This window comes from Rhizobium fabae (assembly GCF_003985135.1).
In the GTDB taxonomy this organism is placed as follows: Bacteria; Pseudomonadota; Alphaproteobacteria; order Rhizobiales; family Rhizobiaceae; genus Rhizobium; species Rhizobium pisi.
The window spans coordinates 1-57012 of record NZ_ML133649.1 but is presented as its reverse complement, the minus strand read 5'-3'; the positions used below and the strand labels follow the sequence as shown (position 1 = coordinate 57012).

The window sequence follows — 57012 nt, the reverse complement described above, 5'->3', positions numbered from 1 at the left end:
CTAATCGGCAAACCCGTGATTCTCGCCGCAACGGGCGGAACGCCATTGCACGGTTTGATGATCGACCATCAGCTCCGTCCGCTGTTCAGCTTCTTCAAGGCGCTGCCGCTGCCGACGTCGGTCTATGCGCTCGAAAGCGAGTTCGACTCATACGCCGTTGCAAGTCCGGACATCCAGAAACGGATCAGGGCAGCCGTGCGCGAACTGGAACTGATCGTTCCGCACGCCAGGGCACTCGCCTTGGCCCGTGCCGAAGAACAATCGCGGCTGATCGCCTGACAAACACGAATAAGCATGGAGAGACCGATGTCACAATCGAAGAAAGAACCTTTGAAGTTTGCCTACTGGGTGCCGAACGTATCGGGCGGCCTGGTCATCAGCTCGGTTGAGCAACGTACCGATTGGGGCATCGACTACAATCGCAAGCTCGCCCAGATCGCTGAACGGTCGGGATTTGAGTTTGCCTTGAGCCAGATTCGCTTCACGGCCGGATATGGCGCCGACAACCAGCACGAGTCGGTCTCCTTTTCCCACGCCCTTCTTGCGGCCACTGAGAAGCTTCGTGTCATTGCCGCCGTCCTGCCCGGGCCGTGGAACCCGGCGCTGCTTGCCAAGCAGATCGCCACCATCAGCCACCTCACCAACGGCCGTGTCGACGTCAACATCGTCTCCGGCTGGTTCCGCGGCGAGTTCGCCGCCATTGGCGAGCCTTGGCTCGACCATGACGAACGCTATCGCCGCTCCGAGGAGTTCATCCGTGCGATCCGCGGCATCTGGACGGAAGACGTCTATAACCTGCGCGGCGATTTCTATCGCTTCACGGATTATTCGATGAAGCCGAAGCCGATCGGCGGCATTCCACAGGTGTTCCAGGGCGGTTCCTCGCGCGCGGCTCGTGACATGGCGGCCCGCGTGTCCGATTGGTACTTCACCAATGGCAACACGCCGGAAGGTCTGAAGGACCAGGTCGATGACATCCGCACCAAGGAAAAGGCTTTCGGCAAGACCTGGCGCACGAAGATCGGCATGAATGCCTTCGGCATCGTCCGCTCTTCGGAGAAGGAAGCGCAGGAGGTCCTCCAGGAGATCCTCGACAAGGCCATCCCCGAGGCGGTCAAGGGTTTCCACCACGAGGTTCAGAATGCCGGGAATTCCTCGCCGGAGCGCGAAGGCAACTGGGCGAAATCCACCTTCCAGGATCTGGTGCAATACAATGACGGTTTCCGTTCAAACCTGATCGGCACGCCGGAACAGGTGGCCGAACGCATCATCGGTCACAAACGGGCGGGCGCGGACCTCATTCTGCTCGGCTTCCTGCATTTCCAGGAAGAGGTGGAATATTTCGGCAAGCACGTCCTGCCGATCGTCCGTGAACTCGAAGCGATCGAAGACCAGCGGCTGGAAGCCGCCGAGTAACGGCTTCCTTCCCAAACTGAAAAGCGAACGGCTCCCCATTCTAGGGGAGCCGGATGGTGGCGTGTGTCTTCAGGCAAGGCCTGCGGTCCCCGCGCACAACGGAGCAGACAATGGTGAATGCGCATTACACGGCACTCGATGAGACCTCTACGGTGAGGGAATATTCCCCGCTGCCGGTGTCCGGTCCATCGAGCCGTCGGGCGGCGGATGTCGACAGCAATGCGCTGAGCCATCCGCCGATATTGGCGCTCTCGGGCATCACGCTCTCCTTCGGCGGCGTCACGGCGATTGCCAATGTCGATCTTGCGGTCCAGCCAGGCGAGATCCGCGCGATCATCGGCCCGAACGGCGCCGGCAAAAGCTCTCTGATCAACGTGATTTCAGGGCAATACCGGCCGGATGCCGGCCATGTCAGCCTCAATGGCAAGACCTATGCGCAGGTGCCGGCGCAGAAAGCCGCGCGGCTGGGCATCGCCCGCACCTTCCAGAACCTTGCCCTGTTCAAGGGACTGACGGTTCTTGAAAACGTCATGACCGGCCTGACATTCCAGCGCCGCTCGACTTTCATCGGCCAGGTGTTCGGTTCGCCCCGCGCCCGCCGTGAGGAGCGCGAGGCGCGTGAACGGGCGCGGCAGGTCATCGGCTTCCTGCACCTCGGCCGTGTCCATGACCAGCTTGCCGGCTCGCTGCCCTATGGCTTGCAGAAGCGCGTCGAGCTTGCCCGGGCGCTGGTGCCCGATCCGCAGATCCTGCTGCTCGACGAACCGATGGCAGGCATGACCGCCACCGAAAAGCAGGAAATGGCAGGTTTCGTCCGCGCTGCACGGGAGGGTTACGGCACGACGATCATCCTGATCGAACACGATATCGGCGTGGTCATGGGACTTTCCGACCGGATCGCCGTGCTCGACTACGGCCGCAAGATCGCCGACGGCACGCCGGCCGAAGTGCGCGCCGACCAGGCCGTCATCGATGCCTATCTTGGCGTTGCCCGCGAGGACCAGGAAGAGGCGGACGTCTGATGGAAAGCTTCGACTACCTCTTCTTCTTCGAGGTGCTGACTGGCGGATTGCTGTCCGGCGTCATGTATTCGCTCGTCGCGATCGGTTTCGTGCTGATCTACAAGACCTCGGGTGTCTTGAATTTTGCGCAAGGCGCATTGCTCCTGTTTGCTGCTCTCACATTCGTTTCGCTGGTCGAGCGCGGAGTGCCTTTCTATCTCGCGCTTGTGCTCACCTTCGCTATCATGGTTCTGCTGGGCATCGGTATCGAACGCGCAGTGCTCCGGCCGCTCGTCAACAAGCCGCCGATCACGCTGTTCATGGCGACGCTCGGGCTTTCCTACGTCATCGAGGGAGCTGCCCAGCTTCTCTGGGGCACGCAGGTCCATGCCTTGGAACTCGGCATCGAGGACGTGCCCTTCGAATTTTATGGTGTCTTCATCTCGCAGTTCGATGTCTTCGCTTCGGCGGTCGCAGCGCTCATGGTCATCGGGCTGACGCTCTTCTTTCGTTACACCCGGGTCGGCCTGACCTTCCGCGCCGTGGCGGACGACCAGTTCGCGGCACTCGCCGTCGGGCTTCGCCTGCCGCGCATCTGGGCCACCGTCTGGGCAACCTCGGGGCTCGTCGCACTGGTCGCAGGCCTTCTCTGGGGTGCGCGCAGCGGCGTGCAGTTCTCGCTCTCGTTGGTGGTCCTGAAGGCCTTGCCGGTGCTCGTGCTCGGCGGTTTCGATTCGATCGCCGGCGCCATCATCGGCGGCCTGCTGATCGGCGCCTCGGAAAAGCTCGCCGAAGTCTATATCGGCGAATATTTCGGCGGCGGCATCGAGGGCTGGTTCGCCTACGCGATCGCGCTGGTCTTCCTGCTTATCCGCCCCTCCGGCCTGTTCGGCCAGAAGCTCGTGGAAAGGGTCTGAGCCATGGCTGCCATCACCTCCCAACCCATCGTTTCGGCAAAACTTCCAGGCTGGATCGCGCCGCTCGCCATCCTCATCATCGCCTTCGCCATTGTGCCCTTTATCGGCTCGAGCTATCTGATCGAAGCGCTGCTGCTGCCGTTCCTGGCATTGTCGCTGGCCGGCGTCGGCCTCAACATGCTCACCGGCTATGCCGGGCAGGTATCGCTCGGCAGTGCTGCCTTCATGGCGGTCGGCGCCTTCGCCGCCTTCAATTTCAATCTGCGTCTCGAAGGCCTGCCACTTCTCGTCTCCATCGCGCTCGCCGGCGGTATCGCGGCTGCGGTCGGCATCGTCTTCGGCCTGCCAAGCCTGCGCCTGCGCGGCTTCTATCTCGCGGTTTCCACGCTTGCAGCACAGTTCTTCGTGCAATGGGCACTGACGAAGTTCGGCTGGTTCTCCAACGACAACCCGTCCGGCGTGATCGACGCGCCGAAGCTCACCATCGCCGGCATCGATTTCGACAGTTCGATTGGGCGCTACTATTTCTCGCTGATCATCGTCACTGCGCTCACCCTCTTTGCCTGGCGCGTCGCGTCCTCGCAGACCGGCCGCAATTTCATCGCCATTCGCGACAATGAGACGGCGGCCCGGATCATCGGGGTGCCGGTGCTGCGCACCAAGCTGCTCGCCTTCGCACTCTCGTCCTTCATCATCGGGGTCGCCGGTGCGCTCTGGGCCTTTGCCTACCTGCGCACGGTGGAGCCGGCCGGCTTCAATCTCGACCGGTCGTTCCAGATCCTGTTCATCGTCATCATCGGCGGGCTGGCGACGATCCGCGGCGCGTTCCTGGGCGCGGCGCTGATGGTGGTCTTTCCGGTTGTGCTGTCGCGGGTCGGATCGTTCCTCCTGGGCGATCTGTTCGATTCCGACGTGCTCGACATGAGCCAGCGCATCGTCATCGGCGCACTCATCATCGCCTTCCTGATCCTCGAACCCGATGGGCTCGCGGCACTCGGAAGGCGGCTGACCAGACGGTTCAGGCGCAGCAGCCCCGAACCCGTCGGCTGAGCAGCCACATCATCATCTTCAAAATGCATTGGGACGCCGGCAGAGCCGGTCAACAGAGGGAGTTTGTCCAATGAAAAGTCTGAAAACCACATTCAAGGCGGCGGTCGCAGCGCTTGCCATCATCGGTGGAGCCGGCTTGATGCCTGCCCATGCCGATGAGCAATATTTCCCGCTGCAGAGCTATCGCGTCGGACCTTATGCCGCTGGCGGCACCGGTTTTTTCGGTGGTTTCATCGACTACCTGAACCTGATTAACACTCGCGACGGCGGCGTGAACGGCGTCAAGCTCACCTGGGACGAATGCGAAACCCAGTATGAGGTCGAGCGCGGCGTCGAATGCTACGAGCGCCAGAAGAGCCATCCAAATGCGGCGGCGTGGAATCCGCTTTCGGTCGGCATCGCCTACGCCATGATCGACCGCATCACCGGCGACAAGGTGCCACTGATCACGGTGAACCATGGCCGCACCGACTCCACCGACGGGCGCGTCTTCCCCTATGTCTTCCCGCTGCTACTCAACCCCTATTCGGAAACCTCGGGCATCGTGAACTACCTTGCCTCTAAGGAAGGTGGCCTCGACAAGCTCAAGGGCAAGAAGATCGTCGTCCTCTATCACGGTTCGCCTTATGGCAAGGAGACCATTCCGATCTATGAATTGCTGGCCGAGAAGTATGGCTTCACCGTTCAGCAGATCGAAGTCCCCCATCCCGGCAACGAGCAGCAGTCGCAGTGGCTGACGATCCGCCGCGCCAAGCCGGATTATGTCGTTCTGCGCGGCTGGGGCGTGATGAACCCGGTGGCGCTGAAGACGGCGGCCAAAGTCGGCTTCCCCGCCTCCAAGATCGTCGGCAATGTCTGGTCGAATTCGGAAGAGGACGTCATCCCCGCAGGCGAGGCGGCGATCGGCTATACCGCGATTACCACCCAGGCTTCGGGCGAGCAGTATCCTGTCCTGCAGGAAGTTGTGAAGACGCTCTACGATCACGGCAAGGGCAATCTGGAAGACAAGAAGCGCATCGGCTCGGTCTACCACAACCTCGGCATCGTCAATGGCATCCTGAATGTCGAGGCGATCCGCACCGCACAGGAAAAGTTCGGTAAGCGTACGCTAACCGGCGACGAAGTGCGCTGGGGCTTCGAGCACCTGAAGCTCGACGAGGCCAAGGTCGCAGCCCTCGGCGCCAAGGACCTGTTCCACTCCATCAACGTCACGTGGGACAACCACGAAGGCGATGGTTACGTGACCTTCCAGCAATGGGACGGCAAGAAGTGGAACGTCGTCTCCGACTGGATCGCGCCGGACTGGAAGCTGCTGCGCCCGATCATCGAAAAATCCTCGGAAGCCTACGCCAAGGAAAAGGGCATCAAGCTGCGCACGGCGGCCGATGCTGAAGGCATTGCGACCACGAACTGACGAGTTGAGGGATGGCGCAAGCCGCCATCCCTCATCCCATAACCCGGTGCGGCAGATCCGGTTGCCTGCGCCGCGCCTCTCTTGCTGATTGATTTTGGAACGAGTGACATGTCCGACGAAACGATCCTTCTCGATATCAAGTCCGTGCATGCCGTCTACAGCAAGACCATCAAGGCCCTGAATGGCGTGAGCTTTCAGTTGCGGCGCGGAGAAATCCTCGCCCTTCTCGGGTCGAATGGTGCGGGCAAGACGACGGCCCTGAAGGCCATCTCGAACCTGCTGCCTGCCGAACGAGGCCAGGTGACGTCGGGCACGATCCGTTTCGAAGGCCGCGATGTGCTGAGCGAGAAGCCTGCCAATCTGGTTCGATCAGGCCTGGTTCAGGTGCTCGAAGGGCGGCACTGCTTCAAGAGCCTGTCGGTCGAGGAAAATCTCGTCTCCGGCGGCCTCGGGCGCTCGTCATCCAGGCGCGAGATCGCTGCCGACCTCGAGCGGATCTATGTCATTTTCCCCAGACTCAAGGAGAAGCGTCGTACGGCGTCAGGGCTGACTTCGGGCGGCGAGCAGCAGATGACGGCGATCGGCCGCGCGCTGATGTCGCGGCCACGGCTGCTTGTTCTCGACGAGCCCTCTATGGGTCTGGCACCCCTCGTGATCAAGGATATCTTTCGCTCGCTCAAGGCGCTGAACCGCGAGGACGGGCTTTCCATCCTGGTTGCCGAACAGAATTCGACGGTGGCGCTTCAATACGCCGACCACGCCACCGTCATCGAAAACGGCCTCGCCGTGCTATCGGGTTCCGCCGCCGAATTGCGCAGCCGTGACGACATCAAGGCTTTTTATCTCGGCGAAGGCGCGGCCTTCGCCCATGACAGGCCGGCGGCCTGATCCCACTCACATCCATCACCCAGAAGGGAGACCAGAATGAACGTCATTGCCAAAACAGACAGGGTTGCCGTACCCGGCGTCAAGCGGCCGGAAAAGCCTGCGCACATCATCAAGGACGACGCAGAAGCGATCGCTGTCGCCCACCGGCTCGCCGCGGAGTTCGTCAAAGGTTCCGCGGATCGTGATCGCGAGCGGATCTGGCCGGCGGAAGAGCTGAATGCCTTCTCGCAGAGCGGGCTCTGGTCGATCAATGTGCCCAAGGCATTCGGCGGACCGGAGGTCTCCTACGTCACGCTTGCAAAGGTGGTCGAGATCATCTCCGAGGCGGATTCGTCGATCGGACAGATCTCGCAGAATCATCTCGGCGTCGTAGCGGCAATCCGTACGGTTTCAGACAAAGTGCAACAGGAACTGTTGTTTGGCGAAATCCTCAAGGGCACCCGCTTCGGCAATGCTTTTTCGGAATTCGGTTCCAAACGCGCGGTCGATTTTGAAACCAGGTTTGTCGACCGTGGCGACCACGTCGTGGTGACCGGTCGGAAATTTTATTCGTCCGGCGCCTTGCTTGCCCACAAGGTACCGATCGTGGCGCTCGATGACGAGGGCCGCGCCTGGTACGCGATCGCCGATCGCGATGCGCCGGGCTTGACCGTCATCGACGACTGGTCGAGCTTCGGCCAGCGAACCACGCTCTCGGGCACTGTCATCCTGGACAACGTCAAAGTCGAAAAGGCCTGGCTGGTGCCAGGATACAAGGGCTACGACAAGCCGACGGCGGACGGCGCCATCTTCCAGATCATCCAGGTTGCCGTCGATACCGGCATTGCATCGGCAGCGATCAAGGAGACGATCGACTTCGTTCGAACGAAGTCCCGCGCCTGGGTGGACAGTGGTCTCGACCACGCCTGGGATGATCCTTACACGATCCAGGCGGTCGGCGCCCTCCAGCTTCGCCTGCACGCGGCGCAGGCACTGCTCGACAAAGCCGGACATGCGATCGACCGGGCGGTTGCCAGTCCCAATGCCGACACCGTGGCGGAAGCCCAGGTGTTCACCGCCGAGGCCAAGATCCTCTCGACCGAGATCGCTATCGAGGCGACCAACAAGCTGTTCGAACTGGCGGGCACGCGCTCGACGCTTGCCGAGCACAATCTCGACCGACATTGGCGCAATGCCCGGACGCATACGCTGCACGATCCGGTGCGGTGGAAATACTCGATCCTCGGCAAATACTTCCTCAATGGAGAGAAGCCGCCGCTGCACGCTTGGAGCTAAAGCGGGGCCCCCGTTCGGCGCCGAAACCGGAATACAGGAGTGGCGAGAGAGATCGCCACTGCCTGCTATTTCGGTGTTCTCGATGCCGAGATCGGAAACGGAGTTCTATGTTTCCGATGTCGTCGAGCTTAACGCCGTCGAAAGCCCGCCGAAGCTTTGGGCGCAAAACCTTTCAATCGGCGAGAGGCAGGGCTTAATCCGGTCGCAAGGTCTTGCCCGATACCGCATCAAAAAGATGAAGCTTCCCCGGCCGAGCGGCGATCGTCACGACCTGTCCCGGCGCAAAATCGTGCCGTTCGGAAAACACCGCGACAAGCTCGCCAGGCCCGTAGCGCAGGAACACCATCGTCTCATGGCCGGTTGGTTCGGTGACGTTGACGGTCGCCTTGAGCCCGCTTTCGGCGAGAGACAGGTGTTCAGGCCGAACGCCCAGGAGCACGGGCTGCCCGTCCGAGACCTCTGGCGTGAAACCGAGCGCAATCTCGTCGCCGGTCTCCGTGACGAAGATCGCGCCTTCGGCCTTGTAGCGGCCTTTCAGCAAATTCATCGACGGCGAACCGATGAACGTTGCCACGAACGTGTTGCTAGGGCGGTCGTAGAGTTCCAGAGGCGTGCCAACTTGTTCGATCTTGCCGCCCTGCATCACCACGATCTTGTCAGCCATGGTCATGGCTTCGACCTGGTCGTGGGTGACATAGATAGTCGTGGTCCTCAGCCGCTGGTGCAGCTCCTTGATCTCCTTGCGCATCTGCACGCGGAGCTTGGCATCGAGGTTTGACAGGGGTTCGTCGAACAGGAACACTTGCGGCGATCTGACGATGGCTCGACCCATCGCGACGCGCTGGCGCTGACCACCGGAAAGCTGGCGCGGATAGCGGTCCAGATAGGGCACGAGGTCGAGTGTCTCGGCCGCCGCCTGCAGGCGCTGTTTGATGACGTCGGCCGGCTGCTTCTGGAGGCGCAGTGCAAAGACCATGTTTTCGGCGACGGTCTTGTGCGGATAGAGCGCATAGCTCTGGAAGACCATCGCGATGTCGCGGTCCTTCGGCGGCAGATTGTTAACGACCTTTCCGCCGATCGAAATGGTGCCGCCGGTAATGCTTTCGAGCCCCGCGACCATGCGCAAGAGGGTCGACTTGCCGCAACCGGATGGGCCGACAAGCACCACGAATTCACCGTCGCGAATCTCGATATCTACGCCATGCAGGACACTTAAGGTGCCATAGGCCTTCCGTGCCTCTGAAATATTGACTTCAGCCATGTGCCTCCCACTTGCTTTAAAGCGCCCGAGCCGTCTCGGGGTCATCATGTCTTGCCGTCTATTTTCGAGCCTACGGTCGGGCAAACCGCCCTTTGCGCCTGCTCGAAAGCACCCGGCAAACCTCCTCCATGAAACGTTTCATTTCTTGTTGACTTTTTCCGCTGGCCGCCTGATGTTCGAAAACGAGACCGGGAGGAGCGGTTTCAAGCAGGATATGAAACGTTTCATTTCCGTGTTTACCAGATAGTTTTGCACCAGGCCAGTTTTAAAATCGGACTGGAGTAAGCCCGGCAGGACCGGTTGGGCACAGCGCAACAAACGTGGAGGAGGAATCCATGAAAGTCGAAATATACGATGCACTGATGCGCCGTCAGGCAAGCCGCCGTGATGTCTTGCGCGGAACGGCGAGCGCTGCGGCTCTGCTCGGCCTGTCCGGCGCAATGGGCGGAATTCCCGGCATGGCATTTGCCGCCGATGATCTGCGCGCCCAGATCCTGAAAATTCCCGGGGTAGGGAAGGGCTCGCCCACGGACGCAGACTGGCAGAAGGTGGGCGAGCTCTGCCTCGGTCCGACCAAGGCCAATGTCAAGCAGGGCGAATTGGCTGGTGTCGAGCTGACCTTCATGGGGCTCAACAACCAGAATCTGCATAACTTCCTGTTCCGCGGTTTCCTGAAGCCGTGGGAAGCCTATACGGGCGCCAAGATCAACTGGATCGACCTTGCCCAGGCCGACTACAATGCCCGCCTTCAGCAGTCGATCGCGACCGGCACGGTTGATTTCGACATTCTGGAAATGGGCGCTCCTTTCGAAGGCGACACCGCCGGGCGCGGACTGCTGGACGAGATGCCTGATTGGGTGGCAAAGCAGATCGAGGCCGACGATCTGGTGAGCTACCTGAAGCCGCCGGTCGGCACCTGGGGCGGCAAGACCTATCGCGTGACGATCGATGGCGACTGCCACACCTTCGCCTATCGCAAGGATTACTTCGGCGCAGGTTCAATCAGCGGCATGGCCGAGCCGCCGAAGACCTGGCAGGAAGTCAACGAAGCTTCCAAGGCCTTGATCGGCAAGACCGATCCGCTGACCGGCCAGCCGGCCTACGGCTATCTCGACCCGCTCAAGGGCTGGGGCGGGTTCGGTTTCTATTTCATCGAAAACCGCGCGACGGCCTATGCCAAATATCCCGGTGATCCGGCCTGGCTGTTCGATCCTGACAACATGAAGCCGCTGGTCAACAACCCCGCCTGGGTCCAGGCGATCCAGGACGTCCTGGATCTTATCGCAGCCAAGGCCTATCCGGCCGACCAGATCAATGCCGACCCTGGCACCACGGCCTTTTCCCAATTCCTGGCGGGCACCGGTGCAATGCTGATGTGGTGGGGCGATGTCGGCTCCAGCGCGCGCACCTCTGATACCTCGGTCGTGGGCGATGTGGTCGGCTTCGGCATCAACCGCGGTTCCAATCGCGTCTACAACCGCAAGACCGGTCAATGGGAAGACAAGTATAACGAAGCCCCCAACATGGCCTATCTCGGCTGGGGCATCTATGTCACCAAGCAGGTCTCCGGCGACGAGAAGAAGCGCAAGGCGGCCTGGTCTGCTGCCGCCCATCTCGGCGGCAAGGATCTGTCTCTTTGGACGTCGGCCTATCCCTCCGGCTTCCAGCCCTACCGCCAGTCCAACTTCAACTACGACGAATGGGAAAAGGCAGGTTACGACCGCGCCTATATCGAGGACTATCTCGGTTCGAACGCCGACAGCTACAACCATCCGAACGCTGCCATCGAACCGCGCATACCCGGTATCTTCCAATATTATTCCGTTGCGGAGGATGAGCTGGCGAAGGGTTTTGCCGGACAGTACAAATCGGCACAGGAAACCGCAGATGCAATTGCGGCCGCCTGGGAAAAGATCACCGACCAGATTGGCCGCGATAGCCAGCTGAAACTCTATCGGGCGAGCCTCGGGCTCTGATCACTTGATTAAACGCGCTGGCGGGTCGGAAGCGATTCCGCCAGCGTCCATTCTGTCCGGGCGAGGAATATCATGTCGACAGTCGAAGGCGACCTGCTCCACACCGTCGAAGCCGGCTCCATTTCCGCGAGCCGTCGTTTTTGGGGCCGCTTAGCTCTGTGGTTGAGCGCCATATGGTTCATAACATCGTTTGTATTGCAGGGCGCCCATGAACTGGCCTGGATCGATTGGGGCTTCGCGAACTGGCGTCCGGTTCTTTATGCCTATTTTCTCTGGGCCGTAGTTCTTTGCGTCACCCGCGTCGTCATTTATGGCGAGACGGGCAAGAAGGCGCTTTTTGTTCTGCCGGCTGCGCTTTTCGTCGTGTCGATGGTGGTATTTCCGCTGCTCTTCGCGCTCTGGATCGGCTTTTCCGATTGGAACCTCGCCTCCTCGACCGGACGGCGGTTCAACGGCCTCGACAATGTTCGCCGGATGATCGCGGACCCGTTCTATGCCAACGCCCTGCTCAATATGATCCTGTATTGCCTGGCGATCGTGGTCGAATATGCGATCGCCTTCGGTCTGGCCTTGCTGCTCAATCAGGAAATCCTTGCCCGCAAGTTCTGGCGCGTCACCTTCCTGGTGCCCTTGATGCTGTCGCCGGTGGCGGTGAGCTGGATGGTCGGCAAGTCGATGATGGAGACCCGTTTCGGCCCGGTCGCCCGCTTCGCCCGCTGGCTCGGCTGGGAAAATCCCTCCTTCTTCGGCGATCCGCTGACGGCGCGGCTCTCGATCATGATCATGGATGCCTGGACCTTCATTCCCTTCATGATGATCATGCTGCTTGCCGGATTGCAGGCCTTGTCCAAGGAGGTGCTGGAGGCGGCCGAAGTCGACGGCGCCACCAAGTGGCAACGCTTTTGGCAGGTGATCTTCCCGCTCATGCTACCGGTGTCGGTAACGGCGGTGATGATCCGCATCATCTTCAAGCTCAAGCTTGCCGACATCATCATCACGGTGACATCGGGCGGCCCCGGCGGGGCAACCGATTCCGTCACTAGTTTCATTTATCGCGAATACCGCGACCGTTCGAATGTCGGATATGGGACCCTGCTCGCGCTTGTCTATCTGGTCATCATCGTCCTTGGTATGACGGTGCTGATGAAAATTTCCGACCGTATCGTGAAGCGGATGACAGGAAGGCTCTGATGGTTCGGATCGATTTCGATAAATACGCGCGCGGCCAGCGCATTCGCTGGTGGGCCATGCGCTTCGCCGTCTACAGCCTGCTCGTCATCTGGGCATTCGTCTGCATCTTCCCGCTGTTCTGGACGGTTTCGACCTCGTTCAAAACCGCCGCGGATGTCATGCGCGGCAACCTGGTCCCCTGGTTCAACTTTGCGCCCAACTGGCTCGGATGGCGTTCGCTGGGGCTCTCTCCGGATACGATTTCTCAGATATCGACGGTGCGTGACGAGTTCATGCGCAGGCTCTGGAACAGCGTCATCATTTCCGTCACGGCATCCGCCCTTGCGGTCCTACTCGGATCGCTCGCGGCCTATGGCCTCAGCCGCTTTTCCTATAAGTTCGGCCATATGCGGAACGCCGACATTTCCTTTTTCTTCCTGTCGCAGCTCATTATGCCGCCCGTCGTCCTCGCCCTGCCGTTCTTGGTTCTCTACAAGGAGCTGGCGCTGCTGGACACTTATGTGGGGATGATCGCGGTCTATACGCTGATGGTCCTGCCGATTGTCGTCTGGATCATGCGCGACCAGTTCGCCACCATACCGGTAGAGCTCGAGGAGGCTGCGCTCGTCGACGGTCTGTCGATCTGGGGCGCGTTTGCCCGCATCATCGTGCCGCTCGTTCTGCCGGGCATGGTTGCCGCGTTCCTCCTGGCGCTGATCCTGTGCTGGAACGAATATTTCTTCGCGGCACTGCTGACGTCCACCAACACCAACACATTGCCGGTGATGATTGCCAGCCAGACAGGCAGCCAAGGCATCAATTGGTGGTCGATGGCTGCCCTTTCCACCGCCGGTATCCTTCCGCTAGTGGTCGTCGGCGTCGTGCTGGAAAAACACATCATCGCCGGAATGACCGCGGGCGCGGTGAAGTAGCTGCGGGATATCGAAAATGTCAAAGATGCCTACAGTCAAGGATGTCGCCCAGTATGCGGGCGTCTCTGTGGGCACCGTTTCGCGTGTGCTGTCGGGCGAAGCCGCGGTCAAGACCGCACTGCGTGAAAAGGTCAACGACGCCATATCGGCGCTCGGTTACCGGCCCAATGTGACCGCGAGAGCACTGCGCACCAGCAGAACCGATGTCATCGGCCTCGTCGTTCCCGACATCACCAATCCATTCTTCGCGCAGCTTGCGGCAAGCGTCGAGCACGCGGCGCTCGAATGCGGGCATAGCCTCATGCTGGCAAGTTCGCATGACGACCGGGCGGCGGAACAGAGCCACGTTTCAGCCTTCCTCGACCGGTCGGTGCGCGGCATCATCGTGGTGGCTTCGAGCGACGGCTCGGGCCTCCATCTGGAGGCAGCGGTCCCGATCATCTCGCTGGACCGGCGCTTCGGCACCTTTCCCCTAGTGTCGACCAACCATGCACAGGCGGCCGCGCTGATTGCGGACCATCTCCATGCGCTCGGGCACCGCCGCATCGCCTATATCGCAGGACCGCCCGACACCGAGGCGGGGCGCATGCGCAAGGAAGGTTTCGTCGGCCGCATCGATCGGTTCGCTGAGATCGGCGAACCCGTTGAACTGGAAATTGCCTATGGCAGGTTCGACTACGAGTCCGGTGAAAGAATTGCCCGCGAGCTGCTTTCACGCCCGCCACAGGACCGGCCCACGGCCATTGCGGCAGCCAGTGACCAGCAGGCGATCGGCGCGCTGCGCGCTGCCCGCGACCTCAAGATCGACGTGCCGCGAAAGCTGTCGGTCACAGGTTTCGATGACATTTCGCTCGCCAATCTCGTCGTGCCGCGGCTGACGACCATACGCCAGCCGGCCGACATGCTGGCACGGCGCGCGGTCGCCCTTCTCCTCAGTGAACCACCGGGCACGGGAGACGAAATGGTTGATGGGTCGCTGATCGTGCGCGGTTCCAGCGGCCCGTGTCCGCAACCCAAGGCGGATCGCGCCTGATATAAAAATTGAAGCACGGCCGGTGCTCCGGCCACGAGAAAAGGATGGAAGATCAATGCTCAAGGGGATTAGAGCCGAACTCAACGGCGACATTCTTCAAGCCCTTTGCAACATGGGGCACGGTGACTATCTCGTCATTTCCGACACGAATTTTCCGTCGGATTCGATAGCCCGTCAGACCCGCCTGGGTAGGCTGCTGACCATGGAAAACATTTCCGCGCCGCAGGCGATCGATGCGATCCTTTCCGTCTTCCCACTGGATACACCAATCCAGCCTTCGGCGGGTCGCATGGAAGTGATTGGCAAGCCGGATGAAATTCCGCCGATCCAACAAGAAGTCCAGGCCATTGTCGACCGCGCCGAAGGCAAGCCGTCGCCCATGTATTCCGTCGAACGCATGGCGTTTTATGACATTGCCAAGAAGGCCTATTGCGTCATCGCAACGGGAGAGCTGCGGTTCTACGGATGCTTCCTTCTGACCAAGGGTGTCATTCCGGCGGAGGACGCTGTGAGATGAGCGCGAGGAGCGGGATCGTCATTCTGGGCATTTTTGCCGCCGACACCGCCTACAAGGCAAAGCGCCTGCCCCATATTGCCGAGACGCTGATGGGGTCGGGCTTCACGCTTGGGCCGGGAGGCAAGGGCTCCAACCAGGCAATTGCCGCGGCCAAGGCCGGCGGCAAGGTGACCTTTATCTCTCGGGTCGGCAATGACCCGTTCGGCGAGATGGCCCTTGCGGCCTATGCGGCGGCAGGCGTCAAAGCCAATGTGATGACGATGGACGGCGTTTCCACCGGCGCCGCCTTCATCTTCGTCGACGAAGTGAGCGGCGACAATGCCATCATCGTCGCGCCCGGCGCTGCAGGCCTTATCGGCATCGAAGATGTCGATGCGAACCGGGCGGAGATCGAAAGCGCCGCCATTTTCATGACCCAGCTCGAGCAACCGCTCGAGGCGGCCATGCACGGCCTTTCGATGGCGAAAAGGGCAGGGGCCACGACGATCTTCAACCCTGCGCCTGCCCGCGCCATTCCGGACAGCATCTACGGCTTGTGCGATTTCATCGTACCCAATGAGGTGGAAGCGGCCGAATTGGTGGGCCATGCGATCGAAACCGATGAGCAGGTCCGCGCGGCGGGCCGCACGCTGCTGGATCGAGGAGCGCGAGCGGCGATCATCACGCTCGGCGCACGCGGCGCATTTTATCACACTGCCGGGCAGAGCGAATTCGTACCCGCGTTTTCGGCGGGTAGCGTCGTCGACACAACCGGGGCCGGCGACGCCTTCCTCGGCGGTTTCGCGACGGCGATTTCTGAAGGACAGCCGCCGATCGAGGCCATCGGTTTCGGTTGCGCGACCGCTGCAATCGCCGTGACACGCCCGGGTACGGCCCCGGCCATGCCGTCGCGCGCCGAGATTGCCGCCTTGCTGCGCTCCTCTCGGTAGCGCATAGGCAAGATGCAAAATGGGCCGGCAGAGCCGGCCCATCCACAATCAATTCTGCTCGACCGGCGCCGGTATCGCAGCCGGCGAACCCTGCCGTCCCAGCCGGTCGGCGACCAGCATCGACAGCATCATTTCCACCAGACCGTTTGCACCGCCCTTCTCGCCGCCGCCACCGCCGACCTGGATCTGCGGCACGAGCGGCAGCCTGCCGTTCTCGATCGCTTCGGCAAAGCGCATCAGCACCTGCGAATTGAGCTGGTAGTCCGGACCGCCGAAGGCAGCCACCTTCTTCTCGGTGGCTTCGGCTTCCGCCAGACCGATGGCGCGCACCTTCTGGGCATCGGCAAGACCGGTCGCCTTGATACGCTCTGCATCGGCAAGTGCGATCGCCTTGATCCGGTCGGCCTCACCAAGGCCGGCGAGCCGGACCTTTTCCGCTTCGGCCTTGGCGGTGACCTGAATGGTCTCGGCCTGCTGGCGGGTGCGGGCGAGCTGTGCCTTACCATCGTTCTCGCTGATCTCGATGGCGAGCGCCGACGTTGTGATCTTGGCCTGTTGCTCGGCCAGCGCTTCCTTCTCGCGCAGTGTCCGCTCCTGGACCGCCGCGGCTTCCTGCAGCTTGTAGGTCTCAACCTTTTCGACCGCGATCTGGCGTTCGCGCAACTGGATCAGGATCTGCTCGATGCTGTTCTGGCCATTGGCGGCGCGCGGCGTGCCGATCAGCACCTCCTGCAGTTCGAGACTGTAGGAGGCGAACTTCTCGCGCATTTCGTCGCCGGATTTGCGCTGGATTTCGCTGCGCTCCTGCAGCAGTTCGATCAGGGTCTTGGTCTGGGCGATATTCTTGAAATAGGCCGAGACCATCGGATCGAGTGTCTGCTCGACGAGCCGCTTGATATCGCCGAAGCGCTGCACCACCAGCGGCGCCTTCATATAGTCGATATGCACGACGACCGAGAGCGGCAGAACCGGTTCGAATGCGTCCCTGGTGATCAACGACACTTCCGAAAGGTTCTCATCAAGGCGATGTTCACCGAACTGTTCCTTGGTCCACTTGAGCACGAAGTTGGTCGTCGGCACGATAACGATGCCGCCTGCATAGGTGTTGAAGGCGTATTTGCCTGGCAGAAGCGGTGTCGACCAAACGCCGCGCGAACCCCGTTCGACCAGTTCGCCGTGCCTGTAGGACTGGCCGGATATGTCAGCGCTGCGGCGGCCGGTATAGGAGACGACCACACCCACGGTGCCGACGTCGATGATCGTCTTTTCCACGAGTTCGATGGTCGCGAAAATGCGATTGAGGAAGTAGCTGCCGTCGGCGAGAACCTGCAGCTGCCGGCCCCGATAGCCGCCGGCATTGAGGAATTTCTCGGGGTCCTGGAAATTGTTGTGAAAGTTCGGGTCCCTGGGATCATTGGCGACCGTCGGCGCAATGATCTCGCCGTCCGGCAGGGCCGGGCCATCATGGACGGTGACGATGCCGATCATGTCATCGGCGTCACGAATGACGACCGGCTCGAAACCATCCCGCTCCGCGATCATCTGCGACATTTCCGAAAACAGTTTCTGTTCGGAGGCGCCGAGCGCCACGGCATAGGTCGACTGCGCAGTGAGCACGATGAATTGCGCGAGATTGATGGCATAAGTGCCTTCGCGCAGGATCTTGCGCTGCGGACCCTTTTGGCCGCCCTTTTCCAAAAAGGCGCGCACGTCCTGGAAATCGCCAGCCTCGGTATTTGAGGCTAAGGTCTGAGTGGGCGGCAGCGGGTTGCCATCGCGGGCGAAGACATAGCCGATCTGGCCCTGCGGAATGGTCACCAAGTTGGCGCGATGCATCGAATATTGGAACGGCATGAAGAAATGCAGGCCGCCGCGCACGACTTCCGGCTGGAAACCTGCTTCGCCGTTCAGCGCGATGAAGCCATTGTCGACGGAGCCACGGAAGCTCCATAGCTTCTCGAGGATGCCGAGCCTGTCGTTCGGGATGTAGCGGATGACGCCGCTCCACCAGAACAGAATTGCCAATACGATGATGAAGGCGGCGAATTCGATCGCCCGCCATTCCATCGGACTCAGATATTGTACGGTATCCATATTTTCTCTCCTATGGGCGCACGGGTTCGTCCACCCGACGGCCGCCCGGTCGGTTGCTGGTTGATAAGACGGGGAGATTGCGCGCCTATGCGTACGACGCACGAAGTCGGTCGCGAACGCCTGGGCTGCTCATTGTCTGGGAAAATGACCGCGCGTCCCTGGTCCCCACCGAGGGACGGCGTGGTCGTGTGTGTCTCACATCGGAGTTGCCTTGATAGACATGACGACGAACGACGTAAGGATTGCGCCTATAGGTTTAAAGATGTGTGATGCGGAAATCGGACAAGTACTTCCAACGATTTCGATATTTCGAGCATTCAATTCACTGAATTATGTCTTTTCGCTCGATTGTTTTGGCAAGCGTTACTTTGCCAGTCATTCGCGCAAGCCCGGACAGCGCGTCTGCTATCGAAGTTCGTGATCTTCCGATGGCCTCAGAGAACGGTCTCGAAAAGCGGGATCAAAGCCGCGCCAATTGCACCGGGGGCATCGACGATCTGAGCCACGGTAAGGCCGGGGACGTCACGCAGGACGCCATGTCGAGGCAGATTGTTGAACTCGGTCCGTTCGATGAGCATTCTTGCCAGTGAATGCGGAAGCTCGCCGCCAAGCACGATCAATGCCGGGTCGAAGACCGCGCAGATCGCATTGATGGCGCGATTGTGTGCCGGCGCCACGCGATCGACCCACTCCGCAACGCCGTCCCAATCCGCCAGCGCTTCGTTTTTCAAGTCCTTCAGCGTCAGGTCCACGCGCCCCTTGGCACGAAGATGTTGAAGCAGAAGGCTGAGGGCAGGGCGGTCGTCGTAATCCTGGCGCCCGAAGAGAACGGAGTATTCACCGGCATTGCCGAAACTGCCGCGAAACGGCATGCCTCCGCAGACGAGGCCGCCGCCATATCCGTGAAGATGGGCGATATAGGCGAAATCCGCGACATCGCGGCCGACACCGAAAATGGCTTCGGCCAAAGCGGCGGTTCTGGCCACATTGTCCGCCCAGACCGGTAGGCCCAGTTGCTTCCCAAGCAGAGGCGCCAGATCGATCAATGACCAATGGGCGAGCGGCAGAGGGCAGTTGAAGGCCGTTTCCAGCATGCGATGGCCACTGACTGCGAGGCCGACCCCGAGCACATCGCGCCGCTCGGCCCCGCGGCGGCCAAGAAGCTCTTCGACGGCGACATCAATCCGCTCCATCTCCAGGGTGAGCGAGGATCCCTCCTGCGGAATTTCCATGTTTTCCAAAGGCTCTCCGAAACCCATGAGGCAGAGGCCGATCGAGCCGACGTTCACGGAAATGCCGAGCGTCAAACACCAATCCTTGCAAAGTGTGAGTTCGGGGCTGGGCGGTCCCGGGCGACGGGTTTCCGATGTGGAAAAAACAATCATTCCCCGATCGTGAAGCTGCCGGACGATCCTGTGCAGCGATTGCTGGGTGAGATCGAGCGGCTCGGTCAGGTCGGAGCGTTCGATCCCCGGGGATTTCCAGATCAGCCGCAAAAGGTCCCGTTCATTGCGGGAAGCCACTCGCGCAGGTTGAAATTCCCGCAAGAAATGCGTCGCAACGTGGTCTAATGGAACGTACTTCATTTCTCGATCGTTTTGATTTACACTGCAGGTGTGAAACCTGCTTAGGGAGTGCTTTGCTTTCTGTCAAATCAAGGATCGATCCCCGACCTGTAGGTCCTGCTTATCTCATGGAGACTGGCCAATCCAGCCGAGATGAGGGCTTCGCAGGGACGAGGGGACCGGCCGAGTGCAGGATGGGAGAGGGCGGTTAGACCTGCGGGTTGTAGAAGGCAGAAAGAACCGAGCAACATGGTATGGTTGAGATCTCAGAGTTCGGCGCGCACTCGCGAGCGTGACTATGGCTTCGCACCGACGCACGAAGGCGACAACTTCGAGTCGATGGTGCAAGCCTTTACGGCAGGCTATGGCCCCTTTGGTGCAAAGCCGCAGGGCGATGATCGGGCCTTTGCCTGGGCAGCAGATTTGAGAACGAGTGGGACGCTGACCGCGGTTCATTCGGTTTTTCAGAGCTCCTGGAAAGTTCAAACGCTCGACGAGACCCCGCAACACCTTGCGTTCTACATTCCGCAGAGGGGATCCGTTCAAGTGACCGTTGGCAAAAGAACGGTCGAAGGTGTCGCGGGACGAATTCTCATGGTCAACAATCATGAGGTTGGCGATCGACTGGTCCAGGGTGACCCCCACTGTTCGGACGCGCTTTGCCTGGATTGGAAAGTGGTGAGGCGAACGCTTTTTTCGCTGCTGGAAACGCCGACCCTGGAGTCGCTTGACCTCGAGCCCGTCGTGGATCTCGCAACACCGTCCGGCCGGCTTATCGGCAACCTGGCGCAGACGATCGTGCAGGGCATGCGCAATTGCGGTCCGCTTCTGTCCTCGCCGCTTGCCGTATCGACGATGAGCGAAACGCTTGCTGATCTCGTGATCCGATTTGCCCAGCATCGCCTTTCCTGCCATTTTCAAAAAACGAAGGTGTCGGCGGTCGCTCCTTGGCATGTCCGGCGCGCCATCGACTATATGCACGCTAACATTGCTGAGCCTTTCACCATGTCGATGGTGGCGGATGAAGTCGGAATTTCGCTCCGCGCGCTACAAACGGGCTTCAAGACCTTCAGGGGAACGTCACCGGGCGCTTACCTACGCACGATCAGGCTGAAAGCCGTTCACGACCAGTTGCGTGATCCCTTTAACCAGCAAACGCTTCGCGACATCTGCACCACGTGGGGCTTCTTCCATGCTGGCAGGTTCTCTGCGATCTACCGCAGCGCTTTTGGGGAAAGCCCGAGGGATACGCGCTTGCGAGCTTCCTTCAGCTCCGCTGTAACGGCACACGCTCTCAGCGCGTCAATGTGATGCCGGCCGCGAATGCGTCCCATTTTTCACATAACACTGAAAAACTTCTGACATAACGAGGTTCCCAAGTCTCGACCGCGGGCCTTGAAGACCTTGGTCTTGACGGATGGGATGAAGATCGGGGGGACGACCTCTGCGCGCTCGGCTAAGCTCAGATCGTCAAATTCCTGCCACACGTCCTTCATTAATTCTTGCGCTGCCACCGTTCGAATGGAGATCCGATGCCCGCAATCGTGCGAAAGAAAGCTCACGGCGTTTCCACACGCGGAGAAGTCGTCGACGGCGCCGCGGATATTGGCGTTGCCTATCAGGTGTTCTCCGACGCGGTGGTAGAGGATGTCGTTGTCAAGAATTCTCCTCGTGGCTTCAAATTTCACAATGGCAAGAACCTTGTCGTGAGGCGCTGCGAGACCGAGAATGTGGTGGGCGACGGCATCTACTTGACGAAGACGTCGAACGTGCTGCTGGAGAATAACCGCGTCGGGGCGGCACCGGGAGAAGGCGCCGACTGCTGCCAGTTCGCCTATCAAAACAAGGACAACAATATCAGTTCCGATGTCGTCATCCGGGGCAATCTCTTCCTTCAGTCGCCGGACAGCACATCGAACAAGGGCGCCCTGGTCTGCGACAAAACTCAAAAATACCTCGTTGAATACAACTACATCGGTGGGAAGAATTTCTCTTTCTCGTCGGTCGGCGACGATGCCGTGGTGCGCAGCAACATCATGCGCGACGGCAGGATGAATGACTATTCTTTCGGCTACGGCATTGGCGACAAGGTCGATCACGCCGGGCATCATGTCTACGACAACTGGATCGAAAACAGCAATCGTGGCGTCAGCCTCAGCGGTTTCTCGGACCAAGGACTGGCTTTTCGCAAAGACGTCGACATCCACGACAATGTGATCAAGGAATGCGACATTGCGTTCTTCGCCAATCGGCCATGGTCGGGGAGTTTTCGGCGCAACATATTCCTGAGGTGCAAGCAGGACATCGTCCTGAGGGCAAAGGGCGAGGCAACTGCAGGAGAGGTCGAGGACAACTACGTCAACGACGGCAGTTTCCTGAGTGTCACCCCGCCGCCGCTTCGCTTCAAACCCGACGGAAAAGCATCCGTGGCCTCCGGGGAATGGACATCTGAACCCGACGAGATCCGCATCCAGTGGCGTAACAAGGGGATCGACATCCCCGGCGCCAATCGGCCCTCCATTGCGGTCGAGCCCGGAATGGAATTGTCATGCGTCCTGCTGGCGCGTAAGGAGCAGAATTGGATGATCGCGATCGCCGAGACCGCCTATGACCAGTTCATGCCACGCGCCTGGCAGGAGAAAATGCTGCCCTGGCAGAAGCGCTATCTCTCGATTTAAGTAATGTGGCCCGCGACCCGTCACCCGTCTTGGACGCCCGGAAGCCGTGGCGGCGGGCCGGGATCGAAGCTCGAAAACCATCCCGGCGGGCCATACTCATTTTGTGAGCTTTGAGGCAGGAAAAAGCCTGCGAATTTCGCATAGGAGACCATAAGGCCAAAAACGATTACGAGCCCAAAAGCGATGCGCGTTGCCCGCCTCACGTCTTCTTTTTTCATTGAGCGCTCCATATCCACGAGCTCTGCATCATCGCTGAAGAATTACAGAACCATTTGGTATGCAATTTTGTCAAGAAGGTGGCGGCTGCGAACTGTCGATCGCGCGGCGCTAGGTGAAACCTTCGCAGAACCTTGAATTGCTCCGGGGTCACGGCGGCGTCCGTCCGGGGGCTTCCCCGGAAAAGTATCGGGACCTGGAACCAAAGGCGGCCCCTTCCGTTGATTGCCATATCTCGGACCATGTCTGGAAAACGACCCGGCGGCAGGCGCATATGGCACGTCAGACATTTTGGAAAGGTTATCTCAAGCTTTCGCTCGTCACCGCGGCCGTGTCGCTGACACCGGCGACGACCGAAAGCAACAAGGTCCGTTTCCACGTCCTCAATCGCCAGACAAAGAACCGCGTCGAAAGCCGCTATGTCGACAGCGTCACCCATAAACCGGTCGCCGAACGAGACCAGGTGAAGGGTTATCCGCGCGGCGAGGACGACTATGTTCTTCTCGAAGACGAGGAAATCGAGGAGGTCGGGCTCGAAAGCACCCGCACCATCGACATCGACAGTTTCGTGCCGTGCGGTTCCATCGACTGGATCTGGTACGACAAGCCGCACTTTCTGGCGCCTGAGGACAAGGTCGGAGTGGAAGCCTTCTGCGTCATCCGTGAGGCCATGAAGGCGAACGACGTGGTCGGCATTGCCCGCCTGGTTCTCTATCGTCGGGAGCGCGCCGTGCTGCTGGAGCCACTGGGTAAAGGCATCATCCTCTGGACACTGCGGTTTGGCGACGAGGTGCGCGAACCGGTGGCCGAACTCGACAGCAAGGCGGAGGTCGACAGCCAGCTGCTGACGCTGATGAAACAACTGGTGAAGGAGGAAACGAAGGATTGGAGCCCTGAAATGGTGCAGGACCCGATCCAGAAACGCCTGAAGTCGATGATCCGCAGCAGGCAGAGGAGCTTGAAGAAGACCGCACCCGCTCAAAAACAGGCGCCGGTGAAATCGACCGGCAATGTCATCAATATCATGGATGCGTTGAAAAAGAGCCTCGCTGGGGAAGGTGGGGGGAAGCCGCGTTAAGGTCCCTAGCCTTTCCCCTTCTTCTTTTCCAACGGCTTCGCCGCCGCGAAGAACTCGTTCCAGGGATCTCTCGGCAAGGCAGTGAGCCGTGTCGGCGTATTGTCCACTGTGAAATGTGCCGGTCCGATATCGGCACTGAGCTCGCTCCATTCCAGCGGCATCGAGACCGCGGCTCCCGGCCTTGCCCGTGTCGAATAGGGTGCGACCGCCGTATTGCCGCGGCCATTGCGAAGATAATCAATAAAAATTCTGCCCCCTCGTTTGGCCTTCGTCGCCGTCGCAAGATAGCGGTCGGGACCATCGGCCGACATGCTGTCGGCAAGCCATTTAGCAAAGGCCTTCACCCCTACCCAGCTGGCCTTCGGGGTCAGCGGCGTCACCACATGCAACCCTTTGCCGCCCGTCGTCTTGACGAAGGCGGCGAGGCCTTCAGCTTCCAGCCGCTCCTTCAATTCGTAAGCGGCGGCGATCACATTCTCCCATTCCACGTCCTCGCCGGGGTCGAGATCCATGGTGATCATATCGGGCTTTTCCCAGTTGTCGGTCGTCGCCCCCCAAGGATGGATTTCCAGCACGGCCGATTGCACCAGCGCCACGACGCCGTCGTAATCGGTAATGCGCAGCAGCTTCTCTCCCTGCTTGTCCTTCGGGTCGATGATCTCCCCGATATGCGAGTTCATGCCCTTCCAGGCGTGTTTCTGGAAGAATCGCTGACGTCCGTTGATGCCGTCGGGCAGGCGCAGCAGTGCTAGAGGCCGGTTGACGACATAAGGCGCCATGAAGTGCCACACCTCGGCGTAATAGTTCGCCAGCCCCTCTTTGGTCACTCCCTCATCAGGCCAGTAGATACGGTCTGGATGGGTGAGCGCCACCGCCGATGTTGGCAGGCTGCGCGCCGTCGTCCTTTCCGTCTCGCGCGTCACCTCCTTCGCGGGCTTGTCCTCGCGCAGGCCGCGAAAGGCGGCATGGCGCAGATTGCCGTCGGCCGACCAGGCGCTGAATTCCACCTCGGCGACCAATTGCGGTTTCACGTAGATCAGCCCGCGCCGCTCCTCTGATGTCAGCTTGTCGTCGAACGATGTCTTGGTCTGCGTCAGCTGCATCAGTCTCTCGTAGAGCATCTGGGCCGTTGCCGCCGTGTAGCCGGTGCCGACGCGGCCGACATGCCTGAGCTTGCCCTTTTCGTAATAACCCATCGCCAGCGAGCCGATCGCATTCTTCATCGATGTCGACGGAACATAGCCGCCGATGACGAATTCCTGCCGATGCGAGCATTTCGATTTGATCCAATCGCCATTTCGCCCGGAGGTGTATTGGCTGTCGCGCTGCTTGGAAATCACGCCTTCGAGGCTGAGGCGGCAGGCATGGTCGAGCACCAATCCACCGCTTTCGTTGAAATGCACGCTATAGCGCAGCTTATCGTTATCGCGGGGCAGCAGCGTCTCGAGCAGATGCTTGCGATCGATGAGCGTCACGTTCAAGAGACTGTGCCCGTCGAGGTAAAGCAGATCGAAGGCGTAAAAGACGAAACGATCGTCGCGGCCCTCGCTCAGATCGTGCTGCAGCGCCGAGAAGTCCGAGGCGCCGGTATCGCGCTCGACGACGATTTCGCCGTCGATCACCGCCGATCGGACCGGTAGGGCTGCAAAGGCATCAAGCACCTCCTTGCCGAATTTCACCGTCCAGTCGAGCCCGCTGCGGGTCAGCATCGTGATTGCGCCGTCCTCCACCCTGACCTGCAGGCGATAGCCGTCGAACTTGATCTCATGGATCCAGTGATCGCCGGCCGGCGGCTTTGGCTTCAGCTTGGCAAGGGCCGGCTCGATGAAATCGGGCATCGCGGCCTTGCGCGCACCTTTTGGCCAGTCACGTTCCCGGGGGGCTTGGATTTTCGTTTTTCGCGCCGGCTTGTCAGCGGAAGCCGCCTTGCCGTCCTTCGAGTTGGAATTCCAGGTCGCATTGGGGTGTTTTGCCACCTCTTTGAGCTGTCTGCCGGTCTTGGCCGATTCCGGCCGCTCCTTGAGGATGTCGCCATGATGACGGGCCTCGGCGTCATCTCCCTTGATCAGCAGCCAGTTCTCTCGTTTTTCGCCGGGCCGGCCGTGCATGCGCACCAGATGCCAGCGGCCTTTCAGCTTCTCGCCGTCGAGTTCGAATTCCATATGGCCTTTTTTATAGGCCTTGCGGGCATCGCCATGCGGCGTCCAGGTGCCGCGATCCCAGACGATGACAGTGCCGCCGCCATACTGTCCCTTGGGAATGATGCCCTCGAAATCCCCGTAGGAAAGCGGGTGATCCTCGACGTGCACGGCGAGCCGCTTGTCCTCCGGGTTGAGGCTCGGACCTTTCGTCACCGCCCAGCTCTTCAGCACGCCGTCCATCTCCAGCCGGAAATCGTAGTGCAGCCGGGTCGCATCATGCTTCTGGATGACAAAGCTGTTGCCGCTGCTGGTGCCTTTTCGTCCGCGCGGCTCGGGGGTCAGCTTGAAATTGCGCTTCGCCTGATAGGTTTCGAGGGCCATTTCAGCTTGCCTTCATCCCGCGGCTGTCGCTGCGCGCCGGCGTCTTCTTCGCAGGCGGCTTGCCGCCCATCTTCGCGCTCTGGCGCAGCGCCTCCATCAGGTCGACGACCTTGCGTTCCTGGAGCGGTTTCTTCTTCGGCAGTGCGCGGCCTTCGATCTTTGCCTTCACCAGCTCGACCAGGGCGGCCTCGTAGCGATCTTTGTATTCGCTGGGTTCGAAGCTGCCGTGCTTGGTCCCGATGATATGGCCTGCGAGTTCGAGCATCTCCTTGTCAAACTTGATGTCGGGAATATCCTTGAACACCGTATCGGCCGAGCGCACCTCGTAGTCGAAATTCAGCATCGTCGCGACGATGCAGTCGTCATGGGGGCGGATCAGCAGCGTCCGGTTACGTCGAAAAAGCACGGCTTCGGCAAGTGCTGCGACCTTGCCGTCGCGCATGCCCCTGGCGATCAGCGACAGCGCCTCCTCGTCATGCGCGTCGACGGGCGCGAGATAGTAAGGCCGATCGAAATAGAGCTTGTCGATGTCGTCGTAGGCGATGAAAGCCTTGATATTCAGCAGCTTGTCGCTTTCCGGCATGATTTCGGCGATCTCGTCGCCCTCGATGACGATGTACTCGCCATTCTCCAGCTGGTAGCCCTTGACCTGGTCGTCCCGCTCGACCGGTTTGCCGGTTTCGCTGTCGACGAATTGCCGCTCCACCCGATGGCCGGTTCTGCGGTTGATAATGTTGAAGGAGAGGCGGTCGGACGAGGAGACGGCGGTATAGAGCCCGACGGCGCAGGCAAGGTCGCCCACCCTCAGATGACCTTTCCAGCTTGCCCGAGCGGCCATCCCATCCTCCGTCGCAAATCAGAGCCGACTGTTGCTCTTGTCGGTTTCAAGCTCCTGGAATGCCCAGCCGCCGTCGGGCGCGGGATAGGCAAGCAACGCATCGCCGTCACCAATCTTCTGGCGCGAGGCAGCGTCCTTGGCGTGGACGATCGCTTCATCCGCGGTCGGATAGGTTTCCGAAAGCGTGTTGCCAAGTTTATAGGCCCAGCCATTGTCATGGGGCACGACCTGATACGTGATATCGGCCATTTCGGATCTCCTCTTTCAGTTCCGATTTGGTTTGCGTCTGGCATCGAGCGCGATGATCTTTTCCAGGGAGGCGATATCCTCGCTGGTGACGACAGGAACAGGATCGGCCGCGATCGCCTCCAGCACCTCCTGCGAGATGGCGCCGTTGCGGATTGCCCATTCCAGTGTCTCGCGAGTCTCCCGCTCAGCCTTCAGCTGCGCATAGAGCACGACGATCACCCGATCGCGAGCATCCATCCGCCGGCGCTGGCGATCCATGCTGCGGACATCAGGCATCACAATACACCTTTGTCACTGATTTCGTTCAGGTGTAATCAACTGATGACGGATGGAAAGGTTCCGAATCCGATGGGCGCTCGCGTCTGTTGCGGCAACGGACGGAAATCACCATCTGCAGGGATATTCGTCAGAGGATTTCATCATGGCCGATCTCAAGGCTCGCCCCCGTCCGACCGGTGCCACCGCCGTTCTCGGCCGCACCGGCTTTCCGCACGTCACCTCCACCACGAAGGGCGAACTCGACATCGTCACCGCACCGTCGCATCCGGGTTTCAGCCCGCTCGATCTGCTCTATGCCTCGCTCTCGGCCTGCCTCGTGCTCAGCGCCCGCATTGCCGCCAGCCAGATGGGCATTCTCGACAGGATCAGCGAGATCACCGCCGACGTCACCGGCGAGAAGGCGACGGAGGGGCTTTCGCGTGTTGGGAAGTTCAATATCGCCTTCTCGATCAAGGGCGATATCGACGAGGAAACCCGCCGGAAAATCGTCCACGCCGCCGAAGACGAGATCTGCACCGTCAGCAACACCATCCGCGGCAATCCCGATTTCTCGACGACAATATCGGGATAGCGTTGAGATATCCATAATAATTATAGACAATTGGGGACGGAGGATTGCGCGGGCAATGCCCGGCTTCTATGCTCGGAGCATCGAAAGCAATGATCCGGCCATGATGCAATCCAAGTCTATCTCGAATTCCAAGCGGCCCGTCGTCGCCATCATCGGCGGCGGCGTTTCCGGCGCGGGCGTTGCCTATCATCTTGCCAGTGCGAATTGCCGCGAGCACCCTGTCATCATGGTCTTCGAACCTCGCGCCGAACTCGGCCGCGGCCTTGCATATGACACGGCAGATCCAGCCCATCGCATCAACGTTCCTGCCGCCAAGATGAGCCTGCAGCCGGACGATGTGGGCGAATTCCAGGCCTGGATCGAGGCGCGCGACGCCGTCGCCGACGATCCTGAGGCAAATCGGTCCGACGGCATGCTCTTCCCCCGGCGCCGGCTTTTCGGCGATTATGTTGCCTCCCTGCTGAAACCGCTGCTGGAAGATGGCACCGTGCGTCATTGCCGCGCCACGGTAACCGGTGTCGAGCGCCATGCCGGCCGCTGGTCGATCCTGGATGATAAAGGCGGCGTGACCGAAGCCGATATCGTTGCGATCGCCACCAGCCATCCGCCGCCGGCAGCGCCCGGCCGGCTTGCAGCAAGCCTTGCAGCCCATCCGCGGTTCGTTGCCGATACCACGAAACCGAGCGCACTCAACGTCATCCGTCCGCATGACCGGGTATTGGTCATCGGCAACGGCCTGACGGCTGCCGATGTCATCGCCTCGCTGGCGCAACGCGGGCATGTCGGGCCTATGACCGCCATTTCGCGCCGGGGCTTGCGTTCGCGTGGGCATGCGCCGGTGCCGCAGCCGCTATTCGGCGATTTCGGTTTAGATGCGGCGCATTCCGCCGGTTTTCTACTGGCAAGGGTCCGCACCGCCATAGAGGCGGCGAAAGCGCAAGGGATCAGCTGGCACGGCGTGATCGACCAGGTGCGGGCACAGGGACATGATCTCTGGCAGGCGCTGCCGGTTGCCGAACGACGTCGTCTCGTGCGCCATCTCAGACCCTACTGGGACGTGCACCGCTTCCGGATCGCGCCGCAGGTCGAGGCCGTTCTCGACGAGGCGATTGCTACGGGCCGCCTCAATATCCTTGCGGGCTCGGTCGCCGATGCGCGCATCGACGGCGAGCGCATCCTTTGCACTCTGCAGCCGCGTCATCAACGCGAACCGCTGGAGGAACGCTATGACGCTGTCGTCGTCACCACCGGCCCGGCGCATGGCGGCATTCTCGAAACCCAGCCCTGGCTCGCAGCCCTTGCGGCAAACGGCCACCTGATGCTCGATCCGACCGGCCTCGGCCTTGCCTGCACCGAGCGTTCGGAGGCGATCGGTTCATCCGGAACGGCAGACCCTTCACTGCTGATCTCCGGTCCGCTGGCGCGCGGCACTTTCGGTGAACTGATGGGGCTGCCGCAGGTGACCGAGCATGCCTTCTTCGTCGCGACCGAAATCGCCGGAAAGCTGCATGCCGCCGCGACAATTACGCATCCGGCCTGATTTTCCATCCGAATGTCGTTCTCCGGCTGTCGGGGGCGACCGACTTCTGATAATCACCCGGCGGCCGGCATCCCACCGCCCGGGTTTTCAGCCGAGCAGAAAATATCAGGATCATGTCGCAGGCTGCCTCCACCGTTTCCGAAGCTTCGCCTTCCAATCGTTTCCCGCTTGCGGTGCTTCTTCTCGGCGGGGCGGCGATCGGCGGTTCGCCGATTTTCGTCAGGCTCTCCGAGGTCGGCCCGATGGCCACTGCCTTCTGGCGCGTGGCGCTGGCATTGATCCCGATCTTCATCGTCTCGATGCTGAAGAAGGATGCGGGGCAAAAGCCGCAAAGCCTTTTCGACTACAGCATGCTGATCCTTCCGGGCGTCATGCTGTCGCTCGACCTTGCCGCCTGGCACCTTTCGATCACCATGACCTCGGTCGCCAATGCGACGCTGCTTGCCAATCTTGCGCCTGTTTTCGTCACCGTGATCGCCTTCCTCTTTTTCAAGGCGCAGATCAGCCGTGTCTTCATGCTTGGGCTTGCCCTGGCGCTCGTCGGCGTCGTCATCCTGAAGGGCGGGCCGGCCGCTTTGGCCGACGGCGACCTCCGCGGCGATGGCCTGGCGATGATCGCCGCCTTCTTTTATGCCTGCTACATCCTTGCGCTCGGCAGGCTGCGCAGCCGCTTCGATACGATGCGAATCATGCTGTGGAGCACGGCGTCCGCGGCCGTCTGCATCTTTCCGGTCGCCTTCTTCTTTGAGGGCCACATGCTGCCGGTGACCGTCTATGGCTGGTCAATGGTCTTTGGCCTCGCCTTTATCAGCCATGCCGGCGGGCAGGTGGCGATCACCTATGCGCTTGCCTATCTGGCGCCGGCCTTTTCCTCGCTGACGCTGCTGCTGCAGCCGGTCGTCGCCGCGATCCTGGCCTGGGCGCTGCTTAACGAAGCGATCGGCATGATGCAGGCATTGGGTGGCGCCGTCGTACTCGCCGGCATCATGGTCGCCCGGACATCCCGCCTTCAGACGTAGAACAGAGATGCGCTTTGGGCGCCGCTGATCCTCAGCGAATTTCCTGCAATAGCCATTTCTGGATGATCGGCACATCGGCATCGCCGAGATCGTGGCCGCCGGGGATGACGTCGGAATCGACGGTGGCGCCGGAACTCTTCAGCCTCTCTTCCAATTCGCTCGCATATTTGCCGTAGGCATCCGTCTTGCCGCTGATGACGAGGAGGTCCGTGCCCTTCAGATCCGCGTGCGGATAGTCGCTGAGGACAGGCATGGAACGCAGCAGAACCGCCTTGTGTACGAGGTTCGGGTGCAGGTACAGCAGCGAGTTCAAGAGGTTGGCGCCGTTGGAATAGCCGACATAGACGACCTTCTGGGGATCGAGCCCGTAGGATTTGACGGCGCCCTCGATGAAGGCTGCAAAGGCCTCCGCCTCGGTCTTGATGTCGTTCTGGTCGAAGGAGAAGGGGGTAATGCGCTTGTACCAGCGGGGAAAACCCTCCTCCGTCGCCCGGCCGCGTACGCCAAGCAGCGTCGCCCGCGGCGCTACCCTGTTCAAGAGCGGCATCAGCGTCGTCTCATTGCCGCCGGAGCCGTGCAGCAGCACGAAGACGCTGCCGTCGGGGTCCGGGGGCGTATAGAAGCGATGGACGAACGGCAGCTCGCGGTAATTGATTCGCGGCTGGCCGGGCATCGAAAACTGCGGCAGTACCACTTTCAGGTCGTGAAGGTTGGTGATGGCGTCGGGCGGCGCGAAAAGCTTCTTCCCGAGCGCTGCCTGCTCCTCGTCCACGATCATGCCCGGCTTGTCGGTCGCAAGCTCTACAAGCGTGCCGCCGGGCTCTCGGGCGTAGAGCGAACGGAAATATTTGCGGTCATGCATGTTGGTCGGCAACGCCTCGGTCGTCTCCAGCGCCTTGCGCACGGAAAGCAGCGTCTCCTCGTCGGCGGCGCGGAAGGCGACATGATCGATCGTGCCGGTGCCCGGCGCGCCGGACCAGAAGCCGCGCGCGTCGCGCACGTCGATGATGTCGCCGGATTGCGAAACCAGTCTGTCGATCGTCCCACGGCTCGCCTGGAAGCGATAACCGAAATGGTTCTCGAGGAAACTGCGGCTTTCGGCGGGCTTCTCCGTCAGCATGGTTGCGCCGCGCACACGCTGGACGGCATGCTCGATAGGGATCGAGGCACCGTCCCAGGCCGCCGGCGATGTGAGATCCTTGGCGCCCGCGAGCTTGAGGATGATGTTGTCGGGGTCCTTCAGCCGGAGGACGGGCTCGCCGAATTCGTCGGCCGGTCCCTCGGAACGCAGGCCGAAGCTCATGGCGCGCGTCAGCCAATAGCCGATGCTTGCGGGGTTGATTGACAGCGATATTTCGCTGATCTGGCCGTAGCCGGCCCGGCCGGGCGAACCATCTTCCCAGACGAGGAAGGTGAGAAGCGAACCCGGCGTCCCCGCTGCATCGCCGTAGAAGAGGTGAAGCTGCGTCGCATCCTCGTAACCGGCCGTCTGCTTGACGAGCCGCATGCCGAGAAAGCCCGCATAGAAGTCCACGTTCGCCTGAACTTTGCGGGTGACGGCGGTGATGTGGTGTATGCCGGATACCATCGTAAGCAGTCCTGATTGAAGCGGCGTCAGGAGCGCGAGTATGAGAGCTGCGACAGTCATACCGTTGCCAATGACCATCGCTTAGTTTTGTTCCGCACAAAGCGCAAGCGAATCGCCGCGCTGCAGCAATTCCAGATGGTCGACATCTTCGAGCGCCTCTTCCAGCTGCTGAAGCGTGGGTGGCTTGACCATATAGGCAAGCGCGCCGAGATCCCGGGCCCGCCGCATGTCGGTCTCGTCGCTCGATGTGCTGAGGATGCAGACGGGAATCCGCTTGAGGCGGGCATCGGCCGAAAGCGCGTGCAGTACCTCGAAACCATCCATGATTGGCATGTTGATGTCGAGCAGCATCAGGTCGATCTGCGGCAAATCGGCGATGCCGGCGCGTTCTTCGAGCAGCCGCATCGCCTCGCGCCCGTTGGTCGCGACATGCAGGTTGAAGTTCACTTTCTCCCGCCGCATCAGCTTGATCTTCAGAATCTGGATGTCCGCCGGGCTGTCTTCCACGAGCAGCACTTCGGCGAGCCTGCCTGCGCCGTCGCCGGAATGCTCGGCCGATTTGGCGCTGTGCGAGACAGTTGACGCGGCGGGCGGTGCGGATCTCGCTTCGGCGAGCGGCACTTCGACGATGAAGGTGGCCCCGGGCCCATCCTCTGCTTCGCACCAGATCGAGCCGCCATGCAGCTGCGCGATACGGCGGCAGATGGCAAGGCCGAGGCCGGTGCCTTCGATGCCGCGGCCGACAAGGCGCTTGAACGGCTGGAAGATCAGCTCACGGTGCTGGGGATCGATGCCCGGCCCGTTGTCGCGCACACCGAGGCGACAGACATCGCCCTGCGGTTCGCCCGAGATCGTCACCTCGGGGACCTTCTGCTCGCAATAGCGGATGGCGTTCGACACGAGGTTCTGCAGGAGCTGGGTCAGGAGCGTCGCATCGCCCATGACTTCGGGCAGCGTCCCGCGGATGATGACGGCGCCGCGGCTTTCGGTCTGCTGGCGCAGATTGTCCTCTACCTGGTTGAGCACATCAGACAGCGACACCGGCTTCAGCTGCGGCCCGCCGGAGGCCTCGAGCTTGGTGAAGCCCGAGACCTTGACGATCAGGTCTTCCATATGGTCGGCAGCGCTCAGCACATAGTCGAGCAGTTCCCGGTCCTCGGCGGGAAGCGCTGCGGAACCGTGCAGGATGCGGCTGAAGGATTTGATCGTCCGCAGCGGCTCCTTCAGATCGTGGGCCATGGCGCGCGTGAAGATCTCAAGTGATTGGCGCTTCTGCTCCAGCTTTGCCTCCAGCACGCCGTGCATGATGGCGTTCTGGATGCAGCGATGCAGTGTTTCAGGCGACAGCGAATCCTTGGTCAGATAGTCGCGCGCGCCACTCTTCATCACCTCGACGGCGACGGTTTCGCTGCCCTGTCCGGTTAGCATGATGACGTTGGCGGCGGGATCATCCTCCAGGATGTCGGCAAGAACGCCGAGCCCGTCGCGCCCCGGCAGGGAATAGTCGAGCAGGATGCAGTTCGGCCGTTTCCGGTGGTTCAGCGCAAGGCCTTCTTCGCCCGTCTCAGCCTCGACCACCCTGTAAGCCGTGCTCGAGACGCGCCCGAGTATGCGGCGATAGACCTCGCGATCGTCGATATTGTCGTCGATGATGAGGATGCAGCAGTCTTCCGCCAATCTGTCAGTCCTCGAGCGGCAGGATCGCGATTTCGAACCAGTATTCCTTCAGCCGCTGGATTGCGGCAAACAGCCCGTCGAGATCGACCGGCTTCTGCACATAGGTATTGGCGCCGAGCGCATAACAGCCTTCGATATCGCGCTCGTCGTCAGAGGTTGTGAGGATGACGACGGGGATCTTGCGCCAGCCGTCGTTCGATTTGATCGCCTCCAGCGTTTTGCGGCCGTCGAGGCCCGGCATGTTGAGATCGAGCAGGATCAACCCCGGCTTCGGCACCATCGTGCCGAGCATGTCGAGCGCTTCCTGGCCGGAGGCCGCCCAGCGGATCGAGTTGCGCAGATTGGTGCGTTTGAACGCACGCATCGTCGCTTCGAAATCGTCTTCGCTGTCTTCGACGATCAGGATCGGTTGCGTGTCACGCTGCTGCATTCTGTCCCTCACGCTTTTTCCCCAAGGTGAAATAGAATGTGGTACCGGCGCCGACCTCCGATTCCAGCCAGATATCGCCATTGTGCCGGGCGATGATCTTGCGGACGAAGGTGAGGCCTGCTCCGGTTCCGTCTTCGGAATCCTGCGACTTTTCGAGGCGCTTGAAAATGCGGAAAATATCCTCGTGGAATTCTTCCGGAATGCCCTTGCCGTTATCCTTAACGAAAAACACGTTGCGGGCAACCGTGCCGTCCTCGCCGACATACCGGTCGAGATAGCCGATCGAGACGAGCGGCGCAGGCTTGTCGTTGTATTTGATCGCGTTGGTGATGAGGTTGCGGAACACTTCGGTCAGCCGCGGCGCGTCACAGATCACCTCCGGCAGTCGGCCGTCGATGATGACCTTGGCATGCCGTTCCTCCAGCAGAAGCTCCATCGTCGCGACGACGTCCTTGACGATCAGGCTGATATCGGTGCGTTTGACCGCCAGCTGCTGCCGCCCGAGGCGGGAGAAATAGAGGAGGTCGTTGACGAGCTTCTCCATGCGCTGGCTGAGGCGCACGAGCCGGTTCAGCCGTCGCACGCCGTCCGGGTCGAGCTTGTCTTCGTAGTCTTCGAGGAGGAAACGGGAGTGATTGTGCAGGCCGCGTAGCGGTTCCTTGAGATCATGCGAGGCGATATAGGCGAATTCGTCGAGGTCGTGGTTGCTGCGCTCGAGATCGGCCGTATAGGCCTCGAGCTGGGCAAGCGTCGTTTTCATCCGTTCTTCCTGCCGAACACGCTCGCTGATATCGCGCACGATGCCGACGAAGGTCTTGGTGTAGCCGGTGATGACAGCGCTGATTGAAACATCGATCGGAAAGACGATGCCGTTCTTGCGTCGTCCGGAGACCATGCGCGTCTTTCCGATGATTCGCTCCTCGCCGGTTTGCAGGTAATGGGTGAGATAGCCGTCATGCTCGGAATGGTAGGGTTCGGGCATCAGCATCTTGATGTTTCGGCCGATCGTCTCCTGCGGCGAATAACCGAACATGCTCTCGGCCGCTGGATTGAAGCTTGCGATCGTTCCACGCTCGTCGATGACGATGACGGCATCGGGCGTGCTGCGCACCAGCGCGCCGAAGCGGACGCGCTCGTTTTCCAGGTGATGGGTGTTGCGCATGAAATAAAAGATGAGAATGGCGATCAGCCAAAGCGTGGCAGCCGTGATGGCGCGGTTGGCGATCTCCTGCCAGAACGCCGCTTCGTCGTGCTTGACGGCGAAGAAGCCGAGCATCAGCAGCACGGTGCAGGCAAAGGCGAAGAAAAGCGGCGCGTTCCTGTTGCCGAACCACAGCGCCGTCAGCACCAGCGGCACGTAGAGAATACCGTTGGCAACACCCAGCGGCGTATAGAGATCGACGAGAAGGCCGGTGAAGCAGACCGCAGCCGGGACCCAGAGCGGGATCTGCGCCCGGTTCGCCGGCTGCATCAGCCAGGACCTTGCCAGAAGCCCCGAGCCGAAAGCGACCACGCCGACCGCCGTGTGCAGTGCCATCGCCGCATAGACGCCCCAGCGATAGCCTTGTTCGGCATCGGTGACATAGCCGGCCAGCGCGATCATGCCGAGTGTGATGACGATGTAGCTCGTCAGCTCCTGCACCACCTGGCTTTTCGACCTTCCGGCCCGAAGCGAGAGCAGCAGCGAAAGATTGGCGATCAGGAAGATCAGCGCCGTGTTCGGTCCCATGCCGCCGCCGATCTGCGCCATGAAGTCGGGCGGGATCAGGAACTGCGACACCAAGACATCGACATTGTGGAAGGTCCGCCCGAGGGTAATGATCTCGACAAGCCGTGCCGCGGCGATCGCCGCCGCCAATCCCGTCGTGATCGCCGCCGTCGCCCGAAAGCGGCGGGCGGCGAGCGTCGATGCGACGAGCCCCGCGCCGGAAAGCATAAAGCAGAGCGCCGTGTTGAAGGCCATCGAGGGAAAGTCTGGAACGACCGAAATGATCAGCTTGATCTGCAGCAGCCAGCCGGCAAGAACGGTTGCGCCGAGAAGAACCATCAGGCAGCCGACGGCAATCGCGAAGGCACGGTAGCGCCACCGCCTTGGGTGGTCCTGCAGGTTCAAATCGCTCCCATCCTGCACCCGCGTATCCTCCTCGGTTCGCGCGGCCATTTTTTCCGAAATCGAGGAATACTCAATAGGCAAGCGGAGGCCGTGCCGTGCTTTTTGCGAAGTGATTCACGCTGAGGTATATCGAATTTTAGCAAAACGGCGTTATCGTGATGTAGAAGGACAGCGAGGATCATCTGAACAATATCTAGGTTGCGGTGCTGGATGCCTACTTTATTTTACGTCGACGACAGCAGGGATGACCTCTTCTATCTCGACTATATCAGCAGGAAGCAGCAGATAGACGTCGATCTATTCTGTTTTTCGGCCGCCGAGGCAGCGTTCGAGGCGCTGGAGCGGCGCGTGGCGGACGACAAGGCCGTGCCCGAGCTGCTGATCGCCGATCTCTATATGCCGCTGGACAGCGGCATAGAGCTGATGAACCGGCTGCGCCGGGATAATCGCTTCGAGGCGATGCGGCTTGCCATCTGCAGCGGATCGGATGCCGACGAGGACCGCGCGCGTGCGCTCGAGGCTGGTGCCGATTTCTATCTGGAAAAGCCGCTTGACCTTGCCGCCATTATTCTCAATCTTGAAGTGTAGGAAGCGGCGGACGCTTCGAGGCCTATTCTCCGCCGTTCGCCTGAGTCATACGAGAAACCGCAATTGACAAGGTCGAGGACGCATCCCAAGATGCAACCGAAGCGAAGACAAGGGAACGCAAAAATAAGCGCTGAGAGAACCGATCCACCCGCGTTCGCCGCCACGAACATCAGCCAACCCCTTAGCTGAATGGGCCTATCGGCTCTCTCGCGCTTACGTCTGGCACTGCCTTCTCGCATTCATGGATGTTGAATGCAGGAAGATTTACGATACCCAGGTAAGAACTACTGCCCTCAGTAAAACTGCCCGTGCATCACCTGTAGTTGAGATAATTGATGATATCCGCCTTGCATATCGAAAGTCCCCGTTTCGATACTTGTCATCAACCGTCTCGCAATTTTTGTAGCTCTTCGCGTTTAAGACGTATATCCCAAGATTTCGGGATCGGAGGGATTGGCGGGAGGAGAGGATAGAGTGGGAATGAACAATGCCCCGGCAATTCCCTTTCATGCCGGACCGGAACTCAGCCGGGCCATCAACCGCACCGATTTTTTCCGTCTGCTGAAGGCGGCGGCGCAGCACTATAAATTTGAAAATTTCGCGCTTGCCCGCATTTCCGAAGCTTCGGCTCCCTTCGGCGAACGCGATATCGTCATCACCAATGTCGCCGAGCGGCGCGTCAGCCTTTTCATCACGAGTTTGAAGGAAGCGCTCGGAACCGCGCGGGCAAAGTCCGCCCAGTTCCTGGCGACGCCGGTCCATGGCCGGAGCGCCCAGCCGGAAGGCTTTACGTCCGATCGCGTTTTCAACGAGTTCCGCAGCGGCGTCTTCCTCTTCATCCCGTTGTTCACGCCGGAAGGGCGGCGATATTGCCTCGTGCTCAGCGGCGAGCGTCAGGAGCCCGACCAGAGCGAGATCGCCGACATGCTGCTCGACGCCATGCGCATCTTCGACAAGCTTTACGAGGAGATCCTGACGCCGGAAATGTCGGGGCGGCTGACCCAGCGCGAATCGGAAATCGTCAAATGGACGAGCGAAGGCAAGACGTCGGCTGAGATCGCCATCATCCTCGGTCTGTCTGAACATACGGTCAATTCGCACATCACTGCGGCAGCGCGTAAACTTGACGCCGTGAACCGCGTTCATATGGTGGCGATCGCCTTGAGAAACGGCTTGGTTTCGTGAAATTGGTTTCGGGATTGGGGAAATTAAGACGATGATCGCCGAAGCAACGCGAAAGGGTCAAGTAAAGGTTCTCTTTGTCGACGACGAATTCATTGAATTCCGCGCGCTCAAGAAGAAGATTGCCGATCTCTCGGAGCCTGTCGTCGAACTCGAATATTCGCAATCGATCGGCGACGCCTTGGAAAAGGTCCGGGCGGCGCGCTTCGATCTCATCCTGCTCGACAATCGCCTCATGCCCAATGCCGATTTCCGCGACACGGTACCGGAGTTGCGCGGCATCGGCTACACCGGCCCGATCGGCGTCGTTTCGACCGATATTTCAGGCGGCTATTTCCAGGAATTCCCGAATTACGGCGTCGATTTCCGCATCGGTAAGGACGAAATTGACGTCCAGGCGCTGCAGCATATCATCCGCGAATATGTGACCTACGCCGTTCCGGATTTCTGGAAGGACGACTACAGCATCTAAGCGATTCCGGCAAAAGCGCGTCGCGATCCTCGGTATCCTGTTATAACTATCAGGCGACGGGAAGGCGAATGGTGAAGCGGCTGCCGCTTTCATCCGAATGCTCGAGGCTGACATCGCCGCCAAGCGCCGTGAGAAACTCCCGCGCAGTCGTCAGCCCCAGTCCGGCGCCGGGGACGGCGCCTGCCTTCGGCAATTTCCAGAAAGGCTCGAATATCCGTTCCCGATAAGCGGGATCGATACCCGTTCCGTTGTCGGAAATCCGGATAAACCAGTCCGCCCCCTCGCGCTCTGCCGTCATGATCACCTGCGGCGGCGATTCGCTACGATAGGTCAGCGCGTTAGACAGGAGATGCCGCAGCGCCAGGCTGAGCAGGGCGGGGTCGGTGCGGATCAAGGGCAGGCCTTCACTCGCGAGCGTGGCATCGTGCACCGCGGTTTCATCTGTGAGTTCACCCCAGATCGTCTCGGTCAGCGCCTGCAGATCGACTTCTTCGGGCGTCACCTGAGGTGCTCCGCCGGCAAGGCTCATCAATGACTTGGTGAGGCGCTGGGCCGTCTGCGCCTTCTCCATGATCATCCTGAGACTTTGAAGCTGTTCGCCGTCGAGCGTCTCCTCCAGGTCGTCCAGAAGCAGCTCGGCATACATCGCGATGTGGCGCAGCGGCGATTGCAAGTCGTGCGAGGCTGTCGCGAGAAAACGTTTGATCCGCTCCTCGCTCTCGCTGGCCGCATTGCTGTCTGACAGACTCGTCGGGTTGGATGACATTTGGCAAATTCCCCGATCCTGATAGCCGACAATAGAAAAAGGGCGCAGGTTCTGCAACCGGCGCCCTCCACAATGATGCGTTAACAACCGCAGTTAGCTCGCGGACTTGCGCGGGCGACCCTGTTCCGGCGGGATGATTTCGACATCGCTTGCCGGAGCCGCCTTGGCATGGCGGCGGCGCCAGTCGCCGAGGAAGAGCAGGATCGGAGCTGCGATGAAGATCGACGAGGCGCCGGCCACGAGAATGCCGAAGACCATCGGGATCGCGAAGCTCGACACGGCGCTGCCGCCCCAGATCGCCATCGGCACCAGGGCGAGGAAGGCCGTCGCATTGGTGTAGAGGCTTCGCGCCAGGGTCTCGTTGATCGATTTGTCGATGATCTCGCGCAACGGCATCGACTTGTAGAGCCGCATGTTTTCGCGCATGCGGTCGTAGACGACGACCTTGTCGTTCACGGAGTAACCGACGAGCGTCAGGATGGCGGCGATGGCCGTCAGGTTGAAGTCGAGGCCGGTGATCGCGAAGAAGCCGATCGCTTTGGTGACGTCGAGCACCAGGGTGACGATGGCGCCGACGGCGAACGGCCATTCGAACCGAGCCCAGATATAGATGAGCATCGCGAAGCTTGCGATCACGACCGACAGGATACCGGCCGAGGCAAGCTCGCCGCTGACCTTCGGGCCGATGACGTCGGTACCTTCGACCGTTGCGCTCGGATCGATCTTGGCGACTTCGGCCTTCAGCTTGGTTACTGCTGCCGTCTGCGCCTCTTCGCCGCCTTCCTGCCGCTGGGCGCGAACGAGAATGCTGTTGTTGTCGCCGAAGGACTGGAGTGTGATTTCGCCGAGACCGAGACTATCAAGGCCCTCGCGGAACTTCGCAAGATCGGCCGCGCCCTGGGTCCTGACGGACATCTGAATGCCGCCGCGGAAGTCGACGCCGTAGTTGAGGCCGGGATGGATGAAGAGCACGACGGAGGCGATCGAAAGCAGCGCCGAAACGGTGACGCCGAAGAAGCGCGCCTTCATGAACTGGATGTGCTTGTCATAGGGGCTGAAGGGGATCAGCGGCCGGATGTTCAGCACCTTGAGCTTGCGGCGGCGGGTGATCTCGATCATCGCGACGCGGACGAAGGCGACGGAGGTGAACATCGAGATGATGAGGCCGAGCGCCATGGTCACGGCAAAGCCGCGAACCGGACCCGAGCCGAAATAGAACAGGATGGCTGCTGCGATCAGAGCCGTCATGTTGCCGTCGATGATGGTCGAATAAGCGCGGCGGAAGCCGGTATCGATGGCGGCGAAGGCGCTCTTGCCCTTGCGCGTTTCTTCGCGGATGCGCTCGTTGATGAGAACGTTCGCGTCGACCGCAAGGCCGATACCGAGAACGACGCCGGCGATGCCCGGCAGCGTCAACGTTGCGCCGACCAGCGTCAGGGCCGAGAAGGTCAGGAACGTGTGGATCAGCAGCGCCACGTTCGCCAGGATACCCCAGGTGCCGTAGAGAACGAAAATGAAGGCTGCAACCAGGATAAAGCCGACGATGCCGGAATAGATGCCCATCTTGATGGCATCGGCGCCGAGGTCGGCGCCCACGGTGCGTTCTTCGATGACCGTCAGCTTGGCAGGCAGGGCGCCAGCGCGCAGCATGGCGGCAAGCGTCGTTGCGCTGTCGGCTGAGAAGCTGCCGGAGATCTGGCCCGAGCCACCGGTGATCGGCTCGCGGATGACGGGCGCGCTCAGCACCTTGTCGTCGAGGACGATGGCGAAGGGATTGCCGACGTTCTGGCGGGTGATCTCGGCAAAGCGGGTGGCGCCGGCGCTGTCGAAGCGGAAGCTGACGACCGGCTCGTGCGTGTTCGGGTCGAAGCTGACGCGGGCATCCGAGAGGCGGTCACCTGAGATCTCGACGCGGTCGAGGACCGGATAGGTCCTGCCCTCGGCGTCGTTCATCATGGTGACGCCGGGCCCAGGGGCGTTGTTCGGCGAAAGCATGTGGAACGACATCTTCGCCGTGGAGCCGAGAAGTTCACGCAGGCGCGACGGATCCTGCGCGCCCGGAAGCTGGACGAGCACGCGATTGCCGCCGATGCGCTGAATGGTCGGCTCGGAGACGCCGACCTGGTCGACGCGCTGGCGGATGACTTCAAGGCTCTGCTGGACGGCATTGTCGACATTGGCGGAGATTCCGGCCGGCGAGAAGCCGACGGTGATGGTGGCTCCGTTCGCCGTGACGTCGAGATCCGTCTGGCCGGCGCTGATGCCGGTGCTGATCGGGTTGGCGAGCGTCTTGAGGTCGGTGACGGCCGCATCGCTCTGCGAGGCATCGGCGAGCGTCACGACGATCTGGTTCTGGCTGCGGACGACGGCCTTCGGCTGGACGCCCTTTTCGCGCAGCACGCGGCGCGCGTCCTGAAGCAGCGATTGCAGCCGCTCCTTGGTGAGGTCGGCTTCGTCGACTTCCAGAACGAGGTGCGAGCCGCCGCGCAGGTCGAGGCCGAGCGACACCTGGTCATGCGGCAGCCATGCCGGCACGCGCTGGAGGACGGATTGCGGCAGGGCGTTCGGCAGGGCGATCAATAGGCCGATCACGATGATCACCGTATAGGTGAACACCAGCCATGGTGAAGTACGCATGTTGTATTCCTTGATAATCGGGGGCCGGCGCTCGAGCGCTGGCAGCATGTCTCAATGGCAGGAAGCGCCGCTCGGCGCGGGCGTCAGGCAACAGCTGGCGGTGCGCGCGGCTGATGGGTCCTGAAATTTGCGGCATGAAGCGGCGCTTCGAATGCCGGAAGAGGGGCTGATATGTTCCAGTCGGCGAAATCGAGAACCGGGGTGGTGGCAAGGGCAGGCGTTCCGACGTCGTGCGCCGCCTGTTTCGGCGCAAGCCTGCGCTCGGCGGCGAGCACGCCCCGCACGGCATCGCGCGCCGTCAGTTGCGGCGACTGCGGATCCCGGCCGGAAGAAGAAAGCGTGTTGACGGCGACGGCAGGCGAAATGAGCAAATTGCCGCCGAAGAGCAGGCCGAGATAGGCAAGGATGGCGACGAGCAGGGAAGCGGCGACACGATTGGTCAGACGGTGCTGGTCCAGCTCCATCTCCTCCGTCCCGGCGATGTCACTCCCGTATCGGCTCAAAAGCGCGCCAATCTCTCATTCTTTTTCCGGCGGAGCAGTGCCCGTCGGGATAATTGTATCAGGCTCATGTCTGTCTTCATAGGGCACACTCTCATGATGCACTTGAGCCAGCCGGTCAACCATGCCAAGCGCAATTTCACGTTCGCCCATGATGACGGTGTCGGCGCCATATTGCTTCAACTCGTCGACCTCGGCGTCGGAATGGGCGCGGGCGACGATGAGGATCGACGGGTTGACGCTACGCGCCTGCTCGGCGATGCGGCAGGCCTCGAAGGCGTTCGGGATAGCGATGGCAAGGCTGCGCGCAGTCGAAAGATTGGCAAGATCGAGCGTTTCTCTCGCCACCGCATTGCCCATGAAAGCTTCGATGCCCTGCGCCTTCAACTCGCCGATGCGCTTGTCGGAATCCTCGATGACGAGGAAGGGCGTACCCGATGATTTGAGGTTCTGCCCGACGATCTTGCCGACGCGTCCATAGCCGATGAGGATGGCGTGGCCGTTGAGGGCGGTCGGATGCACGTCGTCGTCTTCGGCGGGCAGTTGCTGCTGAGCGATGGCTGCATCCGTGGCGGGAGCGGGCTCGGCTGTGGCTTCCTCGCGTTTTGTCCCTTCGAGAAGCGGCCGTAGACGATCGCAGAGGAAGAACAGCAGCGGATTGAGAACGATCGAGATGATGGCGCCGGCAAGGATGAGATCGCGGCCCTCCTCCGGCAACAACCCGAGTTCGACGCCGAGGGCGGCGAGGATGAAGGAGAATTCGCCGATCTGGCCGAGGCTTGCTGAAATCGTCAGCGCCGTGCCGAGCGGCTTCTTGAAGGCGAGTACGATCAGAAGGGCGGCGACGGACTTGCCGATGACGATGATGAAGATGGTGGCAAGGATCGGCAGCGGCTTGTCGATCAGGATGTTCGGATCGAACAGCATGCCGACCGAGACGAAGAAGAGTACGGCGAAGGCATCGCGCAGCGGCAGGCTTTCCTGCGCGGCGCGATGGCTGAGCTCGCTTTCGGCAAGCACCATGCCGGCGAAGAAGGCGCCGAGCGCCAGCGATACGCCGAAGAGCTTCGCCGCCCCGAAGGCGACGCCGAGCGCGATCGCGAGCACGCCCAGCCGGAAAAGTTCGCGCGAGCCGGTATGGGCGATTCGGTGCATCGTCCAGGGAATGAGCTTGCGGCCGAAGACCAGCATCAGCGCCACGAACAGCACCACCTTCACCAGGGTCATGGCGATCATGCCGCCGACGCCGAGATCGAGGCCGAGCAGGCGGTTCAGCCCCGCCGAAAGCGGCTCGACGGGGCCGTGGCCTTCACCGCCGATGCTGGCTGCGGCCGGGATCAGCACCAGCGCCAGCACCATGGCGAGATCCTCGACGATCAGCCAGCCGACGGCGATCCTGCCGCGCTCGGTCTCGACGAGCCGCCGTTCCTGCAGCGCCTTCAGGAGCACGACGGTGGAGGCGACGGACAAGGCCAGGCCGAAGACTAGGCTGCCGCCGGTCGGCCATCCCATGAAGGCGCCGAGCCCCCAGCCGAGCAGTGTGGCAAAGGCGATCTGTACGATCGCGCCAGGTACCGCAATGCCGCGCACCGACAGAAGATCCTTCAGGGAGAAATGCAGCCCGACGCCGAACATCAGCAGGATAACGCCGATTTCGGCAAGCTCCGGCGCAAGGCTCTGGTCTGCCACGTATCCCGGCGTGTGCGGGCCGACCAGCACGCCGGCGATCAGATAGCCCACCAGCGGCGGCATGCGCAGCCGGTGGGCGATGGCGCCGAAGATGAAAGCCAGCACGAGGCCGCCGACGATCGTGGAAATCAAGGGCGTATCGTGTGGCATCGCTGTCTCCCGATCTGGAAATCCCGTTCGTAATATGACATATATGGTCTATATCGACCAATATGGGTAACTTGAAATCATGGGTCAAGCCGCCAGGGAAACAATTCTGAGCCCCGCTCTCTGCCGGGCCGCACGTGGCCTGCTCGATTGGACCCAGACGGACCTTGCCGAGAGGGCCGCCGTCTCACGCAGCACGATCCGCGATTACGAGGGACGCCACCACGACATCCACCGTGCGACCGAGGCGCAGCTGCGCCTGGCCTTCGAGGAGGGCGGCGTCAAATTCGTGGAGATCGAAGGGGCCGGCACCGGTCTCTGCCTCCCCAAGCGGATGGATTGATCTTACTCAGGGCGCCAGGCAGGCGGCGGAAACCTTGTAGATATAGAGCGCCTTGCCCTTGTAATAGCCCTCTGTCGGCCGCCAGTTCTTTAGCACCTCAGGCGTTTCGGTGGCGCAGGTGAAGGGGCTGTCGGTCAGGAAAAGCACCTTGCCGGTGATATCGGCGGGCAGGGCGAATTCCTGCTCGTAATAGCTTTCGGGAAGCCCCGCCGGAGCCCGCGCATAGATCCTGTAGGGTGCATCGCGCAGCGTATAGAACAGGTCGGCGACCATGTCGCGATCGTTGGTGACGATGACGTCGGTGCCGGCCTGGCCTGTAAGCGCCGCGGCCTCGCGGCTGACCTCGGCGCGGCCGAGATAACGCTTCATCAGCTCGTCGCCGTTCGGCAGCAGCACCTGCTGCGGGAAAATCGTCGCCAGCGGAAAGAGCAGGCTTGCGATGCCGTTGATGGTGAACGACAGCCTGAGCCCCTTCGGCCACAGCCGATAGAGCAGCCAGACGGCAAGGACAGTCCCCGCGACATAGGCGGTCACGGCCCAATTGGCATAGGCCTTGGCGATCGTTGCCTGCAGGGTGATGAGCAGGACCACCGGCATCGACAACCAGACCAGCAACTTTTCCCGGTCGTCGCTCCGGGCCTTGATCATGCGATAGACCGCCCAGAGGATTGCGAAGAAGATGATCGGCCCGACGACGCCGAACTGGGCGGCGAAGAATTCCAGCCCGCCGCGGATATTGATGCCGGGTTCGCTCCAATGGGCGATGTCCTGCGTATGCCGCACCGTCGTATTGTCGTGCCTGAGGTTCCACCAGAGGTTCGGCAGGGCGACCAACGCCGACACTGCGACCGCGATGACAAAATCCCGAATGGCGATGCGCGCCGCCGGAATGAGCAGGAGTGCAAGCGCACCGCCGGGAACGACGAAGAGCACCGCATATTTCGTGAGGAAGGCAAGGCCGACGCCGAGCCCCATGATAAGCGCCAGCCCGACCGAGCGTCGCTGCGTCAGGCCGAAATAGGCAAGCAGGGCGATTGCGATGAAGAACAGCAGGATCACATCGGTCGAGAAGAACACCGAGGAAAGCGCAACACCTGGAAGCGTGATGTAGGTGACTCCCGTCCACCCTTCGATCTCCGGCCCGACGAAACGCTTTGCCGTCTTCATCAGCACCAGTGCCGCCGCCATGTGGATCAGCGGTCCGAGCAGCCTGATCCAATAGATGGCGTTGGAGCCGGAAAGCTCGGTCATCGCCCGGATCACCCAGGCGATCATCGGCGGCTTCGAGTAATAGCCGAGATCGAGGTTCTGCGACCAGAACCAGTACTGTGCCTCGTCGACGAAAAGGTCCGTCGCATCGAAATGAAGCGTGACGACCCGCCAGAGCGTGAAGCCAAGAACGATGAGGAGACCAGATCTGGGGGACATGAACCGATAGTTCCGCTGACATGAAAGGCGCGAGTGCGATACACCAAAGGTGCCGGACTGCCAACGGGGGAGGGGAGAGATGAGCCGCCTTTTAGAACACCCGAAGCGCGCGGATGTCGCGGTTTGCGGCGATGGAATCGAGGCGGGCGACGGCTGCGAGCACCGTCATTGCGATCAAGCAGGAACCCAATGCGAGAACAATCATTGCTCTGTCCTTGTCGACGTCATGTCTTGGTTGTCGACCGGCCTATAACACGGAGCTTGCGTGTGCCTTGTAGCAGCCATGCAACTGCGCGGCAGTATTTCTCGCGAACTGCCTTGAATTGCTTCAAAAACCCGCACTGCGAAAGGCTTATTAACCTTCAGGCAAGGAATTAACCATAAACATTGGTTTACACGTCGGAATGGGAAGATGCACTCGTTCCCACCAGGCATGACGCCGTACCGCCGTACCGGGTTGATCCGGTATCCATCTCTTCAGACAGCTCCGAAACATAGCTGATCAGGGGGCTTCGATCCGCCGGTTGTCACTGGCGGTGAGAACGGTCTCCACGCTTTGTGTCCATCGGATGCTGCGAAAGTTTTTGGCCGGGCATTCGCCCGGAACGTGGTTGGGGACAGGCGTTGAGGCAGGATATGCCATCAGATCAGGCTCGTGGAGCGCAGGCAGGCAGCTTGCGCGACCGCCTGCGCTTTGCCGGTCTCGATGCCGACCAGTGCGAACTGGTCCGCCGCAACCGGCCGGCCCTTGAAGCGCATTTGAAAGCCGGCCTGCGCGACCTCTTCCACAGGTTCCAGTCCTTTCCCGACGCCGCGCGCAATTTCGAGAGCGAGCGCCAGGTCGACCGCCTGCATGATCTGCAGTCCTCGCATTGGGATGTGCTGACGGATGCGCGGTTCGACAGCCTCTATGCCGAGCGCGTCAAGGTTCTCTCCGATACCGAAAGCAAGATGGGGCTCGACCCGCGCTGGCACGTGGCCGGTCACGGCGTCATGCTCGAGCATGTGGTTTCCGGCCTCGCGCAAGAGATCGCCGGCCGTCCCTTGCTGCCGTCGGCCAAGCGCCGCGCGCGCGAAATCTCCGACCTGATGACGGCGATCATCCGCATCGTCATGGTCGATGTGGAAATCGCTGTCTCGCTCCGCTTCAATGCGCTGCGCGCCACCCAGAGCCGCGCGCTCGCCGATCAGCGCGCCGACAGCGAAGCCGAGATCGCCAGGATCTTCGGCGATGTCATCGAAGGCCTTTCTGCTCGCGACCTGACGCGGCGCGCGCCCGTCGAAGGCGATGGCGCCTATGCCGGGATCGCCGCTGCGCTGAACGGTGCACTGGATGGCCTGCAGGCCGAATTCACCGCCATCACCGAGCGCACTGACAAGGCCGAGGCGGCGACCGGCTCGCTTGCCGGCCTGTCGCGGCAGTTTGCCGGCACCGCTTCCGGCCAGGCCGACCGGCTGCAGCTTTCCGCCGCTGCCCTTGCCGGCATCGCCGGCAGCGTGCGCGACGGTGCGGCCGAGAGCCGTGCCGCCGAACAGGCGGCCGCTTCGACGCGCGCCGCCGTCGAGGAAAGTGGCGAGGTCGTCGGCCGGGCGATCAGCGCCATGGCCGATATCGAGCAATCGGCCGAAAAGATCGGCCAGATCATCGGGGCGATCGACGAGATCGCCTTCCAGACCAATCTTCTCGCGCTGAATGCCGGCATCGAAGCTGCTCGCGCCGGCGAATCCGGCCGTGGTTTCGCCGTCGTTGCCCAGGAAGTGCGCGCCCTTGCTCAGCGCTCGGCCGAAGCCGCCCGCGAAATCAAGACGCTGGTGACGACGACCAAGGCGCAGGTCGACGCCGGCGTGCAGATGGTCGGCCGGACACAGGATTCGATCGGCAGCATCGTGCGCCAGGTCACCGACATCAACGCCGCCATCGCCGGCATCGCCACAAAGACCGGCGAGCACGCCGCAAGCCTTGATGGCGTCACATCAGACGTCAAGGGCCTGGGCGCCGAGGTGGCCGATAGCGCCGGTCTTGCCGAGCGCTCGGCGCAAGGCGCCGACCATCTCCACACGGTCATTCTCGAACTCGGCCAGACGATTCGCGAATTCCGCATCGCCCGGGAAAACGCCCATGCCGGCCGCCCGGCGCCGGTTCGCGTGCCGCCGTCGCGCGCCATCGAGGCGGCTTCCCGTCCGGCCGCGGTCGAGGACGACTATGAAAATGACGATTTTGGCTTTCCGCAGCCCCTCGCGAGCATCGGAGGTGGGCGGAATGTTTACTAACCTATCGGATTATCGCCTCAGCTCGTCTTCTCGGGCCGGCGACAAGGGGACAAGGAAAAGCTGATGGTAGCAAAGAAGAGTGGCAAGACGCTGAATTTGACAGCGGTGCTCGACCTCAACGAGGCTTCCGCCTTGCGCGACAAACTCCTCTCGTTGCGGGGCAGTGGTCTTTCTATCGACGCATCGGGCGTCGAACGGATTGGTGCTCTTTGCGCTCAGGTTCTGATGTCCGCCGAGAAGACCTGGGAGCAGGACAAGCAGCCGTTCACCTTTTCCAAGGTGTCCGATGCATTTCAGAAAACCATGCAGCTGGTTGGCGTCAATATTGACCACCTGCTCGCCAAGGAGATTCGGCAATGAAGAAAAAAGTGCTTACCGTGGATGACTCGCGCACCATCCGGAACATGCTTCTGGTGACGCTAAACAATGCCGGCTTCGAGACGATCCAGGCCGAGGATGGCGTCGAGGGCCTCGAGGTTCTCGAAGAGTCCAATCCCGACGTCATCGTGACCGACATCAACATGCCGCGTCTCGACGGCTTCGGTTTCATCGAAGGCGTCCGCCGCAACGAGAAATATCGGGCGATCCCGATCCTGGTCCTGACCACCGAAAGCGACGCGGAAAAAAAGAATCGCGCCCGCCAGGCCGGCGCCACGGGCTGGATCGTCAAGCCTTTCGACCCGGCCAAACTGATCGATGCCATTGAGCGCGTAACCGCTTAAACCCAGGATTTTCTCCTATGGATATGAACGAAATCAAAGAGATCTTTTTCCAGGAGTGCGAGGAACAGCTCGCCGAGCTGGAATCCGGTCTTCTGAAAATGAATGATGGCGATCGCGATCCGGAAACCGTCAACGCGGTGTTCCGTGCCGTGCATTCGATCAAGGGTGGCGCCGGCGCCTTCGGCCTTGACGATCTGGTAGCCTTCGCCCATGTTTTCGAGACCACTCTCGATTGCGTTCGTTCCAACAAGCTTGAGCCGACCCAGGACGTCCTGAAGGTCATGCTGAAGTCGGCTGACGTGCTCGCCGACCTGACGAATGCTGCGCGCGACGGCGGCAGCGTCGATGAAAGCCGCAGCCGCGGTCTCGTCAAGGAGCTCGAAGCGCTGGCCAACGGCGAACTGCCGTCTCCTTCCGCAGCCGCCGAAGCCCCTGCGCCGAAGGCCGCCGCAAAGCCGGCAGCATCGGCTGCGCCTGCGGCCACTCCCAAGCCGACCGACGACAGCGGCTTCCAGCCGGTTCCTTTTTCTTTTGACGATTTCGGCGGCGAGGGCGATGTCGGCTCCGGCCTGCCGGCCTATGAAGTCATCTTCAAACCGCGTTTCGAGCTCTATTCCAAGGGCAACGACGCCACTCTGCTGCTGCGCGACCTCTCGCGTCTTGGCGAGATGACAATCTATTGCAATACAGACGCCCTGCCGGGCCTCGAGGAGATCGATCCTGAAGGGGCCTATTTCTTCTGGAACGTGACGATCAGGACGGACAAGGGTGAAGACGCCATCCGCACCGTCTTCGAATTCGCCGAGTGGGATTGCGACCTGACGGTGAAACCGGTCGACGAAGCGGCTGGCAATACAAGCGCCAACGAGGAACTGCCGATGGTGCCGGTTCCCTTCGACCTGTCGATCCTGGATGAAACGGGCGCAGCCGAAGTGAGCTCCGCCGGCAATAGGGCCAACGAGACGGCCGCAGCCGTTGCCGCCGCCGAGACCGCCTCCAACGTCACGCAGATGGCCGCAGCCGCAGCCCGTGTTGAAAAGAAGGAATCGGCAGCCGCAGCAGCAGCGGCAGCAGCCGCAAACGCTGCCGCCCAGAACAATGCCGCCGGTGCCGGCCAGACGATCCGCGTCGATCTCGACCGTGTTGACCGCCTCATCAACCTCGTCGGCGAACTGGTCATCAACCAGGCGATGCTGTCGCAGAGCGTCATTGAAAACGACACGACCGGCACCTCCTCGATCAACATGGGTCTGGAAGAGCTGCAGCAGCTCACCCGCGAGATCCAGGACTCGGTCATGGCAATCCGCGCTCAGCCGGTGAAGCCGGTCTTCCAGCGCATGTCGCGTATCGTCCGCGAAATCGCCGACATGACCGGCAAGTCGATCCGCCTGATCACGGAAGGTGAAAACACCGAAGTCGACAAGACTGTTATCGACAAGCTCGCCGAGCCGCTGACCCACATGATCCGCAATGCCGTCGACCACGGCATCGAAACGCCCGAAAAGCGCGCCGCTGCCGGCAAGAACACGGAAGGCACGGTTCGCCTCACCGCCAAGCATCGTTCGGGCCGCATCCTGATCGAGCTTGCCGACGACGGCGCCGGCATCAACCGCGAGAAAGTACGCCAGAAGGCGATCGACAACGACCTCATCCCGGCCGACTCCAACCTGTCGGACGAGGAGATCGACAACCTGATCTTCCTGCCGGGCTTCTCGACAGCCGACAAGATCTCTGACATCTCCGGCCGCGGCGTCGGCATGGACGTCGTCAAGCGCTCGATCCAGGCGCTCGGCGGACGCATCAACATCACCTCCAAGCCGGGTCACGGCTCGGTCTTCACCATGAGCCTGCCGTTGACGCTCGCCGTCCTCGACGGCATGGTGGTCACTGTCGCCGGCCAGACGCTGGTTGTGCCGTTGACCGCGATCGTCGAAACCTTGCAACCGGAAGCCTCCGCGATCCACTCCTTCGGTGCGAACCACCGGCTGATCTCGATCCGCAACAGCTTCTGCCCGCTGGTTGATGTCGGCCGCATTCTGAACTTCCGTGCGACCCAGGCCAATCCGGTCGAAGGTGTCGCGCTTCTGGTGGAATCCGAAGGCGGTGGCCAGCGCGCCCTGATGGTCGATGCCATTCAGGGTCAGCGTCAGGTCGTCATCAAGAGCCTGGAAGCGAACTACACCCACGTGCCGGGCATAGCCGCCGCCACCATTCTCGGCGACGGCCGCGTGGCTCTCATCCTCGATGTCGACGCGGTTGTCGGCGCCTCGCGCGGCCAATCGCTGAAAGCGGAAATGTCGTTAGCAGCGGTGGGATAAGGCAATGTCGTACACTGTAAAAAATCTGAACCAGGGGGATCGCGAGCTGATCGCGTTCCGCATCGGGGATCAGGAATTTTGCGTGAACATCATGTCGGTTCGCGAAATCCGGGGCTGGACCCCGGCGACCGCGATGCCGCACTCGCCGACCTATATGCTAGGTGTCATCAACTTGCGCGGCGCGGTGCTGCCGATCATCGACCTCTCGGCCCGGCTCGGCATGAAGCCGGCCGATCCGACCGCCCGTCATGTCATCATCGTCGCCCAGGTCCGGCGTAAGGTCGTCGGCCTGCTGGTCGATGCCGTTTCCGACATCCTGACGGTCACCGACGAGGTTGTTCAGCCGACGCCCGAGATCTCCTCCGAGCTCGAGCGTCAGTTTGCCCGCGGCATCCTCGCCATCGAGAAGCGCATGATCTGCCTGATCGAACTTGAAGCCCTCATTTCCGAAACCGAAAGCGAAGCCGCATGAATGCAATGGGCGCAAAAGATCAGAGGCAGGGCGCCGACGAGGTCCTGGCGAGCGGGGAATACCCGCTGACGCGCCGCGACCTCACGGAGATCGCCGCGATGATCTATTCAGATGCCGGCATCTTCCTCAACGAGACGAAGGCTTCGCTCGTCTATTCGCGCCTGTCGAAACATATCCGCAATCTCGGCCTGTCCGGCTTCCGGGAGTATTGTGCCCTCGTCGCTTCGCCGGCCGGTGCTGCGGCGCGCCGCGAAATGCTTTCGCATCTGACCACCAATTTCACCCGCTTCTTTCGCGAAAATCATCATTTCGATCATCTGCGCGATCATGTCCTGCCCGAGCTCCTGCAGCGCGCGAGATCGGGCGGCAGGGTGCGCATCTGGTCGGCTGCCTCCTCCGACGGGCAGGAACCCTATTCGATCGCGCTGACGGTGCTGTCCCTGATGCCGAATGTCGCCGATTACGACTTCAAGATCCTGGCGACCGACATCGATCCGAAGATCCTCGCGATCGCCCGGGCCGGTGCCTATGACGAAAGCGCGCTGGAAACCGTGTCGCCCGCCATGCGCAAGCAATGGTTCAGCGAAGTCGAGGTGCAGGGGCGCCGGAAGTTCCAGGTCGACGACCGCGTCAAGCGGCTGATCACCTATAACGAGCTGAACCTGATGGCGCAGTGGCCGTTCAAGGGCAAGTTCGACGTCATCTTCTGCCGCAACGTCGTCATCTATTTCGACGAGCCGACGCAGATGAAGATATGGCAGCGTTTCGCCGGCCTGCTGCCGGAAGGCGGCCATCTCTATATCGGCCATTCCGAGCGTGTTTCGGGCGAGGCGAAACACGTCTTCGACAATATCGGCATCACGACCTATCGCTACACCGCCAAGGGTCCCGGGAGGAAGGCATGAGCGCGCCGGCAAGGGTTCTTGTTGTTGACGACTCGCCGACGATGCGCGGCCTGATCACTGCCGTCCTGAGTTCGGACCCCGAAGTCAACGTCATCGGCCAGGCCGGCGATGCGCTGGAAGCGCGCGAGGCGATCAAGCGGCTGAACCCGGACGTCGTGACGCTCGACATCGAGATGCCGAATATGAACGGTCTCGATTTCCTCGAAAAGATCATGACGCTGCGTCCGATGCCGGTGATCATGGTTTCCACCATGACGCATCGCGGCGCCGAGGCGACGCTTGCGGCGCTTGAGATCGGCGCCTTTGACTGCGTCGGCAAGCCGACGCCGGGCGAACCCAGGCCCTTCGGCGACCTCGCAGAGAAGGTGAAGGCCGCCGCGCGCACGCAGCGCCAGTTCTCCCAACGCGTGGCCGCCCCCGCGCCGCCGCCCGCCGTCGCCGACTTCCGCGTCGGCCGCAAGATCGTCGCGATCGGCTCGTCGACCGGCGGCGTCGAGGCGCTGATCGCCGTGCTGCAGAAGTTTCCGGCGAATTGCCCGCCAACCGTCATCACCCAGCATATGCCGCCGACTTTCACCAAGAGCTTCGCCGAGCGGCTGAACCGCCTCTGCGCGCCCGTGGTGCAGGAAGCGACCGATGGCGCCCGTCTCGAAATCGGCAAGATCTATCTGGCGCCCGGCGGCGAACGTCATCTTCAGGTCAGCAGCGCCTCCGCACCCTGTTGCCGTCTCGTCGACCGCCCTCCGGTCAACGGTCATCGTCCGTCGGTCGATGTGCTGTTTGATTCGGTCGCGGAACTGGCCGGCCGCAACGCCGTCGGCGTGATCCTGACTGGAATGGGCCGCGATGGTGCGGCCGGATTGTTGAAAATGCGCCACGCCGGCGCCAGAACACTCGGCCAGAACGAAAAAACCTGTGTCGTTTACGGAATGCCAAGGGTTGCCCACGAACTTGGCGCCGTTGAGCAGCAGCTGCCACTGTCTGCCATCGGTGAAGAAATATTGAAAATGACAGCCGCCCGAAAGGAAGGGACCGAATAATGTCGATCGCGGAGAAAATCAAAGTTCTGATCGTTGATGATCAGGTAACGAGCCGGTTGCTGCTCAGCGATGCGCTGACCCAGCTCGGTTTCAAGCAGATCACGTCCGCAGGCGACGGCGAGCAGGGCATGAAGATCATGGCCGAGCAACCGCACCACCTGGTGATCTCGGACTTCAACATGCCGAAGATGGATGGCATCGGCTTCCTTCAGGCCGTGCGCACCAATCCGAACACCAAGAAGGCGGCGTTCATCATCCTCACCGCCCAGGGTGACCGCGCGCTGGTGCAGAAGGCGGCCCAGCTCGGCGCCAACAACGTGCTGGCAAAGCCGTTCACGATCGAAAAGATGAAAGCTGCTATCGAAGCCGTGTTTGGAGCCTTGAAATGATCACTGAGGGGGCAGCCCGCCGCGTGCACATCATTCAGGGCGAGTACAAGGTTCTGAGCGATCCGAATGCGGTGCTCTCGACCATTCTCGGCTCGTGCGTGGCTGCGTGCCTCCGAGATCCCATCGCCGGCGTCGGCGGTATGAACCACTTCCTGCTGCCCGGTACGGCGAACTCGCCGATGACCGGCGGCGATGCCACGCGCTACGGCGTGCATCTGATGGAACTGCTGATCAACGGTCTCCTGAAGCAGGGCGCCCGGCGCGACCGGCTGGAGGCAAAGATCTTCGGCGGGGCGAAGACGATCTCGACATTCTCCAATGTCGGTGAGCAGAACGCGGCCTTCGCCATGCAGTTCCTCAGGGATGAAGGCATTCCGGTGGTCGGCTCCTCTACCGGCGGCGAGCATGGACGCAAGCTTGAATATTGGCCGGTCTCCGGTCGTGCCCGGCAATACCCCCTGACCGGCGCCGAAACACAGAGAACCGTCGCTCTCGAGCAGCGTCCCGCCGCTCCGCAGAAGCCCGTCGAAACCAGTATCGAATTTTTTTGATGGCGAGGATTTTCATATGACATTTACCCCTGTGATGGAGCCGCCGGCGCCTGTCGAAGCGCTGAGCGATATCCTGATGCGCATCGTTTCCGAACTGCACGACGTCGCCTACCTCATCGAGCGTATCGAGCCGCAGCTTCTCGAACTCGGCGGCGGCGCCGACGTGCTGAATTCGCCGGATGCCATGAAGGTGATGCAGGGTATCGATCTGGCTGTGCAGAAGTCGCGCGGCCTTGCCGAATTCATCGACACCATTACCGGCGAAATCCCGCACGGCTGGACGGTGGACGTCGCCACCGCCCTCAGCCTTGTCAAGCTGGCGGAGATGCAGAAGGCGCTGGGCGGCGCCACGCGCCACGGCCATTCACAGCCGCTGAGCAAGGCCGCCGGCGACTTCGATTTCTTCTAGGAGCTTTTCGCTCCGCACTCTTCACGAAACGCTCGCACAAGTTTCGCCGATTATTCGTCAGATGGGCAATAAGCCTGCTTTGTCTTTGACGGATCGTGCGAGAACAGAATGAATCTGTTAAATCAATTAGTTCAGATTTTTAAGAACTTTGGCGCCCTAGGCCGAACACGCCTGATGATTCTGGGAGGCGTCGGCGCCGTTTCCATCGCAATCGTCCTTGCGGCTGCCCTTTTCGTCAACAAACCGGCGCAAGAAACGCTTTATGTCGGTCTTGATAACCCTGATCTGAACCAGATCAGCATGGCGCTTGCGGAAGCCAACATCAATTTTCAGGTCGGCACGGATGGCTCAAGCATCACCGTTCCCGCGGGGATGACGGGCAAGGCCCGCCTGATGCTTGCCGAGCGCGGCCTGCCGAACAGCGCCAACGCCGGTTACGAACTCTTCGACAATGTCGGTTCCCTCGGCCTGACCTCCTTCATGCAAGAGGTGACGCGGGTTCGGGCGCTGGAAGGCGAAATCGCACGCACCATCCAGTCGATCTCGGGCATCACAGCCGCCCGCGTCCATATCGTCATGCCGGAGGTCGGAAACTTCCGGAAGGCGGAGCAGAAGCCGACCGCCTCGGTGATGATTCGCGCAAGCGCGGCCACCGGCCGCAGCGCCGCCACCTCGATCCGCCACCTCGTCGCCTCGGCCGTGCCGGGGCTTGACGTCGATGACGTGACGATCCTCGATTCCGCCGGTCAGCTGCTCGCTTCCGGCGACGATGCGAGCAACAGCTCGCTGAACCGCTCGCTCAACATCGTCCAGAACGTCCAGCAGGAAGTCGAATCCAACATCGACAAGGCGCTCGCACCCTTCCTCGGCATGGACAACTTCCGCTCCAGCGTCACCGCCAATCTCAACACCGACGCCCAGCAGATCCAGGAAACCACCTACGATCCGGAATCCAAGGTCGAACGCTCGGTCCGCTCGACCAAAGAAGCCCAGCAGTCCCAGCAGAAACAGTCCGACAGCGCGACGACCGTCGAGCAGAACATTCCGCAGGCGGCTCCCCAGGCCGGTGGCTCAGCAGGACCCGAATCGCAGGATAAGTCCGACAAGCGCGAAGAGCAGACCAACTACGAAATTAACAGCAAGACGACGGCGACGACCCGCAACAGCTACAAGGTCGAGAAGCTTTCGATCGCGGTGGTTGTCAACAAGGGCCGTATCGCCAAGATGGTCGGCGAACCTGCCGACCAGGCCAAGATCGACGCCTATCTTGCTGAAATGCAGAAGATCGTCGCTTCGGCGGCAGGCATCGACGCCAAGCGCGGCGACGTCGTCACCGTCACGGCGATGGACTTCCTCGAGAACCAGCTGCTCGAAGAGGCCAGCGGCGGCGTCCATGTCATGGATATGCTGAGCCGCAACCTTGCCGGCATCATCAATTCGCTTGCCTTCGTCGCGGTCGCCTTCGTGGTCGTCTGGATGGGGCTGCGGCCTCTGGTTCGCAGCGTCAACGGCAACTCCACTGCGGTTCTCGGCGACGCCACGCCGGAAGCGGCCGGCCTCGAGCTTCCCGACTTTGCGCCAGCGGCCGGGGTGCCCGGAGGGGCTCTCATGGATGGCTTCGGCTCCGACTTCGGCTTCGACAGCACCGAGGATCTTCTCAGTCTCGGCGACGACGACGGCAACTTCAACCGTCGCGTCAAGGAAGGCCCGGAACGCAAGCTTGCCCGCATGGTTGAGATCAACGAGGAACGCGCCGCGAAAATCCTCAGGAAATGGGCGATCGACGACGCAGCATAAGAAAAGGCCGGGCAACCGGCCTTCAGACTGCTGACAAACCCGTCGATTTTTTCGGCGGGTTTTGCTTTTTTGGCGATTGGATTTTTTGCCGGTTGTGTTTTGGCGGAGGGCGAAGAGAGGTTTCGGCTTACGCCGTGGCCGGTTTTGGTG

At 61.2% G+C, this 57012-nt stretch carries 52 protein-coding genes (1 of these 52 only partly in view); 35 read left to right on the top strand and 17 right to left on the bottom strand.

Annotated elements, in window-relative coordinates:
• The 8 genes from msuE to EFB14_RS11445 all read left to right on the top strand — a co-directional run.
• Positions 1–279, top strand: the 3' portion of a protein-coding gene (gene msuE, locus EFB14_RS11480) for an FMN reductase (RefSeq protein WP_125842436.1). Its footprint begins 306 nt before the window's first position; 279 of the gene's 585 nt are visible here — the last part of the coding sequence; its start codon lies beyond the left edge, outside the window; the stop codon is at positions 277–279.
• Between the two features lie 27 nt (positions 280–306).
• A complete protein-coding gene (sfnG, locus tag EFB14_RS11475; RefSeq protein WP_126825405.1) occupies positions 307–1416 on the top strand; it encodes a dimethylsulfone monooxygenase SfnG in 1110 nt (369 codons plus the stop codon).
• 110 nt (positions 1417–1526) lie between these two features.
• On the top strand, positions 1527–2438 hold the full coding sequence (locus EFB14_RS11470; RefSeq protein ID WP_126825402.1) for an ABC transporter ATP-binding protein: 912 nt from the start codon (positions 1527–1529) through the stop codon (positions 2436–2438).
• Positions 2438–3334 (top strand): branched-chain amino acid ABC transporter permease, encoded by an 897-nt coding sequence (locus tag EFB14_RS11465; protein WP_126825399.1) that lies wholly within the window; start codon positions 2438–2440, stop codon positions 3332–3334. Before EFB14_RS11470 ends, EFB14_RS11465 begins: the two co-directional genes overlap by 1 nt.
• A 3-nt stretch (positions 3335–3337) precedes the next feature.
• Positions 3338–4384, top strand: coding sequence for a branched-chain amino acid ABC transporter permease (locus EFB14_RS11460; protein ID WP_126825396.1), 1047 nt, complete (start codon positions 3338–3340; stop codon positions 4382–4384).
• Between the two features lie 70 nt (positions 4385–4454).
• Positions 4455–5798, top strand: a complete 1344-nt coding sequence (locus tag EFB14_RS11455; RefSeq protein WP_125842447.1) for an ABC transporter substrate-binding protein — start codon at positions 4455–4457, stop codon at positions 5796–5798.
• 108 nt (positions 5799–5906) lie between these two features.
• The gene (locus tag EFB14_RS11450; protein WP_126825393.1) at positions 5907–6686 is read left to right on the top strand and encodes an ABC transporter ATP-binding protein; all 780 of its coding nucleotides are present in this window, start codon (positions 5907–5909) and stop codon (positions 6684–6686) included.
• A gap of 36 nt (positions 6687–6722) precedes the next feature.
• Entirely contained in the window at positions 6723–7961 is a 1239-nt protein-coding gene (locus EFB14_RS11445; RefSeq protein WP_126825390.1) for an SfnB family sulfur acquisition oxidoreductase, read from the top strand.
• Between the two features lie 193 nt (positions 7962–8154).
• Here the strand turns inward: EFB14_RS11445 and EFB14_RS11440 are convergent, their stop codons facing one another.
• Positions 8155–9222 carry an ABC transporter ATP-binding protein gene (locus tag EFB14_RS11440; protein WP_126825387.1) on the bottom strand — a complete coding sequence of 356 codons (1068 nt, stop codon included), beginning with the start codon at positions 9220–9222 and terminating at the stop codon, positions 8155–8157.
• 335 nt (positions 9223–9557) lie between these two features.
• Here EFB14_RS11440 and EFB14_RS11435 point away from each other — a divergent pair, with 335 nt between their 5' ends.
• From EFB14_RS11435 to EFB14_RS11410, 6 genes are all read left to right on the top strand, one after another.
• A complete protein-coding gene (locus EFB14_RS11435; protein ID WP_125842456.1) occupies positions 9558–11198 on the top strand; it encodes an extracellular solute-binding protein in 1641 nt (546 codons plus the stop codon).
• Positions 11199–11270: 72 nt separating this feature from the next.
• Positions 11271–12389, top strand: a complete 1119-nt coding sequence (locus EFB14_RS11430; RefSeq protein ID WP_126825384.1) for a carbohydrate ABC transporter permease — start codon at positions 11271–11273, stop codon at positions 12387–12389.
• Positions 12389–13300 (top strand): carbohydrate ABC transporter permease, encoded by a 912-nt coding sequence (locus EFB14_RS11425; protein WP_125842460.1) that lies wholly within the window; start codon positions 12389–12391, stop codon positions 13298–13300. Before EFB14_RS11430 ends, EFB14_RS11425 begins: the two co-directional genes overlap by 1 nt.
• Before the next feature lie 16 nt (positions 13301–13316).
• On the top strand, positions 13317–14333 hold the full coding sequence (locus tag EFB14_RS11420; RefSeq protein ID WP_126825380.1) for a LacI family DNA-binding transcriptional regulator: 1017 nt from the start codon (positions 13317–13319) through the stop codon (positions 14331–14333).
• A 55-nt stretch (positions 14334–14388) separates the two neighbouring features.
• Positions 14389–14850, top strand: coding sequence for an RbsD/FucU family protein (locus EFB14_RS11415; protein WP_125842464.1), 462 nt, complete (start codon positions 14389–14391; stop codon positions 14848–14850).
• A complete protein-coding gene (locus tag EFB14_RS11410) occupies positions 14847–15779 on the top strand; it encodes a ribokinase (protein ID WP_126825377.1) in 933 nt (310 codons plus the stop codon). The genes EFB14_RS11415 and EFB14_RS11410 overlap by 4 nt, the downstream gene beginning before the upstream one ends.
• A 48-nt stretch (positions 15780–15827) precedes the next feature.
• Here the strand turns inward: EFB14_RS11410 and EFB14_RS11405 are convergent, their stop codons facing one another.
• On the bottom strand, positions 15828–17873 hold the full coding sequence (locus EFB14_RS11405) for an SPFH domain-containing protein (RefSeq protein ID WP_125842468.1): 2046 nt from the start codon (positions 17871–17873) through the stop codon (positions 15828–15830).
• A 434-nt stretch (positions 17874–18307) separates the two neighbouring features.
• The gene (locus tag EFB14_RS11400; RefSeq protein WP_126825374.1) at positions 18308–19459 is read right to left on the bottom strand and encodes an ROK family transcriptional regulator; all 1152 of its coding nucleotides are present in this window, start codon (positions 19457–19459) and stop codon (positions 18308–18310) included.
• A gap of 228 nt (positions 19460–19687) precedes the next feature.
• Here EFB14_RS11400 and EFB14_RS11395 point away from each other — a divergent pair, with 228 nt between their 5' ends.
• Together EFB14_RS11395 and EFB14_RS11390 are read left to right on the top strand one after the other, a co-directional pair.
• Entirely contained in the window at positions 19688–20749 is a 1062-nt protein-coding gene (locus tag EFB14_RS11395; protein WP_126825371.1) for an AraC family transcriptional regulator, read from the top strand.
• A gap of 221 nt (positions 20750–20970) precedes the next feature.
• A complete protein-coding gene (locus EFB14_RS11390) occupies positions 20971–22116 on the top strand; it encodes a right-handed parallel beta-helix repeat-containing protein (protein ID WP_126825368.1) in 1146 nt (381 codons plus the stop codon).
• Between the two features lie 20 nt (positions 22117–22136).
• On the opposite strand, the gene EFB14_RS11385 is transcribed toward EFB14_RS11390, so the two are convergent.
• Positions 22137–22334, bottom strand: a complete 198-nt coding sequence (locus EFB14_RS11385; protein WP_125842475.1) for a hypothetical protein — start codon at positions 22332–22334, stop codon at positions 22137–22139.
• Positions 22335–22606: 272 nt separating this feature from the next.
• Here EFB14_RS11385 and ku (EFB14_RS11380) point away from each other — a divergent pair, with 272 nt between their 5' ends.
• The gene (gene ku, locus EFB14_RS11380) at positions 22607–23410 is read left to right on the top strand and encodes a non-homologous end joining protein Ku (RefSeq protein WP_126825365.1); all 804 of its coding nucleotides are present in this window, start codon (positions 22607–22609) and stop codon (positions 23408–23410) included.
• A gap of 5 nt (positions 23411–23415) precedes the next feature.
• On the opposite strand, the gene ligD is transcribed toward ku (EFB14_RS11380), so the two are convergent.
• The 4 genes from ligD to EFB14_RS11360 are packed head-to-tail and all read right to left on the bottom strand — an operon-like array spanning position 23416 to position 27295.
• On the bottom strand, positions 23416–25932 hold the full coding sequence (gene ligD, locus EFB14_RS11375; RefSeq protein WP_126825362.1) for a DNA ligase D: 2517 nt from the start codon (positions 25930–25932) through the stop codon (positions 23416–23418).
• A gap of 1 nt (position 25933) precedes the next feature.
• Entirely contained in the window at positions 25934–26770 is an 837-nt protein-coding gene (gene ku / locus EFB14_RS11370) for a non-homologous end joining protein Ku (protein ID WP_126825359.1), read from the bottom strand.
• A gap of 18 nt (positions 26771–26788) precedes the next feature.
• Complete coding sequence (locus tag EFB14_RS11365) at positions 26789–27019, bottom strand: DUF2188 domain-containing protein (RefSeq protein WP_125842483.1); 231 nt, start codon at positions 27017–27019, stop codon at positions 26789–26791.
• 15 nt (positions 27020–27034) lie between these two features.
• On the bottom strand, positions 27035–27295 hold the full coding sequence (locus EFB14_RS11360) for a hypothetical protein (protein ID WP_126825356.1): 261 nt from the start codon (positions 27293–27295) through the stop codon (positions 27035–27037).
• Between the two features lie 145 nt (positions 27296–27440).
• On the opposite strand from EFB14_RS11360, the gene EFB14_RS11355 reads away from it, so the two are divergent.
• The 3 genes from EFB14_RS11355 (at position 27441) to EFB14_RS11345 (ending at position 30428) form a co-directional block, all read left to right on the top strand.
• Positions 27441–27869, top strand: coding sequence for an OsmC family protein (locus EFB14_RS11355; RefSeq protein ID WP_125842487.1), 429 nt, complete (start codon positions 27441–27443; stop codon positions 27867–27869).
• Between the two features lie 55 nt (positions 27870–27924).
• Positions 27925–29409, top strand: a complete 1485-nt coding sequence (locus EFB14_RS11350; RefSeq protein WP_126825353.1) for an FAD/NAD(P)-binding protein — start codon at positions 27925–27927, stop codon at positions 29407–29409.
• Between the two features lie 113 nt (positions 29410–29522).
• Positions 29523–30428, top strand: a complete 906-nt coding sequence (locus EFB14_RS11345; protein ID WP_126825350.1) for a DMT family transporter — start codon at positions 29523–29525, stop codon at positions 30426–30428.
• Between the two features lie 31 nt (positions 30429–30459).
• On the opposite strand, the gene EFB14_RS11340 is transcribed toward EFB14_RS11345, so the two are convergent.
• The 4 genes from EFB14_RS11340 to EFB14_RS11325 are packed head-to-tail and all read right to left on the bottom strand — an operon-like array spanning position 30460 to position 36284.
• Positions 30460–32076, bottom strand: coding sequence for a VOC family protein (locus EFB14_RS11340; RefSeq protein ID WP_183605221.1), 1617 nt, complete (start codon positions 32074–32076; stop codon positions 30460–30462).
• Positions 32077–32097: 21 nt separating this feature from the next.
• A complete protein-coding gene (locus EFB14_RS11335) occupies positions 32098–33693 on the bottom strand; it encodes a response regulator (RefSeq protein WP_126825345.1) in 1596 nt (531 codons plus the stop codon).
• A gap of 4 nt (positions 33694–33697) precedes the next feature.
• Positions 33698–34123, bottom strand: a complete 426-nt coding sequence (locus EFB14_RS11330) for a response regulator (RefSeq protein WP_125842497.1) — start codon at positions 34121–34123, stop codon at positions 33698–33700.
• Positions 34110–36284 carry a sensor histidine kinase gene (locus tag EFB14_RS11325; protein WP_210303003.1) on the bottom strand — a complete coding sequence of 725 codons (2175 nt, stop codon included), beginning with the start codon at positions 36282–36284 and terminating at the stop codon, positions 34110–34112. The genes EFB14_RS11330 and EFB14_RS11325 overlap by 14 nt, the downstream gene beginning before the upstream one ends.
• A gap of 162 nt (positions 36285–36446) precedes the next feature.
• On the opposite strand from EFB14_RS11325, the gene EFB14_RS11320 reads away from it, so the two are divergent.
• The 3 genes from EFB14_RS11320 (at position 36447) to EFB14_RS11310 (ending at position 38478) form a co-directional block, all read left to right on the top strand.
• A complete protein-coding gene (locus EFB14_RS11320) occupies positions 36447–36824 on the top strand; it encodes a response regulator (protein WP_125842499.1) in 378 nt (125 codons plus the stop codon).
• A 480-nt stretch (positions 36825–37304) separates the two neighbouring features.
• Positions 37305–38009 (top strand): helix-turn-helix transcriptional regulator, encoded by a 705-nt coding sequence (locus tag EFB14_RS11315; protein WP_125842501.1) that lies wholly within the window; start codon positions 37305–37307, stop codon positions 38007–38009.
• Between the two features lie 31 nt (positions 38010–38040).
• Complete coding sequence (locus EFB14_RS11310; protein WP_125842503.1) at positions 38041–38478, top strand: response regulator; 438 nt, start codon at positions 38041–38043, stop codon at positions 38476–38478.
• Positions 38479–38527: 49 nt separating this feature from the next.
• Here EFB14_RS11310 and EFB14_RS11305 read toward each other — a convergent pair whose 3' ends face one another.
• From EFB14_RS11305 to ybaL, 4 genes are all read right to left on the bottom strand, one after another.
• A complete protein-coding gene (locus EFB14_RS11305; protein WP_125842505.1) occupies positions 38528–39244 on the bottom strand; it encodes a sensor histidine kinase in 717 nt (238 codons plus the stop codon).
• Between the two features lie 93 nt (positions 39245–39337).
• The gene (gene secD, locus EFB14_RS11300) at positions 39338–41881 is read right to left on the bottom strand and encodes a protein translocase subunit SecD (protein WP_126825342.1); all 2544 of its coding nucleotides are present in this window, start codon (positions 41879–41881) and stop codon (positions 39338–39340) included.
• An 83-nt stretch (positions 41882–41964) separates the two neighbouring features.
• Positions 41965–42345, bottom strand: coding sequence for a hypothetical protein (locus EFB14_RS11295; RefSeq protein ID WP_126825339.1), 381 nt, complete (start codon positions 42343–42345; stop codon positions 41965–41967).
• A 54-nt stretch (positions 42346–42399) separates the two neighbouring features.
• Entirely contained in the window at positions 42400–44220 is a 1821-nt protein-coding gene (gene ybaL / locus EFB14_RS11290; RefSeq protein ID WP_125842511.1) for a YbaL family putative K(+) efflux transporter, read from the bottom strand.
• A gap of 79 nt (positions 44221–44299) precedes the next feature.
• Between ybaL and EFB14_RS11285 the strand changes: the two genes are divergently transcribed.
• On the top strand, positions 44300–44560 hold the full coding sequence (locus EFB14_RS11285; RefSeq protein ID WP_125842512.1) for a helix-turn-helix domain-containing protein: 261 nt from the start codon (positions 44300–44302) through the stop codon (positions 44558–44560).
• 6 nt (positions 44561–44566) lie between these two features.
• On the opposite strand, the gene EFB14_RS11280 is transcribed toward EFB14_RS11285, so the two are convergent.
• Entirely contained in the window at positions 44567–45988 is a 1422-nt protein-coding gene (locus EFB14_RS11280; RefSeq protein ID WP_126825336.1) for an ArnT family glycosyltransferase, read from the bottom strand.
• Positions 45989–46624: 636 nt separating this feature from the next.
• On the opposite strand from EFB14_RS11280, the gene EFB14_RS11275 reads away from it, so the two are divergent.
• The 11 genes from EFB14_RS11275 to fliF all read left to right on the top strand — a co-directional run bounded on the left by EFB14_RS11275 (position 46625) and on the right by fliF (position 56862).
• Entirely contained in the window at positions 46625–48259 is a 1635-nt protein-coding gene (locus EFB14_RS11275; protein WP_126825331.1) for a globin-coupled sensor protein, read from the top strand.
• A gap of 63 nt (positions 48260–48322) precedes the next feature.
• Positions 48323–48619 carry an STAS domain-containing protein gene (locus EFB14_RS11270; protein WP_088680415.1) on the top strand — a complete coding sequence of 99 codons (297 nt, stop codon included), beginning with the start codon at positions 48323–48325 and terminating at the stop codon, positions 48617–48619.
• The gene (cheY1, locus tag EFB14_RS11265; protein WP_003570362.1) at positions 48616–48981 is read left to right on the top strand and encodes a chemotaxis response regulator CheY1; all 366 of its coding nucleotides are present in this window, start codon (positions 48616–48618) and stop codon (positions 48979–48981) included. Before EFB14_RS11270 ends, cheY1 begins: the two co-directional genes overlap by 4 nt.
• Positions 48982–48998: 17 nt before the next feature.
• Positions 48999–51299 (top strand): chemotaxis protein CheA, encoded by a 2301-nt coding sequence (locus EFB14_RS11260; RefSeq protein WP_125842518.1) that lies wholly within the window; start codon positions 48999–49001, stop codon positions 51297–51299.
• A gap of 4 nt (positions 51300–51303) precedes the next feature.
• Positions 51304–51771, top strand: a complete 468-nt coding sequence (locus EFB14_RS11255; protein WP_125842520.1) for a chemotaxis protein CheW — start codon at positions 51304–51306, stop codon at positions 51769–51771.
• On the top strand, positions 51768–52676 hold the full coding sequence (gene cheR / locus EFB14_RS11250; protein WP_125842522.1) for a protein-glutamate O-methyltransferase CheR: 909 nt from the start codon (positions 51768–51770) through the stop codon (positions 52674–52676). Before EFB14_RS11255 ends, cheR begins: the two co-directional genes overlap by 4 nt.
• On the top strand, positions 52673–53716 hold the full coding sequence (gene cheB, locus EFB14_RS11245; protein WP_125842524.1) for a protein-glutamate O-methylesterase CheB: 1044 nt from the start codon (positions 52673–52675) through the stop codon (positions 53714–53716). Before cheR ends, cheB begins: the two co-directional genes overlap by 4 nt.
• On the top strand, positions 53716–54105 hold the full coding sequence (locus tag EFB14_RS11240; protein ID WP_003556488.1) for a response regulator: 390 nt from the start codon (positions 53716–53718) through the stop codon (positions 54103–54105). Before cheB ends, EFB14_RS11240 begins: the two co-directional genes overlap by 1 nt.
• Positions 54102–54656 carry a chemoreceptor glutamine deamidase CheD gene (gene cheD / locus EFB14_RS11235; RefSeq protein ID WP_126825328.1) on the top strand — a complete coding sequence of 185 codons (555 nt, stop codon included), beginning with the start codon at positions 54102–54104 and terminating at the stop codon, positions 54654–54656. Before EFB14_RS11240 ends, cheD begins: the two co-directional genes overlap by 4 nt.
• Before the next feature lie 16 nt (positions 54657–54672).
• Positions 54673–55065 (top strand): chemotaxis protein CheT, encoded by a 393-nt coding sequence (gene cheT, locus EFB14_RS11230; protein ID WP_008523780.1) that lies wholly within the window; start codon positions 54673–54675, stop codon positions 55063–55065.
• Between the two features lie 108 nt (positions 55066–55173).
• Positions 55174–56862 carry a flagellar basal-body MS-ring/collar protein FliF gene (gene fliF / locus EFB14_RS11225; RefSeq protein WP_125842528.1) on the top strand — a complete coding sequence of 563 codons (1689 nt, stop codon included), beginning with the start codon at positions 55174–55176 and terminating at the stop codon, positions 56860–56862.
• The last annotated feature ends 150 nt before the right edge of the window (positions 56863–57012 follow it).

Bases quoted from the DNA above. Each gene is read 5' to 3' on its own strand.
- sfnG (WP_126825405.1), top strand. From the start codon at position 307: ATGTCACAATCGAAGAAAGAACCTTTGAAGTTTGCCTACTGGGTGCCG.
- EFB14_RS11470 (WP_126825402.1), top strand. From the start codon at position 1,527: ATGGTGAATGCGCATTACACGGCACTCGATGAGACCTCTACGGTGAGG.
- EFB14_RS11465 (WP_126825399.1), top strand. From the start codon at position 2,438: ATGGAAAGCTTCGACTACCTCTTCTTCTTCGAGGTGCTGACTGGCGGA.
- EFB14_RS11460 (WP_126825396.1), top strand. From the start codon at position 3,338: ATGGCTGCCATCACCTCCCAACCCATCGTTTCGGCAAAACTTCCAGGC.
- EFB14_RS11455 (WP_125842447.1), top strand. From the start codon at position 4,455: ATGAAAAGTCTGAAAACCACATTCAAGGCGGCGGTCGCAGCGCTTGCC.
- EFB14_RS11450 (WP_126825393.1), top strand. From the start codon at position 5,907: ATGTCCGACGAAACGATCCTTCTCGATATCAAGTCCGTGCATGCCGTC.
- EFB14_RS11445 (WP_126825390.1), top strand. From the start codon at position 6,723: ATGAACGTCATTGCCAAAACAGACAGGGTTGCCGTACCCGGCGTCAAG.
- EFB14_RS11440 (WP_126825387.1), bottom strand. From the start codon at position 9,222: ATGGCTGAAGTCAATATTTCAGAGGCACGGAAGGCCTATGGCACCTTA.
- EFB14_RS11435 (WP_125842456.1), top strand. From the start codon at position 9,558: ATGAAAGTCGAAATATACGATGCACTGATGCGCCGTCAGGCAAGCCGC.
- EFB14_RS11430 (WP_126825384.1), top strand. From the start codon at position 11,271: ATGTCGACAGTCGAAGGCGACCTGCTCCACACCGTCGAAGCCGGCTCC.
- EFB14_RS11425 (WP_125842460.1), top strand. From the start codon at position 12,389: ATGGTTCGGATCGATTTCGATAAATACGCGCGCGGCCAGCGCATTCGC.
- EFB14_RS11420 (WP_126825380.1), top strand. From the start codon at position 13,317: ATGTCAAAGATGCCTACAGTCAAGGATGTCGCCCAGTATGCGGGCGTC.
- EFB14_RS11415 (WP_125842464.1), top strand. From the start codon at position 14,389: ATGCTCAAGGGGATTAGAGCCGAACTCAACGGCGACATTCTTCAAGCC.
- EFB14_RS11410 (WP_126825377.1), top strand. From the start codon at position 14,847: ATGAGCGCGAGGAGCGGGATCGTCATTCTGGGCATTTTTGCCGCCGAC.
- EFB14_RS11405 (WP_125842468.1), bottom strand. From the start codon at position 17,873: ATGGATACCGTACAATATCTGAGTCCGATGGAATGGCGGGCGATCGAA.
- EFB14_RS11400 (WP_126825374.1), bottom strand. From the start codon at position 19,459: ATGAAGTACGTTCCATTAGACCACGTTGCGACGCATTTCTTGCGGGAA.
- EFB14_RS11395 (WP_126825371.1), top strand. From the start codon at position 19,688: ATGGTATGGTTGAGATCTCAGAGTTCGGCGCGCACTCGCGAGCGTGAC.
- EFB14_RS11390 (WP_126825368.1), top strand. From the start codon at position 20,971: ATGCCCGCAATCGTGCGAAAGAAAGCTCACGGCGTTTCCACACGCGGA.
- EFB14_RS11385 (WP_125842475.1), bottom strand. From the start codon at position 22,334: ATGAAAAAAGAAGACGTGAGGCGGGCAACGCGCATCGCTTTTGGGCTC.
- ku (WP_126825365.1), top strand. From the start codon at position 22,607: ATGGCACGTCAGACATTTTGGAAAGGTTATCTCAAGCTTTCGCTCGTC.
- ligD (WP_126825362.1), bottom strand. From the start codon at position 25,932: ATGGCCCTCGAAACCTATCAGGCGAAGCGCAATTTCAAGCTGACCCCC.
- ku (WP_126825359.1), bottom strand. From the start codon at position 26,770: ATGGCCGCTCGGGCAAGCTGGAAAGGTCATCTGAGGGTGGGCGACCTT.
- EFB14_RS11365 (WP_125842483.1), bottom strand. From the start codon at position 27,019: ATGGCCGATATCACGTATCAGGTCGTGCCCCATGACAATGGCTGGGCC.
- EFB14_RS11360 (WP_126825356.1), bottom strand. From the start codon at position 27,295: ATGCCTGATGTCCGCAGCATGGATCGCCAGCGCCGGCGGATGGATGCT.
- EFB14_RS11355 (WP_125842487.1), top strand. From the start codon at position 27,441: ATGGCCGATCTCAAGGCTCGCCCCCGTCCGACCGGTGCCACCGCCGTT.
- EFB14_RS11350 (WP_126825353.1), top strand. From the start codon at position 27,925: ATGCCCGGCTTCTATGCTCGGAGCATCGAAAGCAATGATCCGGCCATG.
- EFB14_RS11345 (WP_126825350.1), top strand. From the start codon at position 29,523: ATGTCGCAGGCTGCCTCCACCGTTTCCGAAGCTTCGCCTTCCAATCGT.
- EFB14_RS11340 (WP_183605221.1), bottom strand. From the start codon at position 32,076: ATGACTGTCGCAGCTCTCATACTCGCGCTCCTGACGCCGCTTCAATCA.
- EFB14_RS11330 (WP_125842497.1), bottom strand. From the start codon at position 34,123: ATGCAGCAGCGTGACACGCAACCGATCCTGATCGTCGAAGACAGCGAA.
- EFB14_RS11325 (WP_210303003.1), bottom strand. From the start codon at position 36,284: ATGGCCGCGCGAACCGAGGAGGATACGCGGGTGCAGGATGGGAGCGAT.
- EFB14_RS11320 (WP_125842499.1), top strand. From the start codon at position 36,447: ATGCCTACTTTATTTTACGTCGACGACAGCAGGGATGACCTCTTCTAT.
- EFB14_RS11315 (WP_125842501.1), top strand. From the start codon at position 37,305: ATGAACAATGCCCCGGCAATTCCCTTTCATGCCGGACCGGAACTCAGC.
- EFB14_RS11310 (WP_125842503.1), top strand. From the start codon at position 38,041: ATGATCGCCGAAGCAACGCGAAAGGGTCAAGTAAAGGTTCTCTTTGTC.
- EFB14_RS11305 (WP_125842505.1), bottom strand. From the start codon at position 39,244: ATGTCATCCAACCCGACGAGTCTGTCAGACAGCAATGCGGCCAGCGAG.
- secD (WP_126825342.1), bottom strand. From the start codon at position 41,881: ATGCGTACTTCACCATGGCTGGTGTTCACCTATACGGTGATCATCGTG.
- EFB14_RS11295 (WP_126825339.1), bottom strand. From the start codon at position 42,345: ATGGAGCTGGACCAGCACCGTCTGACCAATCGTGTCGCCGCTTCCCTG.
- ybaL (WP_125842511.1), bottom strand. From the start codon at position 44,220: ATGCCACACGATACGCCCTTGATTTCCACGATCGTCGGCGGCCTCGTG.
- EFB14_RS11285 (WP_125842512.1), top strand. From the start codon at position 44,300: ATGGGTCAAGCCGCCAGGGAAACAATTCTGAGCCCCGCTCTCTGCCGG.
- EFB14_RS11280 (WP_126825336.1), bottom strand. From the start codon at position 45,988: ATGTCCCCCAGATCTGGTCTCCTCATCGTTCTTGGCTTCACGCTCTGG.
- EFB14_RS11275 (WP_126825331.1), top strand. From the start codon at position 46,625: ATGCCATCAGATCAGGCTCGTGGAGCGCAGGCAGGCAGCTTGCGCGAC.
- EFB14_RS11270 (WP_088680415.1), top strand. From the start codon at position 48,323: ATGGTAGCAAAGAAGAGTGGCAAGACGCTGAATTTGACAGCGGTGCTC.
- cheY1 (WP_003570362.1), top strand. From the start codon at position 48,616: ATGAAGAAAAAAGTGCTTACCGTGGATGACTCGCGCACCATCCGGAAC.
- EFB14_RS11260 (WP_125842518.1), top strand. From the start codon at position 48,999: ATGGATATGAACGAAATCAAAGAGATCTTTTTCCAGGAGTGCGAGGAA.
- EFB14_RS11255 (WP_125842520.1), top strand. From the start codon at position 51,304: ATGTCGTACACTGTAAAAAATCTGAACCAGGGGGATCGCGAGCTGATC.
- cheR (WP_125842522.1), top strand. From the start codon at position 51,768: ATGAATGCAATGGGCGCAAAAGATCAGAGGCAGGGCGCCGACGAGGTC.
- cheB (WP_125842524.1), top strand. From the start codon at position 52,673: ATGAGCGCGCCGGCAAGGGTTCTTGTTGTTGACGACTCGCCGACGATG.
- EFB14_RS11240 (WP_003556488.1), top strand. From the start codon at position 53,716: ATGTCGATCGCGGAGAAAATCAAAGTTCTGATCGTTGATGATCAGGTA.
- cheD (WP_126825328.1), top strand. From the start codon at position 54,102: ATGATCACTGAGGGGGCAGCCCGCCGCGTGCACATCATTCAGGGCGAG.
- cheT (WP_008523780.1), top strand. From the start codon at position 54,673: ATGACATTTACCCCTGTGATGGAGCCGCCGGCGCCTGTCGAAGCGCTG.
- fliF (WP_125842528.1), top strand. From the start codon at position 55,174: ATGAATCTGTTAAATCAATTAGTTCAGATTTTTAAGAACTTTGGCGCC.